Annotated in this window: 51 protein-coding genes (2 of these 51 only partly in view); 14 read left to right on the top strand and 37 right to left on the bottom strand. The window is 65.0% G+C overall.

Going from position 1 to position 57,408, the window contains the following annotated elements; all coding sequences use genetic code 11:
- Nucleotides 1-569, top strand: the 3' portion of a protein-coding gene (gene lepB, locus CO675_RS23935) for a signal peptidase I (protein ID WP_097674315.1). Its footprint begins 190 nt before the window's first position; 569 of the gene's 759 nt are visible here — the last part of the coding sequence; its start codon lies beyond the left edge, outside the window; it ends in the stop codon at nt 567-569.
- A 45-nt stretch (nt 570-614) separates the two neighbouring features.
- On the opposite strand, the gene CO675_RS23930 is transcribed toward lepB, so the two are convergent.
- The 3 genes from CO675_RS23930 to CO675_RS23920 all read right to left on the bottom strand — a co-directional run bounded on the left by CO675_RS23930 (nt 615) and on the right by CO675_RS23920 (nt 4,109).
- Nucleotides 615-1,529, bottom strand: coding sequence for a DMT family transporter (locus CO675_RS23930; RefSeq protein ID WP_097674314.1), 915 nt, complete (start codon nt 1,527-1,529; stop codon nt 615-617).
- Between the two features lie 154 nt (nt 1,530-1,683).
- On the bottom strand, nt 1,684-2,742 hold the full coding sequence (locus CO675_RS23925) for a phosphotransferase family protein (protein WP_097674282.1): 1,059 nt from the start codon (nt 2,740-2,742) through the stop codon (nt 1,684-1,686).
- A gap of 134 nt (nt 2,743-2,876) precedes the next feature.
- Nucleotides 2,877-4,109, bottom strand: coding sequence for an acyl-CoA dehydrogenase family protein (locus CO675_RS23920; RefSeq protein WP_097674281.1), 1,233 nt, complete (start codon nt 4,107-4,109; stop codon nt 2,877-2,879).
- A gap of 284 nt (nt 4,110-4,393) precedes the next feature.
- On the opposite strand from CO675_RS23920, the gene CO675_RS23915 reads away from it, so the two are divergent.
- A complete protein-coding gene (locus CO675_RS23915; RefSeq protein WP_097674280.1) occupies nt 4,394-5,083 on the top strand; it encodes a TetR/AcrR family transcriptional regulator in 690 nt (229 codons plus the stop codon).
- Nucleotides 5,084-5,094: 11 nt separating this feature from the next.
- On the opposite strand, the gene CO675_RS23910 is transcribed toward CO675_RS23915, so the two are convergent.
- Entirely contained in the window at nt 5,095-5,490 is a 396-nt protein-coding gene (locus CO675_RS23910; RefSeq protein ID WP_198964719.1) for a RidA family protein, read from the bottom strand.
- Nucleotides 5,491-5,733: 243 nt separating this feature from the next.
- Nucleotides 5,734-6,960: a CaiB/BaiF CoA transferase family protein gene (locus tag CO675_RS23905; RefSeq protein ID WP_097674279.1), complete on the bottom strand. Its 1,227-nt coding sequence runs from the start codon at nt 6,958-6,960 to the stop codon at nt 5,734-5,736.
- Nucleotides 6,961-7,243: 283 nt separating this feature from the next.
- Between CO675_RS23905 and CO675_RS23900 the strand changes: the two genes are divergently transcribed.
- Nucleotides 7,244-7,489, top strand: a complete 246-nt coding sequence (locus tag CO675_RS23900) for a hypothetical protein (RefSeq protein WP_097674278.1) — start codon at nt 7,244-7,246, stop codon at nt 7,487-7,489.
- Between the two features lie 30 nt (nt 7,490-7,519).
- On the opposite strand, the gene CO675_RS23895 is transcribed toward CO675_RS23900, so the two are convergent.
- From CO675_RS23895 to nirB, 3 genes are read right to left on the bottom strand one after another with little or no spacing between them, the layout of a single operon-like run.
- Nucleotides 7,520-10,183 carry a nitrate reductase gene (locus tag CO675_RS23895; protein WP_097674277.1) on the bottom strand — a complete coding sequence of 888 codons (2,664 nt, stop codon included), beginning with the start codon at nt 10,181-10,183 and terminating at the stop codon, nt 7,520-7,522.
- 16 nt (nt 10,184-10,199) lie between these two features.
- Nucleotides 10,200-10,529: a nitrite reductase small subunit NirD gene (gene nirD / locus CO675_RS23890; RefSeq protein WP_097674276.1), complete on the bottom strand. Its 330-nt coding sequence runs from the start codon at nt 10,527-10,529 to the stop codon at nt 10,200-10,202.
- Nucleotides 10,526-12,985, bottom strand: a complete 2,460-nt coding sequence (gene nirB, locus CO675_RS23885) for a nitrite reductase large subunit NirB (RefSeq protein ID WP_097674275.1) — start codon at nt 12,983-12,985, stop codon at nt 10,526-10,528. Before nirB ends, nirD begins: the two co-directional genes overlap by 4 nt.
- 114 nt (nt 12,986-13,099) lie before the next feature.
- On the opposite strand from nirB, the gene CO675_RS40100 reads away from it, so the two are divergent.
- From CO675_RS40100 to CO675_RS23870, 3 genes are all read left to right on the top strand, one after another.
- Nucleotides 13,100-13,300 (top strand): hypothetical protein, encoded by a 201-nt coding sequence (locus CO675_RS40100; RefSeq protein WP_143279088.1) that lies wholly within the window; start codon nt 13,100-13,102, stop codon nt 13,298-13,300.
- Nucleotides 13,301-13,571: 271 nt separating this feature from the next.
- Nucleotides 13,572-14,882, top strand: a complete 1,311-nt coding sequence (locus CO675_RS23875) for a nitrate/nitrite transporter (protein WP_349644033.1) — start codon at nt 13,572-13,574, stop codon at nt 14,880-14,882.
- A 29-nt stretch (nt 14,883-14,911) separates the two neighbouring features.
- Nucleotides 14,912-16,615: a bifunctional protein-serine/threonine kinase/phosphatase gene (locus tag CO675_RS23870; protein ID WP_097674273.1), complete on the top strand. Its 1,704-nt coding sequence runs from the start codon at nt 14,912-14,914 to the stop codon at nt 16,613-16,615.
- A 101-nt stretch (nt 16,616-16,716) separates the two neighbouring features.
- Here CO675_RS23870 and CO675_RS23865 read toward each other — a convergent pair whose 3' ends face one another.
- Complete coding sequence (locus tag CO675_RS23865; protein ID WP_097674272.1) at nt 16,717-17,937, bottom strand: ABC transporter substrate-binding protein; 1,221 nt, start codon at nt 17,935-17,937, stop codon at nt 16,717-16,719.
- A gap of 34 nt (nt 17,938-17,971) precedes the next feature.
- Nucleotides 17,972-19,747 (bottom strand): acyl-CoA dehydrogenase family protein, encoded by a 1,776-nt coding sequence (locus CO675_RS23860; RefSeq protein ID WP_097674271.1) that lies wholly within the window; start codon nt 19,745-19,747, stop codon nt 17,972-17,974.
- 308 nt (nt 19,748-20,055) lie between these two features.
- Here CO675_RS23860 and CO675_RS23855 point away from each other — a divergent pair, with 308 nt between their 5' ends.
- A complete protein-coding gene (locus CO675_RS23855) occupies nt 20,056-20,994 on the top strand; it encodes an IclR family transcriptional regulator (protein WP_097674270.1) in 939 nt (312 codons plus the stop codon).
- 50 nt (nt 20,995-21,044) lie between these two features.
- On the opposite strand, the gene CO675_RS23850 is transcribed toward CO675_RS23855, so the two are convergent.
- The 4 genes from CO675_RS23850 to CO675_RS23835 form a co-directional block, all read right to left on the bottom strand.
- Nucleotides 21,045-21,671: a hypothetical protein gene (locus CO675_RS23850; protein ID WP_245452881.1), complete on the bottom strand. Its 627-nt coding sequence runs from the start codon at nt 21,669-21,671 to the stop codon at nt 21,045-21,047.
- The gene (locus CO675_RS23845) at nt 21,668-22,210 is read right to left on the bottom strand and encodes a c-type cytochrome (protein WP_097674268.1); all 543 of its coding nucleotides are present in this window, start codon (nt 22,208-22,210) and stop codon (nt 21,668-21,670) included. The genes CO675_RS23850 and CO675_RS23845 overlap by 4 nt, the downstream gene beginning before the upstream one ends.
- 78 nt (nt 22,211-22,288) lie before the next feature.
- Nucleotides 22,289-24,061 carry a PQQ-dependent dehydrogenase, methanol/ethanol family gene (locus CO675_RS23840; RefSeq protein ID WP_245452880.1) on the bottom strand — a complete coding sequence of 591 codons (1,773 nt, stop codon included), beginning with the start codon at nt 24,059-24,061 and terminating at the stop codon, nt 22,289-22,291.
- 142 nt (nt 24,062-24,203) lie between these two features.
- Entirely contained in the window at nt 24,204-24,689 is a 486-nt protein-coding gene (locus CO675_RS23835; protein ID WP_245452879.1) for a copper chaperone PCu(A)C, read from the bottom strand.
- Nucleotides 24,690-24,819: 130 nt separating this feature from the next.
- Between CO675_RS23835 and CO675_RS23830 the strand changes: the two genes are divergently transcribed.
- Entirely contained in the window at nt 24,820-25,815 is a 996-nt protein-coding gene (locus CO675_RS23830; RefSeq protein ID WP_097674265.1) for a phosphotransferase, read from the top strand.
- A 3-nt stretch (nt 25,816-25,818) separates the two neighbouring features.
- Here CO675_RS23830 and CO675_RS23825 read toward each other — a convergent pair whose 3' ends face one another.
- A complete protein-coding gene (locus tag CO675_RS23825; protein WP_097674264.1) occupies nt 25,819-26,526 on the bottom strand; it encodes an NUDIX hydrolase in 708 nt (235 codons plus the stop codon).
- A 120-nt stretch (nt 26,527-26,646) separates the two neighbouring features.
- On the opposite strand from CO675_RS23825, the gene CO675_RS23820 reads away from it, so the two are divergent.
- Together CO675_RS23820 and CO675_RS23815 are read left to right on the top strand one after the other, a co-directional pair.
- Nucleotides 26,647-27,690 carry an SPFH domain-containing protein gene (locus CO675_RS23820; protein WP_097674263.1) on the top strand — a complete coding sequence of 348 codons (1,044 nt, stop codon included), beginning with the start codon at nt 26,647-26,649 and terminating at the stop codon, nt 27,688-27,690.
- Nucleotides 27,674-28,609, top strand: coding sequence for a diacylglycerol kinase catalytic domain-containing protein (locus tag CO675_RS23815; RefSeq protein ID WP_097674262.1), 936 nt, complete (start codon nt 27,674-27,676; stop codon nt 28,607-28,609). The genes CO675_RS23820 and CO675_RS23815 overlap by 17 nt, the downstream gene beginning before the upstream one ends.
- 16 nt (nt 28,610-28,625) lie before the next feature.
- On the opposite strand, the gene CO675_RS23810 is transcribed toward CO675_RS23815, so the two are convergent.
- From CO675_RS23810 to CO675_RS23800, 3 genes are all read right to left on the bottom strand, one after another.
- Nucleotides 28,626-28,808 carry a hypothetical protein gene (locus CO675_RS23810; protein ID WP_097674261.1) on the bottom strand — a complete coding sequence of 61 codons (183 nt, stop codon included), beginning with the start codon at nt 28,806-28,808 and terminating at the stop codon, nt 28,626-28,628.
- Nucleotides 28,809-28,899: 91 nt separating this feature from the next.
- The gene (locus tag CO675_RS23805) at nt 28,900-29,355 is read right to left on the bottom strand and encodes a cupin domain-containing protein (protein WP_097674260.1); all 456 of its coding nucleotides are present in this window, start codon (nt 29,353-29,355) and stop codon (nt 28,900-28,902) included.
- A gap of 108 nt (nt 29,356-29,463) precedes the next feature.
- Nucleotides 29,464-29,979 carry a GNAT family N-acetyltransferase gene (locus tag CO675_RS23800; RefSeq protein ID WP_097674311.1) on the bottom strand — a complete coding sequence of 172 codons (516 nt, stop codon included), beginning with the start codon at nt 29,977-29,979 and terminating at the stop codon, nt 29,464-29,466.
- 198 nt (nt 29,980-30,177) lie between these two features.
- Here CO675_RS23800 and plsY point away from each other — a divergent pair, with 198 nt between their 5' ends.
- Nucleotides 30,178-30,852 carry a glycerol-3-phosphate 1-O-acyltransferase PlsY gene (plsY, locus tag CO675_RS23795; protein ID WP_097674259.1) on the top strand — a complete coding sequence of 225 codons (675 nt, stop codon included), beginning with the start codon at nt 30,178-30,180 and terminating at the stop codon, nt 30,850-30,852.
- 87 nt (nt 30,853-30,939) lie between these two features.
- On the opposite strand, the gene CO675_RS23790 is transcribed toward plsY, so the two are convergent.
- The 15 genes from CO675_RS23790 to CO675_RS23720 all read right to left on the bottom strand — a co-directional run bounded on the left by CO675_RS23790 (nt 30,940) and on the right by CO675_RS23720 (nt 49,489).
- A complete protein-coding gene (locus CO675_RS23790) occupies nt 30,940-31,758 on the bottom strand; it encodes a cysteine hydrolase family protein (RefSeq protein ID WP_245452878.1) in 819 nt (272 codons plus the stop codon).
- A 58-nt stretch (nt 31,759-31,816) separates the two neighbouring features.
- Entirely contained in the window at nt 31,817-32,725 is a 909-nt protein-coding gene (locus tag CO675_RS23785; RefSeq protein ID WP_245452877.1) for an ABC transporter permease, read from the bottom strand.
- Nucleotides 32,726-32,736: 11 nt separating this feature from the next.
- Nucleotides 32,737-33,825 carry an ABC transporter permease gene (locus CO675_RS23780; protein ID WP_097674309.1) on the bottom strand — a complete coding sequence of 363 codons (1,089 nt, stop codon included), beginning with the start codon at nt 33,823-33,825 and terminating at the stop codon, nt 32,737-32,739.
- A 13-nt stretch (nt 33,826-33,838) separates the two neighbouring features.
- Entirely contained in the window at nt 33,839-35,392 is a 1,554-nt protein-coding gene (locus CO675_RS23775; protein ID WP_097674257.1) for an ABC transporter ATP-binding protein, read from the bottom strand.
- Between the two features lie 2 nt (nt 35,393-35,394).
- A complete protein-coding gene (locus CO675_RS23770; protein WP_097674256.1) occupies nt 35,395-36,381 on the bottom strand; it encodes a BMP family protein in 987 nt (328 codons plus the stop codon).
- 101 nt (nt 36,382-36,482) lie between these two features.
- On the bottom strand, nt 36,483-37,928 hold the full coding sequence (locus CO675_RS23765) for a YlbE family protein (RefSeq protein ID WP_097674308.1): 1,446 nt from the start codon (nt 37,926-37,928) through the stop codon (nt 36,483-36,485).
- Nucleotides 37,928-39,811, bottom strand: coding sequence for an acyl-CoA synthetase FdrA (gene fdrA / locus CO675_RS23760; RefSeq protein ID WP_198964718.1), 1,884 nt, complete (start codon nt 39,809-39,811; stop codon nt 37,928-37,930). The genes CO675_RS23765 and fdrA (CO675_RS23760) overlap by 1 nt, the downstream gene beginning before the upstream one ends.
- Nucleotides 39,760-40,719, bottom strand: coding sequence for a carbamate kinase (arcC, locus tag CO675_RS23755; protein ID WP_097674254.1), 960 nt, complete (start codon nt 40,717-40,719; stop codon nt 39,760-39,762). The genes fdrA (CO675_RS23760) and arcC overlap by 52 nt, the downstream gene beginning before the upstream one ends.
- Nucleotides 40,720-40,723: 4 nt before the next feature.
- Complete coding sequence (fdrA, locus tag CO675_RS23750) at nt 40,724-42,232, bottom strand: acyl-CoA synthetase FdrA (RefSeq protein ID WP_097674253.1); 1,509 nt, start codon at nt 42,230-42,232, stop codon at nt 40,724-40,726.
- Nucleotides 42,229-43,479, bottom strand: a complete 1,251-nt coding sequence (locus CO675_RS23745) for a YlbE family protein (RefSeq protein ID WP_097674252.1) — start codon at nt 43,477-43,479, stop codon at nt 42,229-42,231. Before CO675_RS23745 ends, fdrA (CO675_RS23750) begins: the two co-directional genes overlap by 4 nt.
- A gap of 10 nt (nt 43,480-43,489) precedes the next feature.
- Nucleotides 43,490-43,678, bottom strand: a complete 189-nt coding sequence (locus tag CO675_RS23740) for a hypothetical protein (protein ID WP_050404632.1) — start codon at nt 43,676-43,678, stop codon at nt 43,490-43,492.
- Between the two features lie 207 nt (nt 43,679-43,885).
- The gene (locus CO675_RS23735) at nt 43,886-44,824 is read right to left on the bottom strand and encodes an oxamate carbamoyltransferase subunit AllH family protein (RefSeq protein ID WP_097674251.1); all 939 of its coding nucleotides are present in this window, start codon (nt 44,822-44,824) and stop codon (nt 43,886-43,888) included.
- A gap of 15 nt (nt 44,825-44,839) precedes the next feature.
- Nucleotides 44,840-47,374 carry a branched-chain amino acid ABC transporter ATP-binding protein/permease gene (locus tag CO675_RS23730; protein WP_097674250.1) on the bottom strand — a complete coding sequence of 845 codons (2,535 nt, stop codon included), beginning with the start codon at nt 47,372-47,374 and terminating at the stop codon, nt 44,840-44,842.
- The gene (locus CO675_RS23725; RefSeq protein ID WP_097674249.1) at nt 47,371-48,246 is read right to left on the bottom strand and encodes a branched-chain amino acid ABC transporter permease; all 876 of its coding nucleotides are present in this window, start codon (nt 48,244-48,246) and stop codon (nt 47,371-47,373) included. The genes CO675_RS23730 and CO675_RS23725 overlap by 4 nt, the downstream gene beginning before the upstream one ends.
- A 40-nt stretch (nt 48,247-48,286) precedes the next feature.
- On the bottom strand, nt 48,287-49,489 hold the full coding sequence (locus CO675_RS23720) for an ABC transporter substrate-binding protein (RefSeq protein WP_097674248.1): 1,203 nt from the start codon (nt 49,487-49,489) through the stop codon (nt 48,287-48,289).
- 142 nt (nt 49,490-49,631) lie between these two features.
- Here CO675_RS23720 and CO675_RS23715 point away from each other — a divergent pair, with 142 nt between their 5' ends.
- From CO675_RS23715 to CO675_RS23705, 3 genes are all read left to right on the top strand, one after another.
- Nucleotides 49,632-50,615: a polysaccharide deacetylase family protein gene (locus CO675_RS23715; protein ID WP_097674307.1), complete on the top strand. Its 984-nt coding sequence runs from the start codon at nt 49,632-49,634 to the stop codon at nt 50,613-50,615.
- 17 nt (nt 50,616-50,632) lie between these two features.
- The gene (locus CO675_RS23710) at nt 50,633-51,853 is read left to right on the top strand and encodes an amidohydrolase family protein (RefSeq protein ID WP_097674247.1); all 1,221 of its coding nucleotides are present in this window, start codon (nt 50,633-50,635) and stop codon (nt 51,851-51,853) included.
- A gap of 142 nt (nt 51,854-51,995) precedes the next feature.
- Complete coding sequence (locus CO675_RS23705) at nt 51,996-52,733, top strand: TetR/AcrR family transcriptional regulator (protein WP_097674246.1); 738 nt, start codon at nt 51,996-51,998, stop codon at nt 52,731-52,733.
- Nucleotides 52,734-52,785: 52 nt separating this feature from the next.
- Here CO675_RS23705 and CO675_RS23700 read toward each other — a convergent pair whose 3' ends face one another.
- The 4 genes from CO675_RS23700 to gcl all read right to left on the bottom strand — a co-directional run.
- Nucleotides 52,786-54,378 (bottom strand): gamma-glutamyltransferase family protein, encoded by a 1,593-nt coding sequence (locus CO675_RS23700; protein ID WP_097674245.1) that lies wholly within the window; start codon nt 54,376-54,378, stop codon nt 52,786-52,788.
- Nucleotides 54,379-54,529: 151 nt separating this feature from the next.
- Nucleotides 54,530-55,417 (bottom strand): 2-hydroxy-3-oxopropionate reductase, encoded by an 888-nt coding sequence (locus CO675_RS23695; RefSeq protein ID WP_097674244.1) that lies wholly within the window; start codon nt 55,415-55,417, stop codon nt 54,530-54,532.
- A 25-nt stretch (nt 55,418-55,442) separates the two neighbouring features.
- Nucleotides 55,443-56,228: a hydroxypyruvate isomerase gene (hyi, locus tag CO675_RS23690; RefSeq protein WP_097674243.1), complete on the bottom strand. Its 786-nt coding sequence runs from the start codon at nt 56,226-56,228 to the stop codon at nt 55,443-55,445.
- A gap of 38 nt (nt 56,229-56,266) precedes the next feature.
- A protein-coding gene (gcl, locus tag CO675_RS23685) for a glyoxylate carboligase (protein ID WP_097674242.1) crosses the window boundary here: on the bottom strand, nt 56,267-57,408 show its 3' portion. It continues 646 nt past the right edge of the window; only the last 1,142 of its 1,788 coding nucleotides appear in the window; its start codon lies off the right edge, out of view; it ends in the stop codon at nt 56,267-56,269.

The raw sequence follows: 57,408 nt of genomic DNA, 5'->3' as shown, positions 1-57,408 counted from the left end.
CGCACTACTCGCTGCCGTTCTCGCCGCCGCTGTTCTCGGGCCGCATCTTCGGCTCCGAACCGAAGCCCGGTGACGTCGTGGTATTCCGGCTGCCGAGCGATGACTCCGTCGATTTCATCAAGCGCGTGATCGGCCTGCCCGGTGATCGCATTCAGATGATCGACGGAGCGCTGTACATCAACGGCACCGCGGTCAAGCGCGAGCGGGTCGATGACTATCTCGATCGCGACGAGGGGCCGCGCCCGGTCCGCGTCAAGCGCTGGCGCGAAACCCTGCCGAACGGGGTCAGCTACGACACGCTCGATCGCATCGAGCGTTCCGAATACGACAACACACAGGTCTATGTGGTGCCGCCGGGACATTTCTTCGCGATGGGCGACAACCGCGACAACTCGGCCGACAGCCGCGTGCCACCCGCGCGCGGCGGCGTCGGTTACGTGCCGTTCGAGAACCTGATCGGGCAAGCCAAGGTGATCTTTTTCTCGATCGGCAATGAAGCGCCGGCATGGCAGGTGTGGCGCTGGCCGGCTTCGGTGCGCTGGAACCGGCTGTTCACAGGCATCCACTGATGTTCAGTGCGTAGGACGGGTTAGCCGAAAACGCCCTGCAAATCTCTACAACCCATCCGGCGGCAGGCCGGGTCCGGTCGCGGCGGGGCGGAGCTTGTCGCGTTGGCGCTCGCGATAGAAGGCATAGAGGCCGGAGGCGACGATGATCGCGGCGCCCGCGAGCATCGCACCGTCAGGCTTGTGGCCGAAGGCGAGATAGCCGGTCAGCATCGCCCATGGCAGCGCGGTGTAGCGAAACGGCGCCACCGCCGAGATGTCGCCGGTGCGCAGCGACACGATGATGCATTGATAGCCGATCAGGATCAGCACCGCGGCGAATGTGAGCAGGCCGAGCGCGTGGCCGGATGGCGGCTTCCAGCCGCCGAGCGGGAAGAGTACGACAGCACCCGCCGTCGTCACCGTCACGGTGGTGAGCAACGTGATGAACACCGTCGGCAAATGCTTCGGGATGCGGCGGGTGGCGAGATCGCGCACCGTGCAGAAGCCGACCGACGCCAGCGCCAGCAGCGCAGGCTGGCTGAAACCCTCCGCGCCCGGCCGGACAATGACCAGCACGCCGATGAATCCGGCAGCGATCGCGAGCCAACGCCGCCAGCCGACCGGCTCGCCGAACACCAGCGCGGCACCCAGCGTGATCACGAGCGGCAGCGCCTGGAAGATCGCCGAGGCATTGGCGAGCGGGATCTGCGCGATCGCCGACAGATAGGTCAGCGTGCCGCCGATCTCGCCCATGACACGCAGCCCAACCGGCCAGATCAGCAGCGCGCTGAAGCTGCGCAGCGCGTCGCGGTACCAGGCGAGTGCCGCGACCAGCACCATTGCGACCAGGCCACGCACCAGCAGGACCTCCCCGATGTTCAGCTCCGCCGACACCGCCTTGGTGATGGTGTCGTTGACCGTGAAGCTGGCCATGGCCGCAGCCATGAACAGGCTGCCGCGAAGATTCGAGGAAAGGGGCAAGACGAGGTGTCCGATCAGGACCAGGGCGGGCGTTGACCGGATTGACTTGCCAAAGCGGCGCCGCGAACTCAAGTCACAGATGGCTACAATGCGGAAACATGCCGCAGTTCGCAGAAGCGGCGCGAACCCCGGGGATCGCGCCGCGTTTTTGCTATCAGGTTGCGCCGGCCTTCTGCGCGTATTCCCAGGATGCCTGTGACAGCGGCACCGTGCGCTTGGCCGACTCGAGGGCCTTGGCATTCGCGGCGGTGCCGTCGCGGACGCGGCCCGCAATGCCCTGCGTGATGCCGGCGAGGCGGAACAGATTGTAGGAGAAGTACCAATTCAGATCCGGCACGGCCATGCCGGTCACGTTGCAGTAGATCTGCGCGGCCTCGTCCTGGCTCGGAATGTTCAACGCCTTGAGGTCGGCATTGGCGAGGCCCGGCATGGTCCACTGCATCAACAAATAGGTGAAGTCGGCCATGGGATCGCCGAGCGTCGACAATTCCCAGTCCAGCACCGCCTGCACCCGCGGCTCGGTGGCGTGGAAGATCATGTTGTCGAGGCGATAGTCGCCGTGCACGACCGAGACGCGCTTCTGCTCCGGCACCGTCTTCGGCAGCCACTCCGCGAGCTTCTCGAACTCGGGAATATGCTGCGTCTCGGAGGCGCGGTATTGCTTGGTCCAACGGTCGACCTGGCGCGCAAAATAATTGCCGGGCTTGCCGAAATCGCCGAGGCCGATCTTTTCGGGATCGAGGATGTGCAGCTTCGCCAGGGTCTCGATCTTGCTGGTGAAGATCTTGCGGCGCGCATCAGGCTCTTGGCTCGGCAGCGTCGGATCCCAGAACACCCGCCCCTCTTCCATCGACATGATGTAGAAGGCCGAGCCGATCACCGCATCGTCGGTGCACAGCGCGTAAGCTTTCGCGACCGGGAAATTCTGCTTGCCGAGCGCCGCGATGACGCGGAACTCGCGATCCACCGCATGGGCCGACGGCAACAATTTACCGAACGGCCGGCGGCGCATCACGTAATTGCGGCTGGGGGTTTCGAGCTTGTAGGTCGGGTTGGACTGGCCACCCTTGAACTGCAGGACCTTGAGCGGGCCCTGATAGCCCTCGACGTGTTCCTGCATCCAGGCAGCGAGGTTCGCCTCGTTGATACGATGGCGCTCCTCGACTTCCCTTGTGCCGGAAAATTCTTCGTCTTTCCTGACGCCGTCCGCCACGATGACGCTCCCTCAATTCAGTTTTTGGGGAGCGCCGTCGGACGCTCCTTCAATCAGGCTGGCACGCCAGCCTGATTTCTCTTTTTCATTCTGAGCACGATGCCAGCGCGAACGCCATGCGTTCCACGTCATGCTCAGTGCGACGTGTTTGCATACTTCCGAAGTTCAAGTCTGGCAATGGCGCGATTGTGCACCTCGTCCGGACCGTCTGCCAGCCGCAGCGTGCGGATGTGGGCGTAGTCCTTGGCGAGCCCGGCCTCGTCGGAGACGCCGGCGCCGCCATAGGCCTGGATCGCCTGGTCGATGATCTTGAGCGCCATGTTGGGCGCCGCGACCTTGATCATCGCGATCTCGGCCTGCGCGGTCTTGTTGCCGACCTTGTCCATCATGTCGGCGGCCTTGAGGCACAAGAGGCGGGTCATCTCGATGTCGGTGCGGGCCTCGCCGATGCGCTGCTCCCAGACCGATTGCTCGATGATCTTCTTGCCGAACGCGGTGCGCGAGGCGAGCCGCTTCACCATCTTCTCCAGCGACTCCTCGGCCTTGCCGATGGTACGCATGCAGTGATGGATGCGGCCCGGACCGAGACGGCCCTGTGCGATCTCGAAGCCGCGGCCTTCGCCGAGCAGGATGTTTTCCTTCGGCACGCGGACGTTTTCGAGCAGCACCTGGGCGTGGCCGTGCGGCGCGTCGTCGAAGCCGAACACCGGCAGCATCTTCTCGACCTTGATGCCGGGTGTGTCGAGCGGCACAAGAATCTGCGACTGTTGCTGATGCTTGGCGGCGTTGAAGTCGGTCTTGCCCATCAGGATCGCGACCTTGCAGCGCGGATCGCCGACGCCCGACGACCACCATTTGCGGCCGTTGATGACGTAGTGATCGCCGTCCTTCTCGATGCGGGTCTCGATGTTGGTGGCGTCAGAGGACGCAACCGCCGGCTCGGTCATCAGGAAGGCGGAGCGGATCTCGCCATCCATCAACGGGCGCAGCCATTTGCGCTTCTGCTCCTTGGTGCCGTAGCGGATGAACACTTCCATGTTGCCGGTATCGGGGGCGGAGCAGTTGAACACTTCCGACGCCCAGGAGATGCGGCCCATCTCTTCCGACAGCAGCGCGTATTCGAGGTTGGTCAATCCCGCGCCGTGGAATTCGTCATCCTCGTGCGAGGACGGCGGCATGAACATGTTCCAGAGGCCTTCGGCCTTCGCCTTCTTCTTCAGATCCTCGAGGATCGGGATCACCTTCCAGCGCGGGCCTTCGGCGTCCTGCTTGTCGTAGATCGGCACCGCGGGGCGGACATGCGTTTTCATGAAAGCCTGAACGCGCTCAAGCCATTCCTTCTGCCTGGCCGACATCGTGAAATCCATGGGACGCTCCTCGTTTCCTAGACTTGGGCCGCCGACCTGGCCGTGAAACTTAGGCCTTGAACTCGGGTCTTGGCCGTTTGGGCAACATTGTTGACCCCGCCTCCGCGGCCCGCAAGGGCGATCGCGAAAACGGCGGCGGTGGTGTGCCAGAACGCTGCCCGCGATCAGCGGATTGACATTTCCGGCTCTTCAAACGATAGTTTCATACAAATGTTTGAAATGCAACTCCCCGTCGTCTTCGTCATTCCCCGGCGCACCGCGGAATAACGGAAAGGCTCTCAGCCATGGCCAGCGACCAAACCCGATCCGCCATTCTCGCCGCCGCCGAGCGGCTCTATGCCGACCGCGGCTTCGGCGACGTCACGCTGCGCGACATCGTCGCGGAGGCGAACGTCAACCTTGCGGCTGTGAATTATCATTTCGGCTCCAAGGACGAATTGATCGCGGAGCTGTTCGTCACCCGCAGCATCCAGACCAACCGCGAACGTCTCAATGAATTGAAGGCGGCGGAGGAAAATGGCGGCGGACGGGCCTCGATCGAGGACATCATGCGCGCCCTCGTCGGCCCCACTTTGCGCGGCTGCCTCGGGCCCGATCGCGAGGGCTCGACCGCGGCGCGTTTCATGATCCGCGCCTCGATCGAATCCGTGCCGCCGATCCGCCGCATCAAGAATCGCGAGGTCGATCACTTGCGCAAATTCGCCGCGGCGATGCGCCGCGCGATGCCTGCTAGCAACGACACCGAGCTGTATTGGGGTCTGCACTTCGCGCTGGCGATGGCGCACCACACCATCCGCGAGAAGGAACGCCTGCTGCGGCTGTCGGAAGGCAAATGCGATCTCGACGACGTCCGCGCCATCATCGATCGCGTGGTCACGGTCTCGGTGATGGCGCTGACGATGGGCGACGTGCCGAGCAAACCGGCGCTACGGCCGGTCGTGGTGCACGGCCGACTGACGCGCCAGGATCTGTAAGATTTTCCGCTCTACACCATCGCGATGCAGTCGATCTCGATGTCGAACGGCCCGGTCCATTCCGGGATGCAGACGAAGATCCGCGCCGGCAGATCGTCCGCGAAATATCTCCGGTAGATCGCATTGAAGGTCGCGAAGTGCTTTGCCGAGGTGCAGAAAATATTGCACTTCATCACGTTGTCGAACGACGCGCCGGCAGCCTCCAGACACTGTTTGAGCTGCTCCATCACCAGCTCGCTCTGCCGCTCGATCGAGGCGCCGGCGGCGAACTCGCCGGTTGCGGGATCGAACGGCGGCAGGCCGGAGACGAAGATCATGTTGCCGGCGCGCGTGACCGGCGACGCCGGCGCCTTCCAGCGCTCCAGCCAGCTCGATATCGGCTCGACGCGGATGACTTCCCGTTTCATGATTGGCACCTTTCGATAGAGGATCGATGGCGCCAATCTAGCAGGCTCGTGTCAATGATGCTTCGATGCAGGTCGAAGTGTTATGGCTGGATTCCCTGCCCTTTACCGTCACCCTGAGGAGCGCGTAGCGCGTCTCGAAGGGTCGACGGCCACCGGCCGGGCCGTTCATCCTTCGAGGCTCGCAAGCGCTCGCACCTCAGGATGACGGGGAAACTCCGCGGCCCGCGGCCTCGAAGTCAGCGCCTACAGAATCCCCTGCGCCTTCAGCCCTTCGATCTTGGCGTCGTCGTAGCCGATGGTCGCCAGCACGTCCTTGGTGTCGGCGCCGAGCAGCGGCGGGGCGCGGTAGTCGGTGATCGGCGTGCCCGAGAAGGTCAGCGCGTTGCGGATCAGCGACAGGTTCGGCTCGAACGGGTGATCGACCTTCACCCGCATGCCGCGCGACTGCACATGCGGATCGCTGAACACCTGCTCGAAATTGTTGATCGGGCCCGACGGCACGCCGGCCTCCTCGAGCTTTTCCAGCCAGTAGGCAACCGGATGCTTCAAGAACAAGCCGGCGAAGATCGCCATGATCTCCTTGCCGTGCACGACGCGGTCGTTGTTCTTGACGAAGCGCTTGTCGCTCGCAAGCTCAGGTTCGCCGAGCACGGCGCAGGTGCGCTGGAACTGGCCGTCATTGCCGACCACTAGCATCAATTCGCCGTCGGTGCAGCGGAACACGCCGGCCGGCATGCCGCCATTGCCCCAGGTGCCGCGGCGCGGCGGCATGTTGCCGTTGACGAGATAGATCTGCAGCCAATGCGACAGCGAGGCGATCACGGTGTCGAACAGGCAGACGTCGACATGCTGCCCTTCACCGTTGTTGGCGTCGCGGTGATAGAGCGCCGAGAGAATCCCGATCGAGGTGTTCATGCCGGTCATGTAGTCGACGATCGAGGGGCCGACCTTCATCGGGCCCGCACCCGGCTCGCCGTCGATATGGCCGGTGACGCTCATCAGTCCGCCCATCGCCTGCAGGATTGCGTCATAGCCGGCGCGCGTGGCGTATGGACCGGTCTGGCCGAAGCCGGTTACCGAGCAATAGATGATGCCGGGGTTGAGCTGCTTGATGGTGTCGTAGTCGAGCCCGTAGCGCTTGAGGTCGCCGACCTTGTAGTTCTCCATCATCACGTCGACCGACTTGGCGAGCTCGCGGATGATGGCCTGCCCTTCGGGCTTGGCGATGTTGACGGTGACGGATTTCTTGTTGCGGTTGGCGCAGAGGTAGAACGAATTGTTGTTGTTCGCCTTGCCTTCGGGATCCTTGAGATAGGGCGGGCCGAAGGCACGGGCGTCGTCGCCGCCGCCGGGCCGCTCGATCTTGATCACCTCGGCGCCGAGATCCGCCAGCATCTGGGCCGACAGCGGGCCCGCGAGCACCCGCGTCAGGTCGAGAATCTTGATGCCCGAAAGTGGCAGAGCCGACATGAACGTTCCTCCGAAATCTTGCTAGATCTTGATTATCCGGCGCCGGACCGTGTCCTGCCCTCATCTGGGCGCGCCAGAGCTTGCCGATACACCATTTTGGTGCCGCGAGCACTGCATTGTCGGCATGAAGCCATCCCCGGACGGCCTATGTACGACGCGCCGGCGGCATCCCGGGGAACCGGCCGCGAGGATCGGGCCGATTGCCGCCACGCGAAATTGTGAAGTTGGCCGACACCGATTTGCCGCAGCGTCCGCGGTACCCTGCCGCGACGAGGAGGACATCATGCGGACAATCACGACGGCCGGGCTGCTGCTGACGCTGCTTGCGGTCGCGATGCCGCAGGCGGATGCGCGCGGCGGCCGTGGCCATAGCGGCGGCTCGCACGGCATGCATAACGGCGGCGCCAGTCGCGGCGGCGGATTTGCCGCCGACAAGCGCCACGCCGACGACCCCTACACCAAGGCGGCCTCCGACGAAGAGGACCGCCTGCTCAACAGCAAGCTGAAGAGCATCTGCCGCGGCTGCTAGGGTCAGTCGCCTCGACCGGATAACGTGACTTCAGGACGCGATCGCCTGCCGCGGTTGCGCAGTCGTGCCGATCAGCTTGCCGATCTCGGGCTTGCAGCCACCGCAATTGGTGCCGGCCTTCAGGCAGCGGCCGATCGCTTCGACGCTGTCGGCGCCCTTCCTGATCTCGGCGGTGATCTGGTGCCGTCCGATGCTGAAGCAGGAGCAGACGATCGGCCCGACATCCTCGCCGGCGCCGAACGGCCGCCCGGCCAGCAGCGCCATCCGCGCATTGGCCGACAATTGTTGCTCCGCGAACAATCCGGCGAGCCACGCCCGCGACGGCAGCACGTGATCGGGCGCGATGAACACACAGCCCTCGAGCCGGCCGTCGCGCACCGCCGCATAGCGGAAGCGGCCGGCGGCCGGATCGCGATAGGCGATCCATTCGATCTCGACGCCTTCGAGGCCGAGCTGCGCCCGCGCCCAATCGCGCCAGCTTTCCGGGCGCACGTCGAGCGCAAGCTCCAGCCGCGTGCAATCGCCGGCCTTGCCGTAAACCCAAAAGCCGCTCGCCGGGCGCTTGATCGCATCGCGGCTCAGGATGAAGGCGTGCCATTTCGGCGCGTAAGGATCGGCCTTGACCGGCGTGTGCTTGGACTCCGGCTGGCCGGACAGCGGATCGACCACCGGATTGACCAGCGCGTTGACGCGGCCCTCGCCGGCGAACTCCTCGTTCCAGTGCATCGGCACGAACACGCAGCCGCGGCGCTGGTCGGCGCTCACGACGACGCGCGCGATCATCTCGCCCCAGCTGCTGGTCAGCCGCGTCAATCCTTCGTTTTGCAGCCCGGCCTGCCGCGCATCCTCGGGGTGAAACTCGGCATAGGGCTCGAAGATATGCGACAGCAGCCGTCCGGTCTTCCCGGTCCGGGTCATGGTGTGCCACTGATCTCTGATACGACCGGTGTTGAGCACCAGCGGATAGTCGCGGCTGGTCGCATGCCGCGCCGGGCGCGGCGCGACCGGCACGAAGCGCGCCTTGCCGTCAGGCGTGAAGAATGTCTGGCTCTCGAACATCCGCGGCGTGCCGGCTGGATGGTCCGACGTCACCGGCCACTGCACCGGCGCCAGCGCGTCATAGGCGCCGTCATCGAGCGCAGCCAGCGCGGCGATGTCGAAATCCCGCTGGCCGTTATTCTCGAAGCCCGACAGTTCGGCGTGCTCGCGGAACACCTCCGCCACCGACGCGTATTCGAAACCCGGATATCCCATGCGGGCGGCGACGTCGCAGATGATCCGCCAGTCGGCGCGCGCTTCGCCCGGTGCTGTGAGGAACGGCCGCTGCCGCGAGATCCGGCGCTCGGAATTGGTGACCGTGCCGTCCTTCTCGCCCCACGCCAGCGCCGGCAGCAGCACGTCGGCATGCCGCGTGGTGTCGGTGTCGCGCATGCAATCCGTCACCACGACGAGCTCGCAGGCGTCGAGCGCGGCGCGCGCGCGGTCGGCATCGGGCAGGCTCACCACCGGATTGGTCGAGATGATCCACACCGCCTTGATGCGGCCGTCGGCGATCGCGTCGAACATGTCGACCGCCTTCAGTCCGCCCTTCTCCGCAATCACAGGCGCGCGCCAGAACCGCTGCACCAGCTCGCGATGCGCCGGGTTCTCGATCTCCATATGTGCGGCAAGCTGGTTGGCGAGCCCACCGACCTCCCGGCCGCCCATCGCGTTGGGCTGGCCGGTGAGCGAGAACGGCCCCATGCCGGGACGACCGATGCGCCCGGTCAACAGATGGCAGTTGATGATGGCGTTGACCTTGTCGACGCCGCTCGACGACTGGTTGATGCCTTGCGAATACAGCGTGACGACGCGCTCGGTCCGCGTGAACCAGTCGAAGAACAGTCCGACCGCGCCTTCGCTCAACCCACACGTCGCAGCCGTCTGCGCCAGGGTCTGGCCGGCCACCTGCTTGAGGGCGTCGACGATCCCCGTCGTGCAATTGCCGACAAAGCCGCGATCGACCGCGCTGCTGCCGGCGAGGAACGCGAACAGCCCGTTGAACAGCACGGAGTCACTGCCCGAGCGCAGCGGCAGATGCAGATCGGCGCCCTCGCAGGTCGCGGTGCGGCGCGGATCGATCACCACGATCTTGCACGCCGGGTTCTTCTCCTTCGCCGCCAGCATGCGCTGGTGCAGGATCGGGTGGCACCAGGCGGCGTTGGAGCCGACCAGCACAAGCAGGTCGGCCTGCTCAAGATCCTCGTAGCAGCCCGGCACGGTGTCGCTGCCGAAGGCGCGCTTGTGCCCCGCGACGCTGGAGGCCATGCACAGCCGCGAATTGGTGTCGATATTGGCGGTGCCGACAAAGCCCTTGGCGAGCTTGTTGATGACGTAATAGTCCTCGGTCAGGAGCTGGCCGGAGACATAGAACGCGACGGCGTCAGGCCCGTGCTCGCGGATGACCTTGTTAAAGCCATCGGCAACACGATCGAGCGCGTCATCCCATGCCGCCGGCGCGCCGTCGACGACAGGCTCGAGCAGACGTCCGTCGAGGTCGATGGTCTCGGCGAGCGCCGAGCCCTTGCTGCAGAGCCGGCCGAAATTGGCCGGATGCTGCTTGTCTCCCTCGACCCGAACGGCGCCCGCCGCGTCCTTCGACGCGATGACGCCACAGCCGACACCGCAATAAGGACACGTGGTCTTGACCGGCATTGCCTGACCTAACCGCTCAGCTCACCGCAGCCGCCTGCCGCACCGACAGCCAGACAACGCCGTTCTCGACCTTGGCCGGATGGGTATGCGTGCAGCCTTCATCGGGCGCGACCGCCTGCCCGTTCGCGAGCTCGATGACGAAATTATGCAGCGGACAGGTCACGCGCTTGTTGTGCACGATGCCCTGCGAGAGCGGCCCACCCTTGTGCGGGCAACGATCGTCGAGCGCAAACACCTCGTCGCTCTCGGTCCGGAACACCGCGATGTTGCCGCTAGGGGTGCGCACCACGCGCGAGCCGAGCCGCGGAATGTCGTCGAGCGCGCCGATTTCGATCCAGCTGGTCATGCGAGCTCCAATTCGGCGAGAGGCGCGAACTCGTTGCGGTCGACGCCGCGGCTGGCGCGCTCGGCCCACGGATCGGTCTGCGCGAACTGCTGCGAATGGGCAAAGCGGGCGAACAGCGCCTTGCGGTTGGCGATGTCGTCGACCACCCGCTTCCTGATCTGCTCCAGACCGACGCGGTCGCACCATTTGTACATGCGCTCCAGATACCAGCCCTCCTCGCGGTAGAGCTGGGTCAGCGCCACGATCACCTCGAGCGTCTCGTCCTCGGTCTCGACCTTGGTCAGGAACTCGGTGCCCTTGATGTGCAAGCCCGCAGCGCCGGCGAAATGGATCTCGTAACCGGAATCGACGCAGACCACGCCGACGTCCTTGCAGGTCGCCTCCGCGCAGTTGCGCGGGCAGCCGGAGACGCCGAGCTTGACCTTGGCCGGCGTCCAGGAACCCCACATGAACTTCTCGAGCTTGACGCCGAGACCGGTGGAGTCCTGGGTGCCGAACCGGCACCATTCCGAGCCGACGCAGGTCTTCACCGTGCGCAGGCCCTTGGCGTAGGCATGGCCCGACACCATGCCGGCGTCGTTGAGATCGGCCCACACCGCCGGAAGGTCCTCCTTCTTGACGCCGAGCAGGTCGATGCGCTGGCCGCCGGTGACCTTCACCGTCGGGATGTTGAACTTCTCGGCAACATCGGCGATGGCGCGCAGCTCGCTCGGCGTGGTGACGCCGCCCCACATCCGCGGCACCACCGAATAGGTGCCGTCCTTCTGGATGTTGGCGTGGACGCGCTCATTGATGAAGCGCGACTGCTGGTCGTCGCGGTACTCGCCCGGCCAGGTCGCGAGCAGGTAGTAGTTCAGCGCCGGACGGCAGGAGTGGCAGCCGTTGAGCGTCTTCCACTCCATGAAGCGCATGACCGCGGGAATGGTCTTGAGCTGCTGCTCGACGATGACGCGGCGGACGTCGTCGTGGCTGTGATCGGTGCACTTGCACAGCGGCTTGACCTTCGGCGCCGCCGAATAGTCACCGCCGAGCGTGAACGCCAGCACCTGCTCGACCAGACCGGTGCACGACCCGCAGGACGACGACGCCTTGGTATGGGCGCGGACGTCGTCGAGCGTGAACAGCTTCTTCTCGGAGATCGCCTTGACGATCGCGCCCTTGCAGACGCCGTTGCAGCCGCAGATCTCGGTCTCGTCGCTCATCGCGGCAACCGAGTTCTGGCCGTTGACGCCGCCGTCGCCCAGATTGGCGGCGCCAAACACCAGGCGCTCGCGCATGTGCGAGACGTCGGTGCCGTCGCGCAGATGCTGGAAGTACCAGGGGCCATCGATGGTGTCGCCATAGAGCACGGCACCGACGATCTTCTTGTCCTTCAGGATGATGCGCTTGTAGACGCCGCGATTGGCGTCCTGCAGCACGATCTCCTCCTTGTCCGGCCCCGGCGCGAAGTCGCCGGCCGAGAACAGGTCGATGCCGGTGACCTTCAGCTTGGTCGAGGTGACCGAGCCGTCATAGGTGGCAAAGCCCTTCATCGCGAGGTGGTTGGCGCAAACCTTGGCCTGGTCGAACAGCGGCGCGACGAGACCGTAGGTCTGGCGGCGGTGCTGCACGCACTCGCCGACCGCATAGATGCGGCCGTCATAGGTCTGCATGGTGTCGGAGACGACGATGCCGCGTTCGCAATAGAGCCCGGCCTTCTTGGCGAGCTCGAAATTCGGACGGATGCCGACCGCCATCACCACGAGATCGGCCGCAAGCTCGGTGCCGTCGCCGAAGCGCACGCCGGTAACGCGGTCCTCGCCCAGGATCGCCTGGGTCTGCGCCGGCATCTTGAACACCATGCCGCGCTCTTCCAGCGACTTGCGCAAGAGACCACCGGCGACCGGATCGAGCTGACGCTCCATCAGGGTGTCGAGCAGATGCACGACCGTAACGTTCATGCCGCGTTTCATCAGCCCGTTGGCGGCTTCGAGGCCCAACAGGCCGCCGCCGATCACGACGGCGTTGCGATAATTGGTCGAGGCCTTGATCATGCGGTCGACGTCGTAGATGTCGCGGAACCCGATCACGCCCGGCAGCTCCTTGCCCGGCAGCGGCAGCATGATCGGATTTGAGCCGGTTGCGATCAACAGACGGTCATAGGGAACGCGATCGCCGGCATCGGTGACGACTTCGCAGGTGCGGCGATCGATCATGCTGATCGTCTCGCCCTTGCGCAGCGTGATGTTGTTGTCCTCATACCAGTCGACGGTGTTGAGCATGATGTCGTCGACGGTCTTCTCGCCGGCGAGCACCGGCGACAGCAGGATTCGGTTGTAGTTGCCGTAGGGCTCGGAGCCGAACACCGTGATGTCGTAGAGATCGGGGGCGCGCTCGAGCAGCGCCTCGACCGTGCGGATGCCGGCCATCCCGTTGCCGATCACCACGAGCTTCTGCTTGGTCACTTTGTCGAGCATGGTCTGCCTTTCAATTCCGACGGCGCTACGCAGCGACGCTGCGTGCGTCGTTGATGGGCACCGATAAAGGTTTGGAGTTGTAGGAAGCCCAGCCGCGGGCGCAGACCGTCTTCGATGACGACCGATGTTCCGTTATCAATTGATATTCAAAACGCGTGCCAATTCGGCGCGGACGAATCTGGCAGCAAAATCAAAGGCTTTTATGCGACCTCACATGTACCTGATGCCGCGGCGCGCGGCGGGCTGGCCGAATTTTTAGCCACGCCGATGATCTCTTGTGCATCACAGCATCAGCGGCCGCGGCCGCAATCGTGAACCCGCAATTGATGCGCCATCGCACGCGCGCGACGCATCGCACAATAAAGCATCAGCGTGCGCGTTTGCGCGGCGGCGCTTGCCGCAAGCCACGCCAATTCCGATCGCCGAACCTGGTTCGCGATCTCGCGGCAACTTCTTGCGACTGCAAGGCAAAGCGACGCGATCGATTCGATGGCACGCAAATTGCTGACCTCAATTCTCGACGGAGTGCGTCTCAACGGCGAGCGCGCTTACGCATTCACCCACATTCGATTTATCTGCGCCCGAGATGACCGCACGTGTACGGCCGTCTCCGCCGCATCAGCGCGAGACGCTTGCGATGAAGCTAGCCGAGTTCAAGAAGGCAGGTCACTGGCCGACCCTGCTCGCCGCGTTCCTGTACTTCGATATCAGTTTCATGGCGTGGGTCGCGCTCGGACCGCTGATCGTCTACATCGCGCGCGACATGAATCTGGCCGTGAACGAGAAGTTCACCCTGGTCGCCATTCCCGTGCTTGCCGGCGCGCTGCTCCGCGTGCCGATGGGCATTCTCGCCGACATCATCGGCGCCAAGCGCACCGGCATCATCGCCCAGCTCGTCGTGATCGCTGCCACCGCATCGGTCTGGCATTTCGGGCTGACTAGCAAGCTCGCGATCGAGCTGTTCGGGCTCGCGCTCGGCGTCGGCGGCGCCTCCTTCGCGGTCGCCCTGCCCCAGGCCAGCCGCTGGTATCCGCCGCAATATCAGGGCGTGGTCATGGGGATCGCCGGCGCCGGCAATATGGGCGTCGTGCTCGACACGCTGCTCGCGCCGAGCATCGCCGAACATTGGGGCTGGCAGGCCGTGTTCGGCTGCCTCCTGATCCCGATGCTGATGGTGCTCGCCTATTATTCCCTCGCGGCCAAGGACGCGCCGGGCGAGCGCAAGAAGATCTCGCTGAAAGCCTACGGCGCGCTGCTGAAGGATTCCGACAGCCGTTGGTTCATGTTCTTCTACTTCATCACCTTCGGCGGCTTCGTCGGCCTCGCCAACGCCCTGCCACTCTATTTCACCGTGCAGTATCACGTCTCGGGCGTGGCGGCCGGCATGCTGGTCGCGCTGATCGTCGCGTTCGGCTCGGGCTTCCGCCCCGTGGGCGGCATGATCGCCGACCGCATCGGCGGCATTCGTTCGCTGTCGATCCTGTTCGGCGTCGTGGTCGCGGCCTATCTCGTCATCGCCTTCATGCCGGAGGGGCCGACTGCACCGGCTGCGGGCGGCTGGGCGTTGACCGAGTTGCCGCGCATCGCCTGGATCTCGGTGCTGCTGTTTTCGATCGGCGTGCTGGCGCTCGGCATGGGCAATGGCGCGGTTTTCCAGCTGATCCCGCTGCGCTTCCGCCACGAGATCGGCCTGATGACCGGGCTGGTCGGCTGCGCCGGCGGCATCGGCGGCTTCTTCCTCGCCCAGACGCTCGGCTTCGCCAAGGGCACGACCGGCGGCTTCGGCGCCGGCTTCCTGTTCTTCGGCGCGCTGGCGTTGCTTGGCTTCATCGGACTTGCGATGGTCAAGGTCCGCTGGCGCACCACCTGGGGCGCGGTGTCGGGAGCGCGCGTCTGAGGGCTCGCTCCGAGAGGACGGGTTGAGACGTGGCGACCGGCGCGCAACACGATCTGGGCGTACGCGTCGGTTTCGCCAGCGAGATCGGCAAGCGCACCGCCAATGAGGACTACGTCGCGGCCTGCCTCGGCCAGCCGGGCGCGCTGCACCGCGACGTGGTGGCCGCGGTCGCCGACGGCGTCGGCGGCCACATGGGCGGACGCGAGGCCGCCGAGGTCGCGGTCCGCAGCTTCATCGACGCCTATTATTCGCTGCCCGAGACGCTCGGGGTCCGCCGCCGCGCCGCGCGTGCGCTGGAAGCCGCCAACAGCTGGATCTACGGACAGGGCCGAGTCGATGCCGCACGCAGCGGCATGGCCTGCGCATTCTCATCCATCATCCTGTCGCGGCGGCAATGCCATGTGATCCATATCGGCGACACCCGCTGCTACCGTCTCAGCGACGGGCGGCTGGAACGCCTGACGCAGGACCACATCGCCGGCCGCGGCGACCTCGCTCACATGCTCAACCGTGCCATCGGTTTCGAGGAGTTCGCCCGCTTCGACTACACTTCGACCGGGCTACGGCAACATGATCGTCTCCTGATCTGCAGCGATGGGGTTCACGGCGCGCTCGGCGATTCCCGCCTCCAGCAACTGCTCGAGGAGCGCACGCCGCCCGACGAATCGGCGCGCAGCATTGTCGAAGCCGCGCTCGCGGCCGGCAGCAGCGACAACACGACCGCACTGGTGCTCGACGTCGTCGACCTGCCGCCGGCGGACCGCGACGATCTCACCCACGCGATCGCGACCTTGCCGATCCTCGATCTGCCGGAGAGCGGCGATACGATCGACGATTTTGCGCTCCACGACGTGCTGTCCGACGGACGCTACAGCCGCCTGTTCAAGGCCACCGACAAGCGCGCCGGACGCGAGGTCGTGCTGAAGTTTCCGCATCCGCGGGTCGCCAGCGAAGGGTCCTACCGGCTCGCCTTCGTGCGCGAGGCCTGGGTCGCCGCCCGCGTGCGCAGCCTGTGGATCGGCGAGATCATCGAGGTGCCGGCGGAGCGGCAGACCAGGCTCTATTCGGCGATGCCGCTCTATGAGGGCGAAACGCTGGAGCAGCGGCTCAACCATGCGCCGCGGCTGTCGCTCACGGAGGGGATCGCGATCGCGACCAAGCTGGTGCGCGCGGTCACGGCGCTGCACCGCGCCGGCATCATCCATCGCGACATCAAGCCCGATAACGTGATCCTGCTGAAAGACGGCGGATTGCGCCTGGTCGACCTCGGCGTCGCGCGGGTGCCGCTGCTGGAGGATTTTCCCGCCGAGGACATTCCGGGCACCGCGAGCTACATGGCGCCCGAGCTGTTCGGCGGCAAGGCCGGCGACGAGGCCTCCGACCTGTTCGCGCTCGGCGTCACCGTCTACCGCATGTTCACCGCGAACTATCCGTTCGGCGAGATCGAGCCGTTCTCGCGGCCGCGGTTCGGCAAGCCGGCGCCGCTGTCACGCTATCGGCCGGACCTGCCGGCCTGGCTCGATGCCGTGATCGGCAAGGCGCTCAGCGTCGAGCCCGCGCAACGCTTCGGCGACGCCACCGAGTTCGCGCACGAGCTGGAAAACGGCGCGACCTGGGCCGGCCCCGCCGTCACGACCCGCAAATCGCTGCACGACCGCGATCCCGTGACGTTCTGGAAGGTGCTGTGCGCCATCCTGGCCCTGATCATCGTGGTGCTGCTGGCGCGGCACTAGCGGGCTGTTGAAGACGTCATCCATGGCAGCGACGAAGCTGGCTTCACCGCGACGCCATGGCCGATGTCTTCAGCTGCCTGCATGACGATTCGAACGCAACGTTACTGAGCTTTCGTTACAAGCGGACAGCCGCCTTCCGCAAGCGGCCGCCAGGCTTCGTCCGACGAAATCGTCGCGATCACCTTTTCATAGTCCCAAGGCTCGCGCGATTCGGATGGCGATTTGGCTTGGACCAAATACATCGAACGCATCACCTGCCCATCCTCGCGGATCTGTGCATTCTGTGTCATGAAATCGTTGACCGGAAGCTTGCGCATGGCGGCCGCAACGGCGCCGGGATCGTCGGTTCCAGCCGCCTGCACGGCCTTCAAATAGTGCATCACGCCACTGTAAACTCCGGCCTGGATCATGGTCGGCGCCTGTCCGTGCCGACGCGCCATGAAGCGATGACCGAAGGTCCGGGTTGCCTCGTTCTGGGTCCACGAAAACGACGTCGCGTAGATGATGCCCTGGGCCGCCTCAAGGCCGAGCGAATGCACGTCCGTGATCAACATCAGAAGAGCGACGATGTTCTGGTCGGCGGATTTTCCGATGCCGAACTCCGCAGCCTGCTTCAGGCTGTTGACCGTATCGCCGCCCGCGTTCGCCAATGCAATGACTTTCGCCTTCGAGTTCTGTGCCTGAAGCAGGAACGACGACAGGTCCGACGCACCGAGCGGATGGCGAACCGAGCCAACAACCTTGCTTCCCGCGGTCGTGATGAAGCTCGATGCGTCACGCTCCAGCGCATGGCCGAAGGCATAGTCCGCGGTCAGGAAGAACCACGTGTCCGCGCCCTTCTTGAGCATGGCCTTGGTAACGGCGGAGGCTTCAGCGTAGGTGCTGTAGGTGAAATGAAACCCGTAGGGCGAGCACTGCTTTCCGGTCAGATCGGAACTACCAGGCCCGGAAATCACAAAGATGCGCTTCTTTTCACGGGTGATGGCCTGAATGGCCAGCGCCGTCGCCGAATTGCCGCCATCGGCAATCAGATCGACGCCGTTCTCGTCGATCCAACGACGCACGATGCCGGAGGCGATATCGGGCTTGTTCTGATGGTCGGCGGATATCAGCTCGATCTTCTTGCCGAGCACGGTCGGGCCAAAATCCTCGATCGCAAGCCGGGCCGCTTCCACCGAGCCCTCGCCTCCCAGATCGGAATAGAGTCCCGACATGTCGTTGATGACGCCGATGCGCACCACGTCGCTGGATACCTGCGCGTGCACGGACCCAACGGCAGCCAGACACAAGACCGCCGTGAGCGCGGCCGCAATCGATCGCATCGAAACCTCCCCGAAATGTTTCTTGTTCTTGTGGTCAGGCCGTCAGGGATTTGACCGCTTGACCGAATGTGACCGGCGCATCGCTCAGCATCAGATCGATGGCCTCGCGCTCCCATGCATCGGCGGCCGGCGCCAGCGGATCCTTCGCAGTCAGGCGGTGTTCGAGCACGAAGCGCGACAGCAGCAGCCGCCGTGCATCGACCTCCGTCTGACATCCTTCCCATGCGAGCGTGATCGCCGATGCCGCATGGTAGAGCGCGCTCGCCGCAAGGCGCGCCGTGTGCTCCGAGCCGGGATCAGCCGCCACCCGTTCGGCAAAGCCGATCGAACGATCGAGCGCGACAAGAAGGCGCTTGCGGAATGGCTCGGGCAACGCCTTCGCCTCATCGAGGCGCGACTGAAGGACTGCGGCAAGCGCCCGGTGCGCGCCGCTCTTGCCGACAGCGCGCGAAATGATGTCGAGCGCGTTGATGTTGCTGGTGCCTTCCCAGAGCACGCCGACATGGGCGTCGCGCACCAGCCGCGGCTGCACCCATTCCTCGATATAGCCGTTGCCGCCGCGCACCTCCATCGCGCCGGTGGCGACCGGAATGTTGTCGCGGCAGGCGCGGTACTTCAACAGCGGCGTCAGGATGCGCAGCAGATTCTTCGCCTGCGCCGAACCGGCATTGGCATCGTCCATCGCGCGCGCGGCCATCAACATCATCGACAGCGCCTGTTCGGTCGGCACGATCAGCTTCATCAGCTGACGGCGCAGCAGCGGAAAATCCATGACGCGCTGGCCGAACGCCACGCGCGACGAGGCGCTGACGACGGCCTCGTTGACACAGCGCCGCATCATCGCGGCGGCACGCACGCCGTGCGACAGGCGCGAGAGGTTGACCTGCTCCATCATCTGCTTGAGGCCCTGCGTGGGATCACCGACCAGATAGGCAACCGCGTTGTCGAGCCGGATCTCGCCCGACGCCATCGATTTGGTGCCGAGCTTGTCCTTGAGACGGACGATCCGGTAGCTGTTGCGCCGGCCGTCCTTGAGGCGGCGCGGCAGCGCGAACAGCGCGAGCCCCCTGGTGCCGTCTGGCGCACCTTCCGGCCGCGCCAGCATCAGCGCGACGTCGGCATCGGCATGCGAGCAGAACCATTTGTCGCCGGTCAGACGCCAGACGTCGCCGTCCCGCCGCGCAACGGTCTCGACCGCGCCGACGTCGGAGCCGCCGGCGCGCTCGGTCATGAACTGGGTGCCCTTCCACAGCGTCGCCATGTCGTCCGACAGCATCTTCGGCAGCAGATAAGCCTTGAGCTCGTCGGAGCCGAACTTGCGGATCAGGTGGGTCGAGGTGTCGGTGACGCTGATCGGGCACATCAGCCCGAACTCGGACTGCACGAACAGATACTGAAACACGTATTTGACGACCGCCGGCAACGGCCGGTCCATGCCGAGCACGCCGGCGCGATGGCTCATGGCGTGAAACTGAAAATCGCCGAACGCGATCGCCTCCATCTCGCGGTAGGCCGGATGATAGTCGATCCAGTCCTCGTCGCGGCCGTAGGCGTCCCTCGGATTGAGCACCGGCGCATGCTTGTCGGCGACCCGCGCCAGCCGGTCGAGCCTGCCGCCCGCCAGTTCGCCAAGGCGCCTGAAATGCGGTTCCAGTCGCTCGCGATCATCGCGCGTCAGATAGAGCCCCAGCAGGCCGCGGAGCCCGCGGTCGAGATCATAGAAGTTGAGGCCGGCGCAATCATGCGAGATGTGGCGGGCCGGATCGGCGGCATCGTTGGAGCTGCGAAGGTCGCGCGCGCTCATCTGCATCGGGGCTCTCCTTGTTCGGGATGACGTCGCAGCAACCGTGCCAGTGTGCGGGACGTCGTCGCTGGGTGTTCAGATTTCGTCTGCAACATCGAGAACGATCGCGGCGATGTCCACTGGCGGACGTTCGTGCGAGATTAATTTCAGATACGTGGACGGAAATGCCGCCGAGCGCGGATCGCACTGCGGCTATGCTGCACCGCGGACTCTTGACCTTCACTGGTTTCGCTGCACATTCGACATCAGAAGGCGATAATAAATGTTGCAGCGCACCAGATTAGCGCTGTGTTCAAGGACACGAGCGGCCAGCGATGAAGGGAGTTCGCTCCGATACCCAGCCTCCGTCCAGACGGGGCCGCCGGCGCATCGTCGCCGACCGCGTGCGCACGCAAGCGGACGATCCAGCGGCGATGGTGATCGAGGCCAACCGGCATGACGAGTTATTTCGCGCTGCCGACGGCAGCCCCGATCCGTCAGTCGTCAAGTCAGCGCATCGCGTGCTCCGCATCTTCGAGTATTTTGCCGAGATCGAACGGCCCGCGGCCATGACCGAGATCGCGCGTCGGCTGAATTATCCGCCGTCGAGCACGTCGGCGCTGCTGAAGAGCCTCGTCGAACTCGGCTATCTCGACCACGACCGGCAGGCGCGCACCTACCGGCCGACGGTCCGCGTCGCCCTGCTTGGCGGCTGGCTCACGAGCGAAAGGCTGCCGGGCGTCACGCTCGATGCGATCACGCGCGAGCTGCACGAGGCGACGCGGCTGACCACCTTCGTGGTGGCGCGCAACCAGCTCTACAGCCAGTACATCCGCGTGCTGCAGGGCACGACGCCAGTGCGCTATTATCTGGAGCCCGGCGCACGGCGGCTCCTGACCCACTCGACACCAGGCCGGGTGTTTCTCAGCCTGATGAACGACGAGGATGCACGGCGGATCGTGCAGCGGATCAATGCCGAGGAAGCGCCGTCATCCGCGGTCCGCTTCAGCGATATCCAGCACGCCCTGGCGACGATCCGCCGCCAGGGCTTCGCCTATACGCGCGACATGGGCACGCCCGGCCTGAGCGCGATTGCGATGCGGCTGACCGAGGCCGACCAGACACCCCCGCTCGTCATCACGGTCGCGGGCCCGAGCTCGATCATCTCGGCGGAAGGCAGAGCGATCATCGGAAAGATGCACGAACTGGTCGAACGGCAGTCACCCGGCCTGCTGCCGCAGATCGACATCGACGCGCCACCGATCGAGACCTGAGAGGTCGGACGATCACCGCGCAACCGCGCCCAGTCGATGTTCAAGGCCTCCTACGACCCCGCGCGACGAATCGTGATCCGGGTCTCGTCGGTCATGTCCTTGAGCTCCTTGTTCGGCTCACGGTAGAGGTGACGCTCGATCTCGACGGTCCGGCCATCGGTGGTCTTGCTGCACTTTTCATCGACAAAGACTCCGCCGACCTCCTGCTTGTCGGCGCCCGGCTTCGCCTCCGAGCAGGTCCAGCCGTCCTCGCCGTAGCGCGACTTCGCCTGCAGGCCGAGCAGGAACGCCTTCTTGCGCAGATAGAGCCGCGCCTTCGGATCGGTCTCGATCGTCAGCGCCGCGATCCTGGCGTCCTTGTCGATCATGACTGTCAGGATCGCCGGATGGCCGCCGACCACGGTGCCTTCCCGCGCGGTCTCGCGGTCATACTCGAAACGGATGCCGCGCAGCTGGTCCGGCCCGGCCGGGCAAGCCGCCCACTGCGCCCATTCCGCCAATCGGTGCGTCGTTTCACCAACGCAGGTCAGGTTGATGTATCCCGCGTCGGGAACCTTAGCGATGTCCATGCCGACATTGATGTCGCGCAGGTCTCCCGCGGTCGCCATCGCCGGCATCGCCGCGGTGACTGACGCGGCGAAGACCAACCCGCGGATTGCCGATCTCTGCTTGCTCATGGCTTTGCCTTCTCGCTTGGGTCGGACGGTGCGGCGGCGTGGCCGGCCTCCTTGTAGATATTGCAAACGCGCGAGCCCTCGCCGAAGAAGGCGATGCATTCGTCATAACTCGGCTCACCCTTGCCCTTGACGTGGGCGAGCACGTAATCGGCGACCGCCTCGATCTCGTTCGGCCGCAGGAACACGTTGGCCTCGGGCGGCATGCGGTCGGCGACATCCTGCCGGGTCATCTCGTAGCATTTCGTGGTGTCATAGGAGCCGCGCACGAAGAACGGCATGCCGGTGCCCGGCCGCCCGCACGTCACCGTCTCGATGATCTGCTCGCGCGTCAGCTCGGTCTTGCGCAGCGACAGCGCGTCGCCGCCATAACCGCCGCCGCCATTGCCGTGCCATTTGTGGCAGCCCATGCAATTGCCGCGCTTGAACACCGCCTTGCCCGCATCGGTCGGATCGCTCGCCGACTGTGCCTGCACCGTACTGACAAATCCCGTCACCAGCGCGCAGCCGAGCCACGCGCCAACCAGCCATGTTTGTTTCATTTGTCTCGTTTCTTGTCTGCTTCTCTCGGCCAGATCGACGCGGGAGGCCTCTCGCTGAGGCCTCCCGCGCTTGCGATGTCAGAGCGCGAACACGTAGAGCATCGAGCCCGGCTGCATCCGCTTCAGCTCGGGCGTTGCATCGATGAACCACTTGTCCCAGGCACCGCCGAGACCGACCAGGATCGCGACATACTGCTTACCGTCCACCGAGAACGTCATCGGAGGCGCATTGACGCCGCCGCCGGTGTTGAACTGCCAGAGCTGCTGCAGCGACTTCGCGTCATAGGCGATCACCTCGCCGGACGGCTGTCCGGAGAACACCAGGTCGGGCGTCGCCAGGATGCCGCCGAGGTTCGGGAATTGCGTCTCCGCCTTCCCTGCCACCTTGCCGGTGGTGACGTCGATCGCGGTCACGCTGCCGGTGATCTTGACGTTCTGGCTTGGCCCGCCGCCGGTGAAGAACTCGCGCGCCTTCACCTTGTCCGGCGTCATCTCCTCGACCTTGATGTGGTTGCAGCTCTCGATGACGGGAATGTACCAGAGCTTCAGGTTCGGATTATAGGCAGTCGGCGGCCAGTTCTTGCCGCCCATATTGCCGGGACAGATATCCGTTTCCTTGTTGGTGCGGCTCGGCGTGACCGACGCATTGTACTTCTGCACGCCCTGCTTCGGATCGTACTCCACCGGCTTGCCGGACTCGGGATCGAGCCCCTTGGTCCAGGTCACCTTCTTGACGAAGGGCAGACCCCAGATGAACTTGCCGCTGTTGCGATCGACTGCATAGGCAAAGCCGTTGCGGTCGGCCTCGAGCGCGAGCTTCAGCGTCGTGTTGTTGGGACCGGGGACGTCGACCAGCACGTTCTCCGCCACGCTGTCATAGTCATAAGGGTCGTTCGGCGTGTGCTGGTAGTGCCACTTGATCTTGCCGGTGTCGGCATCGAGACCGAGCGACGAGTCGGTGTAGAGGTTGTCGCCGGGCCGGTATTCGTTGTCCCAGTCCGGTCCGGGATTGCCGACGCCCCAGACGATGGTGTTGGTCGACGGGTCGTAGCTGCCGGTGACCCAGGTCGATCCGCCGCCGCTCGCCTTGGCGTTCTTGTCGTCCTTCCAGGTCTCGGAACCGGGTTCGTCCTTGCCCGGGATGGTGTGGGTACGCCACACTTCCTTCTGGCTCTTCAGATCAGTCGCGGCGATCCAGCCACGAATGCCGTATTCGGCGCCAGCGACGCCGGTGATCGCCATGCCCTTGACGATCAACGGCGCGCCGGTGATCACCTCACCCTTGTCGGGATCGGCGACCTGACGCTGCCAGGCAACCTGCCCGGTCTCCTTGTTGGTCGCGATCAGGCGGCCGTCGAGCGTGTGCGAGATCACGAGGTTGTCCCACAGCGCGACGCCGCGGTTGTCGACGCCGCAGCAGGCGACCGCGCCGGCCCAGTCGTGGTCGGTCTTGGGATCCATCTTCCAGAGCAGCACGCCTTTGCCGCCGTGCGCGTCGATCTTGTAGACCGAACCCCAGCCGTCGGTGACGTACATGAATCCATTCTCGACGATCGGAGTTCCCTCCAGGCCGCCGTGTCCCCAGATTCCGCCGCCCTCGACGCCGCCGAGATGCATGGTCCAGGCGACCTTCAGGTTCTTGACGTTGTCCTTGTTGATATCCGCCAGCGACGAGAAGCGAGTCGCCGAATAGTTCTTGTGATGGTGCAACCAGTTGCCTGCTTCCTTGTCAGCGTTGAGCAGGCGATCCTGATTGACATCGTCGGCGAGCGCGAATGAGCCCGCGAAGATCGCGGCGGATGCTACTGCCGCCGCGAACATGTGCGATTTAACCCAATTCAACCTTGTCATGAGTTCATTTCCTCCGGATCCAGCATTCTTCATTGATCGAACCTCCCGTCACCTACGGGCGGTCGCGCGAGAAGCCTTGAGTCCCGGCGATCGGCTGTGCCGCCCGCCGCCTTCCTAGTCACGTGTCTTCACTTGTCCTGGGTCACTTCTGGACCTGTACCTCCGTTTCGATGGTGCCGGCTTTCTGAAAAACGACCGCGCATTTGAAGGTCTCGCCCGGCGCGAGCGCCTGACGCAACTGCAGCAGCATGACGTGATAACCGTCGCGCTTCAGCTCGAGCGTTGTCTTGGCCGGGACTGGTATATTGGATATCGAGCGCATGGCGGGCGCGCCTTCGCCGCGATCGACGATGTGGCGCTCGGAGAAATTCGCGACCGGGCAGCGCACACGGAGCAGCACATCGGCGCTGTCGGCCTCGTTCTTGATCGTCATCGTCAACGGAAGGTCTCCGCCTTCTTTGTCCGCAGCCGGTACGCGCGCATCCACAATCTGCAAGGATTCGTTCGCGACGGCGTGATGCACCACTCCGAACGTGCCGATCAGGCAGAATAATGGCAACGCGATCCATGATCTGCGCTTGACGGTCCTGCACGCAACGGCGCAATGCAACCCCCGCTCGAACGACATCAAGTTTTCTCCCGACGTGATTTTTGCGGCATTGTTTCATGCTTCGTCGCGCGCGACCAGCGATTGAAGATCGGGAACCCGACATCAATGCGATTTCGGCACGCATAGCCGTCATGCTAACTTTTTGAGCATGAGCGACCTCGATACACTTCAGCCGGCACAGCGCGATGCAGCGCATGCTGCGTTGCGTGAGGTGATCGGCGCGGCAACGATCGACGCTGTGACGCCGATCTCAGGCGGCGCCACGTCGGCGCGATTGTTTCGGATCGACGCGGGTGGCAAGAATTATTTGCTACGAATCGAAGGCGTGCCGAGCCCGCTGCGCAATCCGTATCAATATGTTTCGCTGCGTATCGCGGCCGAGGCCGGTATCGCGCCGCGACTCCATTATGTCGACGAGGCGTCGCGCGTCGCGGTGATGGATTTTATCCGGCGGCAGCCGCTCGATCGCTATCCCGGCGGCCCGCCGGCGTCGGCAAAGGCGCTCGGCGAATTGCTCGCGCGGTTGCAGGCGACGCCGACGTTTCCGGCTTTCGTGCGCTATCCCGACATCGTGGCCCGGCTCTGGGCCCATGTCTGCCGCACCGGCCTGTTCGCGCCCGGCGTGCTCGACCAGAGCAACGAACATCTCGAACGCATTCGCGCGGCCTATGTCTGGGATGAGGCGAACTCGGTCTCGAGCCACAACGACTCGCTTCCCGCCAACATCTTGTTCGACGGCAACAGGCTCTGGATGATCGACTGGGAATCGGCCTATCGCACCGATCCGCTGGTTGATCTCGCTGTTGTCGGCGACAGCTTCGCGCGAACGCCGGAGCTGGAGGAGATTTTGCACCGCGGCTGGCTCGGCCGCCCGCTCGACGAGGCGTTACGCGGCCGGCTGCGGCTTGTCCGCGCCCTCACCCGGCTCTACTACGCAGGCGTGCTGTTCAGCGCATCTGCGACGGCACCGCGCGCTGCGCCCGACACGAGCCTCGCCGCGCCGACGCTTGCCGAACTCGCAGCGGCCACAACCGCCGGCCGGCTCAGGATCGACACGCCGGCGGCCAGGCACGTGTTCGGCAAGATGTTCCTGGCCTCGTTCCTGACCGAGGTTGCGACGCCGGGCTTCGATCTCTCGGTTTGACGGTCAGCCCGGCGGATTGAACGTCCGTGCAAAGAACACCGGCGCCCTCGCTTTCTTCAGCCGGTAGAGCTGCGCCGGGCGGTTCGGTCCCTTGCGCATCTTCGCAACTGGTTCGATCAAATCGGCGGCGAGCATACGGGTGCGGAAGGCGCTTTTCTCTAGCAGACGATCGAGCACAATCTCATAGGTCCGCTGCAATTCCGGCAGCGTAAACTCCGGCGGCATCAGATAGGTGGGGAGCGAGGTATACTCGACCTTGCTCCGCAAACGCTGCACCGCCGCCTGCAGGATCTCGGCGTGGTCGAAGGCAAGCTTCGGCCTCACTCTCTCGCCCTCGATCGCGAACCACTGCGCATCCGCGGCCAGCGCGCCGCCCGCGGCGTGTTCCGGCAGCAATGCGAAGTAGGCATGCGTCGCCGACCAGCCGCGCGGATCCCTTGATGCGCTGCCCCAGCTGCCGAGTTGCTCCAGATACGGACTGACCACGCCGGTCTTGTCCTTCAGCTTGCGCGCCGCGCAGGCTTCGAGGTCGCGATCACCGGCAATATCGACGAAGCCGCCGGGTAAGGCCCAAGACCCTGGAAACGGCTCGGTTTCCGCTCTTGGGCGTTGAACCAGCAGAACCTGAAGCGCGTCTGACCGTATGGCGAAAATGACGACGTCGACCGTCGTCAGCGGCCTCGGAAAGTCGAGTTCCGGCTTCTCGGGCATGCTCTCCCCGCTTCCCCTGCTGGCGTGAACCTTCTCGCCGCTGGCCTTGACAATAACATACTTAGTTGTACAGTCCAACTAACTTAGTTGCCTAGACACACTTACTTAGGAGTGCACGCCATGTTCGGTCTCCGCTTCATCAAGGCCCAGCCGACCACCTATCTCATGAAGTACCGCCGCGGCGCGGTGACCCAGCAGGGCGCTGGCCTGTCCGGCTTCTATTATGGCCCGGTCACCTCGCTGGTCGCCGTCCCGATCGGCAGCCGCGACGCCGCCTTCATCTTCCAGCAGATCGCGCGCGACTTTCAGGCGCTGACCATCCAGGGCCATGTCACCTACCGGATCAGCGAGCCGCAGAAGGCTGCCGCGATGCTCAACTTCACCCTCAAGGCCGACGGCAAGACCTACGAGTCCGACGACCCGGAGCAGTTGGCGCAGCGGATTCTCGCGACCGTCGAGGTGCTGGCACAGCAGGCGGTCAAGGAACTGACCCTGAAGGAGGCGCTGCAGGCCGCCGACCGCATCGCCGGCCTGATCGAAAGCGGACTGCGCGCCCGCGCCGATATCGCTGCCCTCGGGCTCGAAATCCTCGGCGTCTCCATCCGCGGCGTGAAGCCGACGCCGGACACCGCCAAGGCACTGGAGGCCGAGGCGCGCGAGGCGATCCTCAAGAGTGCGGACGAGGCGATCTTCGCGCGACGCAACTTTGCGGTGGAGCAGGAACGCGCCATTCGCGAGAGCGAGCTCGACACCGAGATCGCCGTCGAGCAGAAGAAGCGCTCGATCCGGGAGACCCAGATGGACGCCGAAGCGAGCGTCGCGGCCAAGCAGGCCGAGCTGCGCGAGGCCGGCATGGTCGCCGACATCACGCTGGAGAGCAAGCGCAAGGATTTCGTCGGCCTCAACGCCGAGAACACTCGCACCTTGGCCGATGCCGAAGCCTATCGGGTCGGCGCGCTGATGAAGATCTTCGAGGGCGTCGACACCCGCGTGATCCAGGCGCTGGCCGCAGCCGGCATGCAGCCGGGACAGCTGATCGCGCAGGCCTTCAGCGGCATCGCAGAGAAGGCCGAGAAGATCGGTCAGCTCAACGTCTCGCCCGACCTGCTCAACACGCTGCTGGACAGGCCCGTCGCGGAGGCTCCCCGTGCCCGCCGACAATGACCGCAAGATCGTCCTCGTCACCCGCAAGACGCGGCTCGAGGAGCTGATCGCCAAATACCTGACGGCGGCGCAGGCGCGATTCTATGTCGAGCATCTCGGCGCCGACTTCTCCGATTACCAGCGCGAGCACGACGTCTACCAGGCCGAGCGCCACGTCACCGTACAGGTGCTGGAGCAATGGGGCCGTTACCAGGTGATCGACCGGAGCTTTCTGCCGAACTTCATCTTCGGCCCCTCCGACATCGTGGTGGCGCTCGGCCAGGATGGCGTCGTCGCCAACACGATGAAGTATCTCGACGGCCATCCGCTGATCGGACTCAATCCGGATGCCAGGCGCTATGACGGCGTCCTGCTGCCGTTCGCGCCGCGCGACCTCCCTGCCCTGCTGCGCGAGGTCGCCGCGGATAAGCGCGGCCACAAGGCGGTGACGATGGCCAAGGCCACCCTCACCGACGGCCAGATCCTCTATGCCGTCAACGATCTCTTCATCGGTGCGCGCACGCATACATCGGCCGTCTACGAAATCGCCCTCGCCGATCGGAAGGAGCGGCAGTCCTCGAGCGGCCTGATCGTCGCGACCGGTCTCGGTTCGACGGCCTGGTTCAAGAGCATCGTCACCGGTTCGCTCGCGATCGCAGGCAGCTTCGGCGCCGGCGCCGGCAGCCCGCCCTATCTGCCGCAGGCCTGGGACGCCGGCGCGCTGCGCTTTGCGGTGCGCGAGCCGTTTCCGAGCCGCACCTCGCAGGTCACACTCGTCTGCGGCAGCCTCGAACGCACCGAGCGCCTCAGCGTCCGCTCGCTGATGCCCGAGAACGGCGTCATCTTCAGCGACGGCATCGAAGCCGACCGGCTCGATTTCAACTCGGGAACGGAAGCCCAGATCACGGTCGCGGAGCGCGAAGGACGGCTGGTGGTGTGAGCCCGCCGCGCACAGCTCACTGCGGCACGGGATGCAGCCGCACCAGCTGATCGATCGACAGCCGCGCCTCGCGCTCCGTCAAGGGAAAGCGGACAATGATGTCCTGGCGCGCAAGCTGGCCCCACAGCGCGTCCGACGACCATTTCTGCGGCTCGGGGCCGCGCGGGCCGTCAATCCAGATGAAATACCATTCCGCCATGGGCCTTGACCAAAGCTCCCTCTCCGGAAGATTGGTCCTTCGCCGGCCAATCCGCAACGCCGGATTTTCGCGCCGGCTTGCGGTTCAGGACCTATTCGTACGGCTGGCCGTCCTTGTGCAGGAAGCGGCCGTCGGAGCTCGGGCTCATCATGTCGATGTCGGAACAGGTGATGACGTCGGCGCGCGAGCGCGAGCCGACCTCGAGATAGGTCGCCGTCATCTGCGACCGGTTGATCATGTGGTGCCCGTTGCCCGAATTCTTCGGGAATGCCGCGCAGTCGCCGGCGCGCAGCACGGTCTCGCCATCGTCCTCAACCAGCACCACCTCGCCCGCAAGCACATAGACGAACTCGTCCTCGTCCGAATGCCAATGGCGCTGGCTCGACCAGTTGCCCGGCGGCAGCCGCATCAGATTGACGCCGAAATCGGCAAGCCCGCTGGCGTCGCCGAGACGCTGCCGGATTCGTTCCGCGCACGGTGCGGCGAACTCGGCCGGATAGCCAGAGCCCTTGCGTTCCGGCACGTTTGTCAGATCGATCTTCGGCATGGCAGCATCCCCGGGGGCGTTGACAGCAAACGAATGCGCGACGTTAAGCGTGGATGTGCGGCTATCGCAACGGGCCGCCGGAATTGTGACGCCCCAGCTTGTACGACGTCAAGCGCGCCCGAGCAGGTCCTTGGCCATCAGGATGTCGTCGTAATAGTGGCCGTCGATCTTCAGGGCATGCTTCTCCAGCCCGTACTCGACAAACCCCGCGCGCTGGTAGAGCCGGCAGGCAGGCTCGTTGCCTTTCACCACGACGAGCTGCACCAGCTCGACCGATTGCGCGGCGAGCGCGAGCGCGGCATCGACCAGCAGCCGGCCGACACCGGCGCGCCGGGCTTGCTGCCGTACATACATGCTCACCAACGCGCCCTTGTGCTGGCGTTTCGGCCCTTCCGCCGCGATGAAGCCGACGATGCCGGCGAGTTCGCCGCCCCGAAACGCCCCAAGAATCACAACTGCGCCCGCGAGCCTCTCCGCGAACCAGCCGACGGGATGAACGCTCTCCGTCTCATACGCACTGCCGAATGCCTCGGGGCTGAAGCGCAATGCCTCGAGGCGGATGTCGCGATAAAGCGCGGCGTCGGCAGGCAGGAGGCGGCGAATCTCGATGGCGTGCGTCGTCATTCCGTGTCCGGTCTCCGTCGCGGCAGAATGGCCGATCAATCGGCATGTCGCTCGCAATTTCTATCGCGTAGCCAGCCTATTCCAAAGGGGGTTGCAGCGGGTAAGCGATTCCCCCTCTCCTATCTGCGGCATCGGCCGTCGCATAGAGGTAGACTCCCGATGACGCTTGCCTGACACTGGCGCATCAAGGAGAAGCCGATGATTTTCTGGATCGCGAGTGTAGCTGGACTGGCGACAGCCTACCTTCTCGGCTCGATACCCGCGGGCTATCTGGCGGGGAAACTGCTGAAGGGTATCGACATCCGGGAGCACGGCTCCAGGTCAACCGGGGCCACAAACGTGTTGCGAACCCTGGGCAAGTGGCCCGCGCTGGCGGTCCTCCTGGTTGATGTGCTGAAGGGCGCGGCGGCGATCCCGTTTGCCGGCTGGTACTATTCCTGGCTCGGGACATTGCCGTCCGTCACGCCACCGACCGATCTGCAAACCTTGCTGCCCTGGGCGGTCTGCCTGGCCGGACTTGCGGTCTTGTTCGGGCACAGCCGTTCGATCTGGCTGAATTTTACGGGTGGCAAATCCGCAGCAGCAGGGCTCGGCGTATTGCTGGCGCTGTCCTGGCCGGTCGGCTTGGGCGCCGCCGCAGCTTTCGGCGCCGTGCTGGCGCTTTCCCGGATGGTGTCGCTTGGTTCGATGGTGGCGGCGCTCACAGCGATCGCGCTGGTCTGCGCGTTGGAGCAGCCGCTGCCCTATCGGCTGCTGGTCATCGCGGGTGGCCTCTACGTGATCGCGCGCCATCGTGCCAACATTCAGCGGCTACTGGCCGGGACCGAGCCGCGCCTGGGGTCAGGTGGACGAGAATCGAAAGCGGCGTCGTAAAGCTAGAAATGGGCACTCTGAGCACGACCGACGTCGCAAGCGACAGCCCGGTGATGCCGCGCTGCTGCCGGTAACGACTGCGTCTGTTTACGCCGCGCCTGAGATCGCCTTGATGACGTCAGACGAATGCGTCACGAAGCCGAAGCACTTCTTGACGTTGAACAGGGTTGCTTCAACGCAGTAGCCAGGCGACGTCGTTGCGCAGCAGTCCTCAACCAGAAGGCAGCCGTAGCCCAGGAAGTTCGCGTCGGTGAGCGAATGCAGCACGCATTGATCGGTGTTAACGCCGCCAAACAGGATCGTCTTGGTTCCGAGATTGCGTAGAATGCTGTCCAGCGGCGTGTCCCAGAAGCCGCTGATCCGGTATTTGTCGACGTGAATGTCTTCCGGCTCCTGCTTCAATTCATCGACAACGGCCGCGGCCCAACTGTCCTTCTGCAGCACGCGCGCGCCGCTGCCCGGCAACGGCTCGCCAAGGCCGATGCCGACGCCCTTCGGCTTGTAGAGATGGAGCTGGTTGGGCGCCATGTTCTTCAGATCGGGCCGATTGCCCCAGTTCAGCCAGATGATTTGCACGCCGGCGCTCCGCAACACCGGGAGAAGCTTCTGCAGCGGCTCGATCGGCGCCCGATCCGGCGTGTGGTCGAGGCCGAGATGGTCGACCCATCCCCCCTTTGCGCAGAAGTCGTTCTGCATGTCGACGACGATGAGAGCGGTGCGGTGCAGATCGACCGTCACCGTTTGCGGCTGCGCATCGATCGTGACCGCCTTGGGCGGCGGCGGCGCCATCGCCATGTTGACGTTGGCGTCGTCGACCAGCCATTGGTAGCCGGGCGCGGACCCAAGAGGATTGGCGGTGCTGGACCCAGCGGATTCCGCGGCCTTTGCTAAAGTGGAATTCATCATCGGACTTTCCTCCCTTGGCTATGTTTTCTTGCCTATGTTTTCTTGAAGTCTGTTGCGATCAACCGCCCCGTTCGAACGGAATGGTCAGGGCCGAGGGCTGCCTGCTCTTGCCGACGAAGCCGGCGATGGCGACCAGCGCCAGCAGATATGGCAGCAGCAACAGCAACGCGACCGGCACATCGAGCTGCAGCGCCGGTACCAGGAATTGCAGCGCGGTCGCGAAACCGAACAGCAGGCAGGCGGCCAGCGTGTACCAGGGATTCCAGCCGCCGAAGATCACGGCCGTGATCGCAAGATAGCCCGCGCCCTTGGTCATGTTCTCGGTGAACGTGTTGCTGTCGGCGACCGACATGAACGCGCCGCCGAGGCCCGCCAGAATGCCCGCATAGAGCACGCCGAGATAGCGGGTCTTGGCCACACTGATGCCGGCCTTGTCCGCGGCGCGCGGATCCTCGCCGACCGCCCGCACCGCCAGCCCGAACGACGTGTACTTCAGGATCAACCAGGTCACGACGACCATCAGGATGCTGACATAGGCAAGGCCGGTCTGGTTCGCCAATGCCGGTCCGATCACCGGGATATGCGCGAGCCACGGCAGATTGAGCTGTGCAAAACCCGGAATCGGGTCGCGCGACAGCGGCCCGAAGATTTCGCGGTAGAGGAACGTCGTTGATCCCAACGCCAGGATGTTGAACCCGATCCCGACCACCAGTTGATTTGCGCGCAACGTCACGCTCAGCACGGCCTGGACCGCAGCAACCGCCATCGCGACCAGGACGCCGGCCGCCACGCCGAGAAGCGGCGAGCCAGTCGCCCAGGATGCCAGCGCCGCCGTAAAGGCCGACATCAACATCATGCCGTCAAGACTGAGGTTGAGCACGCCGGCGCGCTCGCTCAGCATCTCGCCGGTTGCGGCGAAGATGATCGGAACCGCGAGACGAAGTCCGGAGCCAATGAAAACGGCCATTTGTTCGTCAATCATCGGGTCACCTTTCGGTTGGTGAGGATTGCGGAGCCTGCAATGACGATGACGATCAGGCCCTGGCAGATCAGAACCACGGCGGACGGGACGTGCGCCGAGATTTCCATATTGATGGATCCCGACCGCAGGAATCCGAACAGCAACGCACCGATCACGACGCCGACGGCCGAGCCGCGCGACAGCAAGCCGACCACCAGGCCGTCAAATCCGTAACCGGACGAGAAATCGCTCGTCAGATAGAACTGCTGGCCGAGGATCATGATCGCGCCGCCGAGACCGCCCAGGCCGCCGGAGACCGTCATGGCCAGGATCACGTAGAAGCTCGTCCGCATGCCCGCACGGCGGGAGGCCGTCGCATTCAGGCCGACGGCGCGCAGCCGCAGACCGAGCGTGCTGTGCTTGAGCACCAGCCACACCACGACGACCGCGATCGCTGCGATCAGCAAGCCGATATGGAGCGGCGATCCATTGTCCGGAAACAGCAGCGGCAGCTTGGTCGTGTCAGGAATCTCCGCTGATTCCGGCAGCGACGACACGTCGCTGATCGGCTTGCGCAGCAAGTGAAAGGATTCGACGGACCAGTACACCAGCGGCAGCGCAATGAAGCTGAGCAGCAAGGTGCTGATGACCTCGTTGGTGCCGCGCGCCGCCTTGAGGAAGCCGGCTAGGCCACCCCAGACAGCTCCGGCGATGGTTCCGACAGCAAGCGGCACGATAAAGGCTAGCCCCAGCGGCAGGTCGCCGGCGCCGTGCAAGGCCGCGGCCGTGGCGAACATGCCGCCCATCGCGATCTGCCCCTCACCGCCCACATTGGTCAGGTTGGCGCGGCTGGCGAAGATGAAGCCGAGACCGACCAGCGCGAGGCTGATGGCGCGATTGATCGAAGCACCGATGTTGAAGTCGCTTCCTGCCATGCCGTCCCAGAAGGCTTCGATCGCCTCCAGGACGGATGCACCGGTGGCTGCGATGATGAGCAGGCCGATCCCGAGCGCGATGATGGTCGACACCACCGGAACCAGAACCTGCAATGGCACGAGCTCGAGTCTCGCACCCTTTGCGACCCGCGCGAGCTTCGGATTTTTCATAACCATGGCCAACCTAGACATGCGCATGCCCCGACATCATCGCGCCGATCGCCTCGCGGCTGAACGCCCCCGCCGCGAGCTCGCCAACCAGCTTTCCGCGGTAGATCACAGCAATCCGATCCGACACCGCCATCAGCTCCTCGAGCTCGCTGGAGATCAGGAGCACCCCGAGGCCGTCATCGCGCGCGGCACGAATCCGATTGTAGACCGCCTCGATCGCACCGACGTCGAGCCCGCGCGTCGGCTGCGCGGCGAGCAGGAACACCAGCGGATCGAGCGAAAGCTCGCGCGCAAGCACCGCCTTCTGCTGATTGCCGCCGGAGAGGCTTGCCATCGAAACGTCGGGGCTGCTCGCCCGCACGTCGAAGTCGCGCATCATCGCCTCCGCCGCCTTGCGGCGCGCCGACTTGTCGAGCAGGCCGAAGCGGCTGAATTTTCCGATCGCGCCGAGAAACAGGTTCTCGGCCACCGACAATTCCTTGATGCAGGCCACCGCGTGGCGGTCCTCGGGAACGATACCGACGCCCGCATCGGTGATCTCCTGCGGCGTGCAGCCGCCGACCTGTGTCCCGCCGACCACGATCGCGCCGGCGCTCGGCGCGGCGAGCCCGGCCAGGATCAATCCGAGTTCGGTCTGGCCGTTGCCCTCGACGCCCGCGATCCCGACGATCTCGCCGGTCCCGACCGTGAGGCTCAGGCCGTCGAGCCGCGGCACGCCATGCGGGTCGCGATACACGAGGTCCGAGATCTGCAGCACCGCCTCGCCCGGCGACACCGGGCCGGCTGCGTCCGAGGGCTTTGCCGGCGTCTTGCCTTCGATGTCGACCGCGGCAGCGAGCACCGAGCCTGCCGACTGGACGTCGCGGCCGACCATGGAGCGCACCAGCGACCGGATGTCGGCGCCCTCCATCGTGACGGTCTCGATGATCCGGCCCTGCCGCAGCACCGTCGTGCGATCGGCCACCCGGCTGATTTCGCCGAGCTTGTGCGTCACCAGGATCACGGATTTTCCACGCAGCGCCACCTGGCGGCAGATCGCAAGCAGCGCATCGATTTCGCCGGGCTGCAGCACGGCCGTCGGTTCGTCGAGCACGAGCAGTTGCGGATCGCCGAGCAGGCATTTGATGATCTCGACCCGCTGCCGCTCACCGACCGAAAGCTCGTCGATCCGTGCCTCGGGGTCGATCTCGAGGCCGTATTCGGCGGCGAGCTGCTCCATCCGAACGATAATGTCTTGCGGCTTCAGCACCGCGCTGGCGCGGCCGAGCATCAGGTTCTCGGCGACGCTCATGTTGGGCACCAGGCTGAAATGCTGATGCACCATCACGACGCCGCGCTGCAGCGCTTCCGCCGGGCCGCGCGGATCGAACGGCTCGCCGCCCAGCGTCATCGTGCCGGCATCCGGCCGGTGTACCCCGAACACCAGGTTGCACAATGTCGATTTGCCGGCACCGTTCTCGCCGAGCAGGCAGTGCACCTCGCCGCGCTCGATCAGCAGCGATATGTCGTCGAGCGCGGTGAAAGCCCCGAAGCGCTTGGTCAAGCCAGACAGTTCGAGAAGAGCCACGGTCAGCCCACCTTGACTTTGATCTTGTTCGACAGCAGATCGTCCTTGAGCTCCTTGATCTTGGCCTGGATCTCCGGCGTCGCCCCGGCGCAGATCTCGATGTCGGCCGAGCGCGGCCCCATGGCCAGGCCGAACTGCTTGTACTCCGGGTGCCACGTTCCGGCGACGGCCTGGTCGATGGCATATTCGACCATGAAGCCGATGCCGCTGACCGTGTAGGCGATGTAGAGCGCGTTGTTGTCGGAGCAGTAGTTGGTGTAGCTCCCGATCATCCTGGTGCCCTTCTCGCGCGCCGCCTGCTCCATCCCGCGCACGCCGAGATTGAGGATGTTGTAGTGGACGTCGGCGCCCTGCGCGATCGCGGCAAGGGTCGCTTCCTTCGCCTTGGCGACATCGTCGAAGTCGCCGGTGTAGGTCACGAAGCATTTGGTATCCGGCTTGACGTGCTTGGCGCCGTTCGCGAACTCCGTTCCGGTGTTGACGATGGCCGGGATTTCAAGACCGCCGACGTAGCTCACCGCGCCGTTCTTCGACATCATCGCAGCGACCGCGCCGGCAATGAAGCCGATCTGGGCCTGCAGCACGTCGTATTGCGCGACATTCTCGGTCGGCTGTCCGGTCGGGCCGACGATGGAAAACTTCACCTTCGGGAATCGCTTGGCGACCTTGAGCACCGATGCCTGGGTCTGCCCCGCGGCGCCGATCACCATGTCGTTCTTGCTCGCGAGCGTGACGAGCGCCTGTTCCATGTCGGCGAACTTGACGTTCTCGATCGACGTGATCACGACCTTCTTGCCGTGGCGCTGCTCGGCCGCCTTCATGCCGTTGTAGGCCGACTCCATCCAGCCATGGTCGGCCCGCGATCCCGGAATCAGAATACCGATGCGCAGCGGCTTCGCATCGTCGGCGAACGCGAGCCGGCCCGATGAACCGATGAAGGCTGCCGAGAGCAGACTTGTTTGCAGAAATGCACGACGGGTACCGTTCATGTGTTTCCTCCTGTTCGTTCCCGGTGTCGCCGCATTGTTTGTTGCGGCATTTTTTCAGTCGGCGGCGCGACCGCGCCGTCGTTCTCAAGATCGAAGCAACGTCATCTCGTAGCCGCCGTCGCCAGCGCGCCGACGGCGTCGACGAAGCATTTCATCGGAGCCTGCACGACGCCGGCGCCGATGATCCCCATACCCGGCTCCTTGTGCGCGGTCGCGGTGTTGATGACCGGCCGCCTGCCCTCGTCCACGACCTTGCGAATGTCGATGCCAACAGGCGCTCCGATGAAATCGAGCATCGGCAGAGTGAAGCCGGGATTGCGCCCGATCGTGACATGCGCCATCTCGCGCGAATAACGCAGCGCGTCCTGCGGCGTGCCGCCGACGAACTGGACCATCGCGGGAGCCGCCGCCATCGCGAACGCGCCCAGCCCCGCGGTCTCGGTGATCGCGCTGTCGCCGATATCGGGATTGGCATCGGCTTCGCTGAAGCCGGGCAGGAACAGGCCCACCGGGATGTCGGCCGGACCGACAAACCATTGTCCGTCGAGGCCACTGACCCGGATGCCGACATTCACACCGTTGCGCGCCATTGCGGTCACGATGCTGCTGAACGGCACGCCGTGGGCGGCATCCATGGTCGCCTTGCACGCCGCCATCGACAGGCTGAGGAAGAACATGTCGTCCGCCCCGATCGTCCGCAGCGTTTCGTCAACCAGATCGCGCGAGATCGATGACTTGATTAGCGATTCCGTGACGGCACGATACAGCAGTAGGGTCGCCGCCGTGTTGCGATTGTGGACATCGTCGCCCATGTGCAACGACTGCGACATCAGCGGCTTCAACGGCAAGCCGCCGTCGATGCCGGCGACTGCGGCCTTCAGGCATGGAGCCAGCACATTCTCGATCAGCTTGAGGCCTTCGATCACCTCGGGCGCGAAGGCCCCGAAACGCAGGGTCTTGGCGCCGCCGGATTCCATCATCGGCGCATAGGCTCGGTTGCCGGTGGTCTGGTTCAGCACCACGAACAGCGGCATCGATGGCGAGATGATCCCGGTCATCGGCCCGACCGCACCGAATTCGTGGCACGGCGCGAAGCGGATGCCGCCTGCCGCGACGAGCCGTTCGGCCTCCTGCTGGGTCGTCGCCCATTTCTCGTAGAGAATTGCGCCGACGACCGCCCCCTTCATCGGACCGCACATATCATTCCACGCGATCGGCGGACCGGCATGAAGCAGCGTCCGGCCCATGTCCGGCCAGACCTCGGACGCGTGGGCCGCGACATCGACCCATACCGGCTGCGCGGTCAGGATACGCTCGAGCACCTCCGCATTGGCGCGATCGATCCGTGATCCCGGGCAGTCGGCATCACCGGCGTCGCCGACCAGCTGCGCAAGGCTCCAGGCGACCTCGGGACTTCCGTCGCCGACCGGCTGCCACTGCAGACGCACCAGCGGGGCACCACTGCTTTCGACACCGCGATCGAGGCCGGAGGCGCCGAGGCTGATGACCGATGTCTTGTCCTGGAGCGCGGAAGAGGCTGCGTTCATCATCGTTCTCCACCTTGCATCACGCGGCGCCCCGTGGCGTTGTCATCCGCGGCCATGCGGCCCGCGATGGCTTGTGCAACACGAGCTGCGCCCGTGCTGCTGCCGACAATCTCCGCGCCGGCGTCCGCCAACATGGCTTTCTGGATCTCGTAGGGCTGCGGATCTGAACCCGTGCCGCAGACGAAGCAGAGCACGGGAAGCTCCCGCCCCTGCGCTCGCGCCGCGGCCTTCGCCCGGCGGATCGCCGGAGCCAGGACCTCGGCCGGATTGGGGTGGCTGCCGTAGCCGAGCACGACGTCCAGGACGACGCAGGCAACCGTCGGATCGTCCGCTTCCTTGAGCAGCCGTTCGATCCGTACGCCATAGTCGATCATCGGATGCGGACGCCCTACTGTGAATTCGTCGCTGCCGAGATCGATCGCCGTGTGCCCGTGGCTCTGTTCCACGTCGGCGAGACGATCTGCGCCGGCAAGCGGCACGTTCGACCGGGCACGAATGCCCGCCGCCCGCCAAATGGTCTGGGCTTCCGAGCAGAACGTTCCACCGGAGTAGAGACCGCGCAGGTAGCGCTGCGACGGCGCCAGCGACGCGCAGACCCGCTCTGCGAACTGTTCGGCGGATTGTTCGTCGCCCCCGGATTGGCGCGCTCCCGCAAGCGCGACCGCCTGCCGCGCCGTTTCCTCGAGCGACGACGTGCGGTGAACATTACCGGCGGATGCTGCCGGCTCGCCGCCGAGGAAGCAGATCACGACCGGCTTTCCGATCGCGCGAGCGCGCTCGACCACCCGCTTCTGCACGTCAGGCGCAGGAGGCTTGGAGACAATGGCTACGACTTTGGTCTGCGCGTCGGCGGCCAGCAACTCCAGGCCCTGCAGCATGGTGATGCCGCCGACCTCGCTTGAGACGTCGTGGCTGCCGGTGCCTATCGCCTGCGAGATGCCCTGGCCATGGCGATGGATCTGGCACATCACCTCCTGCAGGCCGGTGCCGGACGCACCGACGAGCCCGATCGCGCCGCGCCGAACGACGTTAGCAAATCCAAGCGGCACGCCATTGATGATGGCCGTGCCGCAATCTGGTCCCATCACCAGCAGGCCCTTCTGCGCAGCAACGCGCTTGATCGCCACCTCTTGCTCGATCGGCACGTTGTCGCTGAACAGCAGCACGTTCAGACCCTGGCGCAGCGCCTTCAAGGCCTCCGCCGCGGCATAGGGCCCCGGCACCGAGATCAATGCGAGATCGGCATGATCGGCCATCGCGACGCCGCCGGAGATCGAGCGCGGCGGTGCTTCCGCCGCGGCTTCAGTCGATCCGCCCTTCGGTTCTTCGCCGGCGATCTGGGAATGAATCTCCCGCTCCGCAGCTGCGAGCTTGTCGGGCGCATCGTCTGCCACGACGATCATGATATCGCCCGGCTTGGCGCTCTCGAGCGCCGGACTCATCAGCCCGGCCTGCTGCAAGAACTCCTTGTTGCTGCGCGTCCCCATCAACAGCGTGACCCGCTGCACGCCGGTCCGCGCGACCGTGACCTGCGAGATCCGCATCAACGACACGGAATCCTTGTACAGGTTCGCCCTTATGCTGGATTGAATGGCCATTGCCTTGTCGTTCCCTTGAATCCCGCAGGCTGCTTGTTTGTCTTGTGTGTGAGCTTGAGCCAGCGGCCAGCTCGGTTGCCTGATCAGAATGAGGCGCCGATGCGTCTCACCTGCTTCAACTCGGTGAGCGCGGGCACCACGGCGGCCATCAAGATCGGACCGCCATCTTGCGCGACGCTCGAAGGCAGATTGGCGCGGGCGAAGATATCTCGCCGAGGTGCCAATCTCGGTGATTACTGAACGACGTGCGTCCCGGTCTCGCCCCGCAGCGCCGCCATGGCGCAATCGAGGTGACTGATGATCGCGCGTTTGCCGCCGCCCTCGAGAAACCGGATCGCCGCATCGACCTTGGGTCCCATGCTTCCCGGCGGAAAATGTCCCTCACGGTGGTAGGCCTTGATCTCCTCGAGGCTGACCTGATCCAGGTCCTTCTTGTTCGGCTTGCCGAAATTCACCGCGACGCGCGGGACTGCGGTCAGGATCAGCAACTCTTCGATGCCCAGCACATTGGCGATATGAGCCGACGTCAAATCCTTGTCGATGACCGCCGGCACGCCCGTGCGCACGCCCTTCGCATCACGGACCACTGGAACGCCGCCGCCGCCTCCGGCAATGACGATCGTCCCCCGCTTGACCAATGCGTCGACCAGCGAGATGTCGCAGACATGCTTGGGCTTCGGCGACGGCACGACATGACGCCAGCCGCGTCCTGAATCCTCACGCATCGCCCAATTGAGCTCCGCACTAATCTTCTTCGCTTCGTCCTCGGAGAAGAACGGTCCGACGAACTTGGTCGGATTCTTGAACGCCGGATCGTCCTTGTCCACCTCTACCTGGGTCAGCAGGCTTGCCACATGTCGCTGGTTGCCCTGTTCGCGCAGGGCATTCTCGATCGCTTGCATCAGGAGATAGCCGATGCCGCCCTGGCTGTGCGCGACGCAGATGTCCATGTCCATCGGCGGGATTCGGCTCATCGTCAGCATCTGGCGCATCATGATCTTGCCGACGACCGGGCCGTTGCCGTGGGTGATGACCAGCTCATTGTCGAGTTGCGCAAGCGGCAGCAGTGCCTCCGCAGTGATCTGCGCGACCGACTTCTGCTCCTGGGAAGTGCCCCTGATATCCTCGGGGTGAACCGCATTGCCACCGATCGCGACCACCAGGCGGCGCGGCACGTCATTAAGTGTACGCATTTTGTTACCTCCCGGCATTCTGGACGATGGCAACCGCAAGCTCGCACGCCTGGGCGTTCGACGGCGCAACGAGGATTCCGGCCTGCTCCAGTTTCCTGACCTGGGCGGAGCGCCCTTGCGGATCCTGCTCCGTGCCGACGACGGACGCGATCAACGCCGGCGCATCCTGCCCGCGATCGGCGACGATCTTCGTCAGATGCTCGGCAGGATCGGCATGCGCGCCGTAGCCGAGCACAAGATCGAGCAGCACCACCGAAAGATCGCGGTTTTTGAGCGCAGCACGCAACGCATCATCGCGCACCGAGGGGTCGATCATCGGGTGCGGCCGGCCACGGGTATATTCGTCGTCGCCGAGGTCGATCAGCCGATCCCGTCCGGCATTCGGCTCGACGCCGAGCTTGACCACGCCGGGGATCGCGGCATTCGACGCCACCTTCCGGCCAGCGGCAGCGAGGATCACCTGCGCTTCGGCACACAGCGTTCCGCCGGCGAACAAGCCCTCGATCCCGCCGCGGCCGCTGCGCGGAAGCCGTGATGCCACCGCATTCGCATCGAAGCCCGCGCCGATCTTCTTGTCGCCCAGCGCCAATTCCGCGGCGCCCTTCAGTGTCGGCGAGAAGCGGGCGTTCGGCGGCAGCTCGATCTCCGAAGCGCCGATGAAACACACGGTGTACGACTTCCGGCTTCTGCCGATCCGCTCAAGCACGGATTTGGCGACATCGGGATGCGGCGGCTTCGAGATCAGCACCACGTGATCGGTTTCCGGATCGGACTCGAATGCATCGATCGCCATCAGCGTGGTGATGCCACCGATATCCTTCTTCAGATCGCGCCCGCCGACCCCGATGGCGTGGGAAATGCCCGCGCCGGCTTCCGAGATCAGGCACGAGACTTCCTGCGTGCCGGTCCCCGACGCGCCGATGATGCCGATCCTGCCGCGCCTGATCTTGTTGGCGAACGCCAGCGGCGCGCCGCCGATCACAGCGGTTCCGCAATCCGGCCCCATCATCAGGAGGCCGGCCGCCCGCGCCTGTTGCTTGAGCGACAATTCGTCCTCGAGGGACACGTTGTCGCTGAACATCAGGACATGCAGGCCGCGATTGAGCGCCTTGCGGGCCTCGGAGGCTGCGAACTCGCCGGGAACCGAGATCAGCGCAAGATTGATCTCCGGCCTGACCTTCACCGCGGCGGCGATCGAGTGCGGCCGCCAGGCAGACTGAGCCTCGCCCTGCGTCTTCGGCTTGTCGAGCGACTTGATCGCATTGTCGAGGGCTTCGCGGGCAGCGGTCTCGGACTCGGCCTTCACCGCGATCACGAGGTCATTGCCCTTCACGGCAGTGCCCTCCTCGAGCAGTCCCGCGTTGCGCATGATCGCGGCGTTCGACGGCGTTCCCATCATCAGCGCCGCCTCGATCACGCCGGGCGAGCCGGCCACCTCGCGCGACAGCCGCATCAGTGCGACCGAGTCGAGATAGAATCCCTTGCGGACCTCGTTCAGGACGACGACGTTCATGACACACCCAAATCCTTCGCGATCGCGACGATCGCCTGCTGGAAGCACGCCAACGGCGCCTTGACCACGCCGGCACCGACCTGGCCGATGCCGGGCTCGCGATGCGCGATGCCCGTGTTGATGACCGGCACCACGCCGGAATCAACGACCAGACGGATATCGATGCCGGTCGGCACGCCCGCGAAGTCCATTGCGGCGATGGTCCATTCCGGATTCTGCGCAACCGTGATCTCGCCCATCGAGCGGGTGAAGTTGCCAGCCTCGGACGGCGCGCCGGCGCCGACGAAGCCTGCGACAGCCGGCGCCGCCGCCATCGCAAATCCACCCAGGCCGATCGTCTCGACGATGGCGGAATCGCCCATGTCCGGATTGGCGTCCTTCTCGGAATAGCCGGCAAAATACAGCCCCTCCGGCATTTCGACCGGCGCGGTGAACCATTGCTCGCCGAGCCCGCTGACGCGGATCCCGAAATCGGTGCCGTTGCGGCACATGGTGGTGACGATGGTCGAGCCCCGGATGCCGTTGGCTGGATCGGTGATCGCCTTGCCCATCGCCATCGCGATGTTGAGGAAGAACTGATCGTTCTGCCCAATGAACGCGAGGCATTCGGCGAGAACGCCGTTGTCGGTCGAGGTTCGCGCCATCCAGGGCGCGATCTCGCGCAGGAACACGCTCGAGCAGGCCAGATTGCGCTGGTGCAGTTCGTCGCCCATCGACAGGCCCCGCGCGACGATCGATTTGAGGTCAATGCCGCCCGCGGCGCGGATCGCCTTGCCGAGCGTCGGCCCGAACACATCGCGCAGCCAGGCGAGCCGCTTCAGCACGCTGGCGTCGTTGCCGCCGAAGCGCATCACCTTGCCGAGCCCCTCGTTGATCGCGCAATAGGCGCGATTGGAGAAGCGCGCGTTCTCGACCACAAACAAAGGCATCGACATCGTGGTCATGCCGGTCATCGGGCCGACCGCGCCGAAGTGATGATTCGGGTGAAACTCGATCTCGCCATTGGCAGCGAGCTTGGTCGCAGTCGGCAGATCCTTCGCCCATCCCTCGAACACGATGGCGCCCGCGACCGCACCGCGCATCGGGCCGCACATCCGGTCCCAGGAGATCGGTGGCCCGGCGTGGAGGATCATCCGTTCGCGCAGGCCCGGGATCAATTCTCGGGCGGGAACGATGTCGATCAGCCGCGGCTCCCCTTCGAGTATCCGGGTGAGCGCCTGCTGGTTTGCGTCTTCGATCAGTTTCATCGGTGCGCCCTCACACACCGAGCTTCGCGAGCAGGGCCGCCATCTGCGGATCGCCGCCCGCCGACGGCTTCCAGTCGACGTGAACGACGTCGATGCCGCAGTCGCGGAGGTCCTTCACGAACCCCTCAAGCCCGACATTCACGACTTCGACCTTACGCGCCAGCAACTGCTGATACTGCGGCCTATCCTGATCCGTCATCGTCTCCGCCCTAATCAAGTTTCGTTTTCGTTGCGTCCAAGTAAATAAGAAAACACTTACTTCGTCAAGACCGGATTCCCGGAAAATGCGAATTTCCGTATCCGCTCGAACAGCGGACCGGCCGGAGCGAAATCCGCCTTAAAAAAAAGTGCTCCGAACTTCGTTCGGAGCAGTCTGGGAGAACTCGAAATTCGATCGGCAACAGCGTCACCGTTCGCGAAGGGCGTGGCGCAGGACGATCAGACCGCCGGCAAACGCATCCAGTCCGGATGTATGTCCGATCGCCGTCAGAGCCGTGAGAGCGCGGCGAAATCCGGCGGCCTCCCCGCTCATCGTTGCGTGGACGGCAGCGTGCAGTGCCGCCGCGCCGTAGCCCAGCGCCGCCGCGCGCAGATGGATGCGGCTGATGTCGTTGGTGCCGTCGAGCAGCGCGCGGCAATGTTCCCACAATGCGTCGCGAGATTCGATGCGTCCCAGTGCGGCCAACGCAATCAGCGCACCGCCGATCAGATCGTCGCCGGATGGCGTCAGCCCCGGCCCGAGACCGATCAGGCTGCCAAGCCCGGACCCGCGATCCGCATTCTCATCCGAGCCTGCGAGGATTAGCTCCAGTGCAGCGAGACCAGGCATGGCGGCTCGAACAAGCGGAGATGCGTCGCCCGGAGCATGTCCGGCTCCGACCGCGGCGAGACCCTCCGCAATCAGATCGCCGGTCCACACGGCATCGACGGCTTCAAGACCGCGCCGGAGGCTGCCCGTCGACCAGTGTGGCGCAGCAGGCGGCGCCCAGACGGACCGCGTTGCCAGATTTGCGAGCGGCGTCGCACCGATCCACAGAATGGAGTCCACGACCCGCACGGGGTCGCCGACCGCCAATCTAGGCCATCGGAAGTCGCCGACCACGTGCAACGGGCCCGATCCGATACCGATCCGCCCAACGCAGATCCAGATTCCGTCGATCACGGCGTAGAACGAACGTTCGAACACGGCGACGACCTGGCCCGCGGCGCGATCGCGAAGCGCCTTGTCGGCAAGGAGCCCCACTTCCACATCGGCACAGATCGCTGTGAGCTCGGGACGCCGCTCGCCGGGCGCACTCGTGCGACCTGGCTGCCTTCCGTCAGCTTCGCGGCCTCCGACCAACATCCGCCCTCACCTCCCTCAGCGTGCCTGGGCCGCGAACCGTTGCGGCGCGCCGGCCTGGGCCTCACCGCCCAGATAGGCCGCCTCGAGCAGCGGATCCTCGGCGATGATGTCGGCAGCGCCGCTCTTCAGGATCGCACCGGTCTCCAGCAGATAGGCCCGGTCGGCCAGCGCGAGCGCGTGGCCTGCCATCTGATCGACCACGATGATGGTCATGCCCTCGCTGCGCAGCCGCTCGAAGGACGCGAACAGTTCATCGACCACGAGCGGCGCCAACCCGAGCGATGGCTCGTCCAGCATGTAGATCTTCGGCCCGGTCAGGAGGCCGCGTGCAACCGCGAGCATCTGCTGCTCGCCTCCGGACAGCAGGCCGGCGCGCTGGTCGATACGCTCCTTGAGCCGCGGGAAGCGCACGAACATCGCCTCGATCTCGGCATCGAGGTCTATTCCCTTGCGCGCATAGGCGCCGAGCTGCAGGTTCTGCTTTACCGTCAGCTCCGGAAACACCTGCCGCCCTTCCGGCACCAGCACGACGCCATTGCGGGCACGAACATGTGCGGGCATCCGGTCGATGCGCGTCTCGGCGAGCCGAACTTCGCCCGTGGAGCGCGGCGGCTCGAGTCCGGCGATCGACCGCATCAGTGTGGTCTTGCCGGCGCCGTTGGCGCCGAGCACGGCGACCGCCTCGCCGGGAGCGATCACCAGATCGATCCCGTTCAGGGCGCGCGACAGGCCATAGAACGAATCGAGCGTCTTGACCTCAAGCGCGGTCCCCTGCCGTGCCGGCCGCGGCGCGCGGCTCTTCTCACCGGGCGTGGCGTCGCCGAGATAGGCCTTGCGGACCAGCGGATCGTTGCGGATCGCCGCCGCATCGCCGATCGCGATGCGCTTGCCGCCGTCGAGCACGACGATGAGATCGCTCAACGACATGATCATCGGCATGTCGTGCTCGACGATGATGACGGCGATCCCGAGATCGGCGATCCGGCGCAACAGCACGGTCAGGCGCTGCTTGTCGCCCTTCGAGAGGCCGGCCGCAGGCTCGTCGAGCAGCAGGATGCGGGGCCGTAGCGCGAGCGCGCGTGCGATCTCGACCAGCCGCTTCTCGCCATGGGACAACGAATCCGCGAGGCGATCGACGTCGCCGTCGACACCGGCAAAGCGCAGCAGGAACCGGGCGAAACGCTCGGTCTCCGCGTTGCGCAGCGCCGAGACAACGCCGCCGAGCCGGCCGACCCGCTCGGCCAACAGGATGTTCTCCAGGATCGTGAGCGAGCCGAACAGCTGCGTGGTCTGGAACGTGCGCGCCACGCCGACCCGCGCCAGCAAGTGCGACGTCATGCCCGTGACATCGCGATCGCCGAGCTTCACCGACCCCGCCTGCGGCCGGTAGAAGCCGCAGAGCAGATTGAGCGCGCTGGTCTTGCCGGCGCCGTTGGGACCGATGATGCTGGTGACGGCACCCGGCGCCGCCTTGAACGAGACGCCCTGGACCGCGCGCACGCCGCCGAACGAGATCGACAGATCCGTCACGTCGAGCCCCGCCGCGTTGTGCGTCTCCAGGATCGCCGCATCGGTTTCCGCTGCGGCGATCGCGGGCTCGGCCACCGACTTGCGCGCCGGCAGGAATTTTGCCGCGAGCTGCTCCACGAGTCCGACAATGCCGGAGGGCGCGGCGCGCAGCACGACGAACAGCAACACGCCGAACGCCAGCAGGCGATACTCGGCGAGATCCGACAGCGCTTCCGGCAGCAGCACCACCAGCGCTGCGCCGATCACGGGGCCGAGCACCGAGCCGGCGCCGCCGACCATCACCGCGAACAACAGCAGCACCGATTGCAGGAACGGAAACGAGCTCGGGCTGATATAGCCCTGCAGCGGTGCGAACAGCGCGCCGGCCAGCGCCATCGCGGCCGCCGAGATCACGAAGGCCACGGCGCGGACATGCACCAGATCGATGCCAAGTGAGCGCGTCGCGACCTCGGTATCGCGGGCGGCGCGCATGGCATAGCCCCAGCCGCTGCGCTTCAGCCGCTCGAACAGGATAAGGCCGGCAAACACCAGCACGACGCCGGCGATGGCAAGCGAACGCTCGGACAGCGCATAGCCGAACACGCTCGGCGGCGCGCTCAGCATCAGGCCGTTGCCGCCGCCGGTGAGATCGCGCCACTCGATCGTGACATGCTCGACGATGAAGCCGAAGGCGATCGTCACCATCGCCAGATACGGCCCGCGCACGCGCAGCGCCGGCATCGCGAGCAGCCCGCCGACGATGCTGACCAGCACGATGGCCCCCGCCGTCGCGGCGAGGTACGGCCAGCCGGCCTTCTCCATCAGCAGCACGGTGGTGTATGCGCCGATCGCCATGAAGCCGATATGGCCGAGCGAAATCTGGCCCGCGAGGCCGAGCAGGACGTTGAGGCCGATGCAGCCGATCGCCGTCAGCGAAATCGTCGCGATCAGGAACACCGAATAGCTGTCCGCGACAGCGGCATAGCCGACAGCAATCGCGAACGCCGCGACTGCGACGAGAAGGGAGGCGCGCGAGGTCATACCTTCTTAACTCCAGCTCGGCCGAGCAGCCCGTGCGGCATGACGACGAGGATGACGATAACGGAAGCGAATGTGATGATCTGGGTGTAGACCGACCCGAGATAGTTGGTCGCGAACACCTCGATCAGGCCAAGACACAATCCGGCGAGCATGACGCCCCAGGCGCTGCCAAGACCGCCGATGATCGCGGCGGCGAACGCCTTGATGCCGAACAGCGTGCCCATCTCGGACGAGACGTTGAACAGCGGCGCGATCAGCAGCGCGGCGACGCCCGCCAGCATCGCCGACACCGCATAGCTCGCCGCAATGGCGCCGCTGACGTTGATGCCCATCAGCCGCGCGGCATTGGGGTTCTGCACCACCGCAAGCATCGCGACGCCATGCCGCGTGCGGCGGGTGATCAGATGCAGCGCCAGCGCAAGCAACAGGCCGACCACGGGAATCAGCAGCTGGAGCGGATAGACCCCTGCCCCCTCCACGATCTGGATCGGCCTGGCCGCGAGCACCGACGGGAAGCTGCGCGGCTCCTTGCCGAACACGAACAGCATCACGTTGTCGACGATGATGCCGACCGCAACGGTCGCCATCAGCCAGTTTTCCGACCCGCGCAGCACGAACGGACGAACCGCGAAACGTTCAATCAGGACGCCGTAGACCGCGCAGACCAGCAACACCGCGGGGATGCCGATCGCGGCCGGCCAGCCCCACACGATGAGGAAGAAGTATCCGGCAACGGCTCCCAGGGTCATCGAGCTGCCCTGCGAGAAGTTGACCGTGCCGGATACGGCGTACGTGACGTGAAAGCCCAGCGCGAGCAGACCGTACATGCTCCCCAGCGCCATTCCGGTTATTATCGCCGAAAGAAACGACATCGATGATCACCCCGATCTGCTTGCTGGACGACCGCTGCCGTCAGTTCTTGAACGGCAGGATGTGGTTGTCCTCGAAATGGGCCCAGATGTAGTCCTGCGCCGTCAGCGCATCGTGCTTGTCCTGGGCGAACGGCTTCTCGTAGGTCTTGATCAGGCCTTCCAGCCGGTCGATTCCGTAGAAGCCGTCGCGAATGGCGGTCGGGTCGGTGCTGCCGGCTTTCTGGATCGCGCCGGCGATCACCAGGACGCTGTCATAGGCGTTGGCAAAGCCGACCGCGGGCGTCACGTCCGCCGCGCCCTTGATGTCCGGATACTTCGCCTGCAACTCGGCGAGCACGCGCTTGCCGACCGGCGAGAGGTTGCCGAAAAAGCTGTAGGTCTGGACGAAGACGACGCTCTCGGCGCTCGGCCCGGCGAGCTCGGTGAAGCGGCCGCCGGCCGGTCCCCAATGCGACACGATCGGCGGCGCCCAGCCCATCCGGTCGAGCGATTTCACGACCTGCGAGGCAGGACCGACATTGCCGACCAGGAACAGGGAATCGGCGCCGGCCTGCTTGAGCCGGGACAATTGCGCGACCACGTCGACATCGTTCGCCTCGAACTTCTCGACACCCGCCGGCTCGATCCCGGCCGCCTTCAGCGCCGCGCGCAGCCCATGCTCGTTCGATTCGCCCCAGGGATTGTTGACGAGGATGAGGCCCGGCTTCTTGGCGGCGAAGGTCTTGCCGGCGAATGCGACGATCGCCTTGTCGACCTCGTCGTCCATCGCCGAGACGCGGAACACGTAGTTGGACGCGGCGCCGTTCTGGGTGATGTTGGTTCCGGCGGCCCAAGGCACGACGAACGGCATCTTGACGTTGTTGACGAACGGCACGATCGCAAGCTGGACCGGCGTATCGAGACCGCCGAGCAGCACCGCGACCTTCTCGCGCTGGATCAGTTCGCGCGCGGCGGTCAGCCCCTTCGCGGGATTGCTCTCATCGTCACGGCGTACCAGTTCCAGCGGACGGCCGAGCACGCCGCCCTTGGCGTTGATCTCCTCGATCGCGATCGTGGCGCCGCGGGTCAATGCCTCGCCGGCGCGTGCCGACTGCCCCGACAGCGCGGTGACCAGGCCGATCTTGATCGGCTCGGCGGCCCGCACCCGCTCCGCGAGCGGCACAGAGCCGATGAGAATGGCGAGCGCGCCCTGCAAGACAACGCGGCGGCACAACCCGGTGATGGGGGTACAAGCGTAGCTCATTTCTGCAATTCCTCCCGCTCCGACGGCTCCCAAGCCGCCTCTGGTCCGCTGCCGCTGTCTCCGCGGCCTTGACGGAAGTAAAAACTTTCTTCACAAATCGACGAATGTCAAGCGGCTGATCGCGCGCCGGATGGAGATTGCAATGCAACGGGAGACTGGAGCGGAACCGGAGCGGGCCACTTCGCGTGGCGTTCTCGGCGGTGCAACATCCGCGCAACCGCCGGATCCGGCACGCGGTCTCCGTTCTCATGACCGCTACCGCTACAGCGCGATCACGCGCCGCCCCGATTTCCTGTGGCCCAGCGAAAGGCGCCTCGCGGTCTACATCGCGCTCAACCTCGAGCATTTCGCGTTCGGCGATGGACTCGGCGCCGAACTCTGCCCAGGCGGTCCACATCCGGACGTCCTCAACTACGCCTGGCGCGATTACGGCAACCGGGTCGGCGTGTGGCGGCTCATCGATCTGTTCGATGAACTGAAACTGCCGGTCTCCGTGCTCGCGAACAGCAGCATCTATCACTACTGCCCGGAAGTCATGGACGCATTTCGCGCGCGCGGCGACGAGGTCGTCGGCCATGGACGTACCAATTCCGAACGGCAGGGCGTGCTCTCACCTGCCGAGGAGCAGCAACTGATCGCGGAGGCGACGGATGTCATCGCGCGGGCGGAGGGACGCCGGCCGCTCGGCTGGCTCGGTCCGTGGATCTCGCAATCGGCGGTCACGCCGGACCTCCTCGCCGAAGCGGGCTACCAATACCTGCTCGACTGGTGCATGGACGATCAGCCGGTGTGGTTCTCGACAAGGGATGGCGGGCGGATCCTGTCCGTGCCCTATCCACAGGAACTGAACGACATCCCCTCGATTGTCGGACGCAAGGACAGCGGCGAACAGTTTGCGACCATGATCACGGACACATTCGAGGAGATGCTGACGCAATCCGCCAAGCAGTCACTGGTGATGGGGATCGCGCTGCATCCATATCTGGTCGGCCAACCCCATCGGCTGCGGCCGCTGCGGCGCGCCCTGCAGGCGATCGTCGCACGGCGCGAGGACATCTGGATCACCACCGCCGGCGAGATCGCGGCATTTTCACGCGCCCTGCCCGACGGCATCGTCCCGACATAAGAAACTGGAGACTTGAATTGACCGCCATCGACACACTCTTTCAGAACGCACGGCTGCCCGACGGCCAGCTGGTCGAAATCGCCGTCCGCGGCGGCAAGATCGTGGCGCTCGCATCGTCCCCGCAAAGCTACGGCGCAGTCGGCGAAAGCCGCGATCTTGGCCGGCGCCTGGTGCTCCCCGGCATGGTCGAAGGCCACATCCACCTCGACAAATGCTTCATCGGCGACGACTGGAAGCCGCATCGGCCTTGCACCGCGGGCTTCAACGTGCGCGAGCGCGTCAAGTTCGAGAAGGAAGCCCTCGCCTCCGCCAAGCCGATCCCGGTTCGGGCCGCGGCCCTGATCGATCTTTGCGTCTCGCAGGGCACGACCCACATGCGCAGCCATGTGGATGTCGATGCCGAGGTCGGCTTGCGACATTTCGAACCGATCGCCGCCGCGCGAGACGCGCACCGGGAGAAGGTTTCAATCCAGATCGTCGCGTTTCCCCAGAGCGGCATCGTGACATCGCCCGGAACGGCCGGATTGCTTGAGGAAGCCGTTCGCGCCGGCGCCGATCTGATCGGCGGTCTCGATCCCGCAGGCCATGATGGTGACGTCGCCGGGCATCTTGACGTCGTCTTCGGGATCGCCGAGCGGCATGGCGTCGGCATCGATATTCATCTGCATGACGGCGGTCTGCAGGGCATCTCGGAAATCGAGGAGATCGCGCGACGCACCAAGGCGTCGGGCCTTGGCGGCAAGGTCACGATCAGTCATGCCTATGCGCTCGGCGAAGTGGCCGTCGAGGTGGCTCAACGGACCGCGCAGCGGCTTGCCGAAGCCGGCGTCGCCATTTTCACCAACGCTCCCGGCGCGCACGCATTTCCGCCCGTGTTGCTGCTTCGCGATGCCGGCGTCACCGTGTTCTCCGGCAACGACAACATCCGCGACTCCTGGTGGCCCTACGGCGACGGCGACCTGCTCGAACGCGCAATGATGGTCGGCTATCGCTCCGGCTTCAACACGGACGATCAATTGGCCGCGGCCTTTGACATGGTCACGACCAACGCAGCGCGCGCACTCGGCCTCAAGGATTACGGCCTCACCGTCGGCGGAACGGCGGATTTCGTCGTGCTGGACGCCCGGCATGTCCAGGAAGCCGTGGTCGCTCGTCCCAAGCCACGCGATGTCTACAAGGCCGGCCGACTCGTCGCGCAGAGCGGCGTGATGGTTGCGGCCGGCACCCGGAAGCAGTGAACATGGAGGAATCGCACTTGACGAACAGTCGTAATGCCGATCTCAATCCCAGCTGCTTGCGCCGGGAACCGGTCCGCTGCCCGATGTGGCCTGATGTGGACGTGCCCTGCGTGACTACCCGAGCCCAGGCAAGGTTGACGCCGTGACAGAGACGACAGCACCGACCAGCCCCACCCGCACCACCACGCGCGGAAAGCGACCTCGCGACTCCGCGCTCACCAAGGAAGCGATCCTGCGCGCCGCAACGTTCGAGTTCTGCCACAATGGCCTCGGCGGCGCACGCGTCGAGGCGATTGCGCAGCGCGCCAAGGCCAATATGCGCCTGTTGTACGCCTATTTCGGCGACAAGAACGGGCTCTATATAGCCGTCCTCGAGGACGTCTACACCGAAATTCGCGCGGCCGAACAACGGCTGAAACTGGATGATCTCGAGCCGATCGCCGCAATGAGCGGGTTGATCGATTTCACGTTTACGTTCTTCGGGCAGCACCAGAACTATATCGCCCTGATCAACACCGAGAACCTTCAGCGCGGGCGCAATATGCGCAAATCGCGCAAGATTGCCGATCTCACTTTGCCCCTGGTTGCAAGCATCGAAAGTATTTTGCGGCGCGGCGTGGCGGCGGGCCTGTTTCGCGGTGATGTCGATCCCATCCAGCTCTATGTCTCGATCACCGCGATGAGCTATTTCCACGTTTCCAATCGGTACACATTGTCGGCGATGTTCGACAAGGATCTCGGCGCGTCGGACTGGCTCGAGCGGCGCCGCGAGCATGCGCAGGACATGATCCTAACCTGGCTGACGGCCCCTGCCGGGGCACGCAAGGACAAGTCAGCAGCATCGAAGGCGACGGCGCGCCCCGGCAAGCCGTCCCGCTAAGAGGTCAGCCGCACGACGCGGTGTCGTGCGGGTCATGCGGCGGGAATGCCCCTCAGCGGGTCGCAACGACACCGTCGCTGCGCGGATCGCTGGCTCCTTCCATCAGGCCGTCCGGATGCCAGACGATCGCGCCGGCGTGTCCCATGATCTCCTCGAACGGACCGGTCACCTGAATGTCGTGGCCGAGCGTGCGGAGCCGATCGATGATCGCGGGATCGAAGCGGGACTCGATCTTCAAATTGTTGTTTTCCTCGCCCCAGGTGCGACCAAGCAGCCAGCGCGGCGCCGTAATCGCGGACTGCAGCTCCTGGCCGTGCATGGCGTAGCGGGAGAAGATGGCGGCCTGGGTCTGCGGCTGCCCCTCTCCGCCCATCGTGCCGAAGGAGATCAGCCGCCCATCGCCGAGCTCGGCCATCGCCGGCTGGATGGTGTGGAACGGCAGGCGTCCCGGATCCAGCCGATTGACGTCGGTCTCGCCGAGGCTGAAGCTCGTTCCGCGGTTTTGCCAGGTGACTCCGCTCTCGGGCAGGATGACGCCCGAACCAAACTCCCAATAGACGCTTTGAATGAAGCTGACGCTGAGCCCATTGCGGTCGGTCGCAGCGAGCCACACCGTATCGCCCTGCTTGGACGGGTCGGGCCACGGCGCGGCGCGGCGATCGGATACCGTTTCGTGAAGCGCGGCCAGCGATTGCTCGGACAGGAATTCGGCGGCTGGGTGCTTCATGTAGTCGGGATCGGTCACGTGGCCGTTGCGAATACGGAACGCGGCTTTCGTGCATTCGACGAGCCGGTGCAGATGATCGACGCCATCGGCTTCGTCGGCGATGCGCCGGGCATAAAGCGCCAGGATCAGGAGCGAGGCCAGCCCCTGCGTCGGCGGAGGCATGTTGAAGACCTTGTGGCCGGACACCTCGACCGAGAGCGGCGTCACCAGCGATGCCTGATGTCGCTCGAGATCAGCCAATCGTAGCGGGCTCCCTGCCCGCTCGAGATCGGCCGCCATCGCGCGCGCCAGTTCGCCGCGATAGAAATCGGACAGCCCGGCCTTGGCCAGACGCCGCAGCGTCGCGGCGACACGCGGCTGTCGCAGCCGCGTACCGAGCGCGAGCGGGGCGCCTTGCGGCAGATAGACCTCGGCATAGCCGGGCACGTTTTCGAGCTCATGCCGCTTCTTGCCGATGTTCTCATGCAGCGTGCTGGTGACGGCCACGCCCTCCTCGGCATGCCGGATTGCGGGCTCGAGCAGCCGCGCCATCGGCAGTCGCCCGTCATGACGATCGCGGCTGAGTTCAAAGGCCTTCTGCCAACCGTCGACGGTCCCGGCGACGGTGAGCGCGGCGAGCGGGCCGCGACCGGGAATGCTGCTGCAGCCACGCTCGCGATACCAGTTGCGATCCGCCGCCATCGCAGCGCGTCCGCAAGCCTGAATCCCGACCGGCGTCGAACCGGCGCGGCCGACCAGCCAGAAGCTGTCGCCGCCGAGGCCGTTCATGTGCGGATAGGCCACGGCAATCGTCGCGGCCGCGGCGATCATCGCCTCAATGGCATTGCCACCTTCCGAAAGGACCGCGAGTCCAGCCTGCGCCGCCAGGTGGTGCGGCGCGGTCACCATGCCGCCATAGCTTCGTTTTGTCTGCAACATCAGCCGTATCTCCCAAGCACGGTATGTAATAATATTTTTACTTACCGTGTCAAGACGCCAGAGATCGGTCTTTAATATACGGCTGCCGAGCCGTCGAACTCGTCACAAGGACTGGCCATTGCAGTTCGGCGCCGTGATCATTGCATGAAGCTCAGGCAGCCGCCACCTCGTGGCCCGCCATGACTTCCAGCGCTCTCAGAATTGCGGAATGGTCCCAGGCTTTGCCGCCGAGCGCGGTACAGGCGTTGAACAGCTGCTGGGCTGCGGCCGTGCCGGGCAGCGACAACCCGAGCGCCCGCGCGCCTTCCAGCGCGAGGTTGAGATCCTTTTGATGCAGCTCGATGCGAAAGCCTGGATCGAAATTGCGCTTCAGCATGCGCTCGCCATGCACCTCGAGGATCCGGGACGAGGCAAAGCCGCCCATCAGCGCCTTGCGCACCAGCGCGGGATCGGCACCCGCCTTGGACGCGAACAGCAGCGCCTCGCTCACCGCCTCGATGGTCAGCGCCACGATGATCTGGTTCGCAACCTTGGTGGTCTGGCCGTCGCCATTGCCGCCGACATGCGTGACATTCTTCCCCATCGCGTCGAACAGGGGCTTCATCGCGTTGAACGCCCGCTCCCGCCCGCCGACCATGATGGTCAGGCTTGCCGCCTTTGCACCGACCTCACCGCCGGAAACCGGCGCGTCGAGGTAGTCGGCGCCGAGCGCATCGATCTTCCGTGCAAACTCCTTGGTCGCCAGCGGCGAGATCGAACTCATATCGACCACGATCATGCCTTTGGAGACCCCCTCCGCGACGCCGCCTTGACCGAACAGCACGGCTTCGACATGCGGCGTGTCCGGCACCATGATGATGACGGCGTCGGCTTCCTGCGCCACTTGCTTCGCGGACTCGCAAGCGACGCCGCCGGCCGCAATCAGCTCGGGCGGAATGGGCGCAACGTCGTGCAGGAACAGGCGATAGCCGGCAGCCAGGAGATGGCTCGCCATCGGACGTCCCATGGTGCCGAGCCCGATAAATCCGATGTCTTTCATGTTGTCGTCGCTCCTGTCAGCCTGATTAAGTCACAAAGGTCTGCGCGGCATGCCAGGCGAGGCTCTCGGGCGTGGTCGTCCGCGGCTTGTATTCGCATCCGATCCAGCCGCGATATCCGATGCTGTCGAGATGCTTGAACAAATAGGGATAGTTGATCTCGCCGGTCCCCGGCTCGTTTCGGCCGGGATTGTCGGCGAGTTGGACGTGCGCGATCCGGTCGAGATGCTTTTGCAGGGTTCGCGCCAGATCACCTTCCATGATCTGCATGTGATAGATGTCGTACTGGATGAACAGGTTGGATGAGCCCACGTCGGCAATCAGCTGCACCGCCTGTTCCGTCCCGCTCAGGAAGAAGCCGGGAATATCGAGCGTGTTGATCGGCTCGATCAGGAGCTTGATGCCATGCTGGCCGAGCGCAGCGGCGGCGAAGCGCAGATTGGACACCAGAGTCTCGCGCAGATCGGCGGTATCCGCTCCGGCGGGAGCGATGCCGACCAGGCAGTTCAACTGCCGGCAATCCAGCGCCTTCGCATAGTCGATCGCGCGCACCACACCGTCGCGAAATTCATCGACCCGGTTGCGCAGGACCGCAATGCCGCGCTCGCCGGCGGCCCAATTGCCGGCCGGAAGATTGTGCAGCACCTGGGTCAGCCCGCAGCGCGCCAGTTCCTCGCGCAACGCCCCCTTTTCGAAGTCGTAGGGAAAGAGATACTCGACGGCATTGAAGCCGGCGGCCTTGGCGGCTGCGAACCGGTCGAGGAACGGCAGCTCGTTGAAGAGCATGGTGAGATTGGCGGCAAATTGAGGCACGGGTCTATCTCCGCTTGGGGCAGCGCTGGATGATGTCGTCAGGCCGGCAACAACGTGCCGGATCGTTGTGCGCTCGGCACGTCATCGAGCGGAAGATCGAGCACCTCCTCGAATTCGACGATGTTGTCGATCTCCGTTCCCATCGCGATGTTGGTGACCCGCTCGAGGATGAATTCCACCACCACCGGCACACGGTGCTTGGCCATCAGCTCGCGCGCGGTCGCGAACGCGGCCTGCGCCTCGTTCGGGTCCGTCACACGGATCGCCTTGCAGCCCAGCCCTTCCGCGACGGTCACGTGGTCGACACCGTAGACGCCGATCTCGGGCGCGTTGATGTTCTCGAACGACAGCTGGACGTGATAGTCCATGTCGAAGCCACGCTGCGCCTGCCGGATCAGCCCGAGATATGAATTGTTCACGACGACGTGGATGTAGGGCAGATTGAACTGCGCCCCGACCGCGAGCTCCTCGATCAGGAACTGGAAGTCGTAGTCACCCGACAGCGCGACGATGTCACGATCGGGATCGGCGGCGCGCACGCCGAGCGCAGCCGGCAATGTCCAGCCGAGCGGACCGGCCTGCCCGGCGTTGATCCAATTGCGCGGCTGATAGACGTTGAGGAACTGGGCGCCCGCAATTTGCGACAATCCGATTACGGTCACGTAGCAAGTGTCGCGGCCGAACGCCTTGTTCATCTCCTCGTAGACGCGCTGCGGCTTGATCGGGATGTTATCGAAGTGGCTCTTGCGCAGCATCGAGCGCTTGCGGTCGCGGCAGGCTGCGGGCCAGGCCTGCCGATCGCGCAGCTTGCCAGACTTCCGCCACTCGCGGGCGACGGCCACGAACATCTCCAGCGCGGCCTTGGCGTCCGACACGATGCCGAGATCCGGATTGAACACCCGTCCGATCTGGGTCGGCTCGATGTCGACATGGACGAATTTGCGCCCCTTGGTGTAGGTCTCGATCGAACCGGTGTGCCGGTTGGCCCAGCGGTTTCCGATGCCGAGCACGAAATCGGATTCGAGCATCGTGGCGTTGGCGTAGCGATGGCTGGTCTGCAAGCCGACCATGCCGGCCATCAGCGCGTGATCGTCGGGAATGGCGCCCCATGCCATCAGCGTCGGGACGACCGGAACGTTGACCGCTTCGGCGAATGCGACCAGCAGCTCGGACGCATCGG

Source organism: Bradyrhizobium sp. C9 (assembly GCF_002532045.1).
In the GTDB taxonomy this organism is placed as follows: domain Bacteria; phylum Pseudomonadota; class Alphaproteobacteria; order Rhizobiales; family Xanthobacteraceae; genus Bradyrhizobium.
The sequence above is the reverse complement of the archived record's forward strand: the minus strand, read 5'-3'. Positions and strand labels throughout refer to the sequence as shown.

What these genes read in the sequence shown, in the direction of transcription:
- CO675_RS23790 (WP_245452878.1), bottom strand. Translation starts at nt 31,758, where the DNA reads ATGATGAATTCCACTTTAGCAAAGGCCGCGGAATCCGCTGGGTCCAGC.
- CO675_RS23820 (WP_097674263.1), top strand. Translation starts at nt 26,647, where the DNA reads ATGTTCGGTCTCCGCTTCATCAAGGCCCAGCCGACCACCTATCTCATG.
- CO675_RS23765 (WP_097674308.1), bottom strand. Translation starts at nt 37,928, where the DNA reads ATGAACGCAGCCTCTTCCGCGCTCCAGGACAAGACATCGGTCATCAGC.
- CO675_RS23875 (WP_349644033.1), top strand. Translation starts at nt 13,572, where the DNA reads ATGACCGCACGTGTACGGCCGTCTCCGCCGCATCAGCGCGAGACGCTT.
- CO675_RS23865 (WP_097674272.1), bottom strand. Translation starts at nt 17,937, where the DNA reads ATGCGATCGATTGCGGCCGCGCTCACGGCGGTCTTGTGTCTGGCTGCC.
- CO675_RS23770 (WP_097674256.1), bottom strand. Translation starts at nt 36,381, where the DNA reads ATGAACGGTACCCGTCGTGCATTTCTGCAAACAAGTCTGCTCTCGGCA.
- arcC (WP_097674254.1), bottom strand. Translation starts at nt 40,719, where the DNA reads ATGCGTACACTTAATGACGTGCCGCGCCGCCTGGTGGTCGCGATCGGT.
- CO675_RS23800 (WP_097674311.1), bottom strand. Translation starts at nt 29,979, where the DNA reads ATGACGACGCACGCCATCGAGATTCGCCGCCTCCTGCCTGCCGACGCC.
- CO675_RS23850 (WP_245452881.1), bottom strand. Translation starts at nt 21,671, where the DNA reads ATGAGCAAGCAGAGATCGGCAATCCGCGGGTTGGTCTTCGCCGCGTCA.
- CO675_RS23920 (WP_097674281.1), bottom strand. Translation starts at nt 4,109, where the DNA reads ATGGATTTCACGATGTCGGCCAGGCAGAAGGAATGGCTTGAGCGCGTT.
- CO675_RS23740 (WP_050404632.1), bottom strand. Translation starts at nt 43,678, where the DNA reads ATGACGGATCAGGATAGGCCGCAGTATCAGCAGTTGCTGGCGCGTAAG.
- CO675_RS23735 (WP_097674251.1), bottom strand. Translation starts at nt 44,824, where the DNA reads ATGTTGGTCGGAGGCCGCGAAGCTGACGGAAGGCAGCCAGGTCGCACG.
- CO675_RS23905 (WP_097674279.1), bottom strand. Translation starts at nt 6,960, where the DNA reads ATGTCGGCTCTGCCACTTTCGGGCATCAAGATTCTCGACCTGACGCGG.
- CO675_RS23900 (WP_097674278.1), top strand. Translation starts at nt 7,244, where the DNA reads ATGCGGACAATCACGACGGCCGGGCTGCTGCTGACGCTGCTTGCGGTC.
- CO675_RS23830 (WP_097674265.1), top strand. Translation starts at nt 24,820, where the DNA reads ATGAGCGACCTCGATACACTTCAGCCGGCACAGCGCGATGCAGCGCAT.
- CO675_RS23810 (WP_097674261.1), bottom strand. Translation starts at nt 28,808, where the DNA reads ATGGCGGAATGGTATTTCATCTGGATTGACGGCCCGCGCGGCCCCGAG.
- CO675_RS23805 (WP_097674260.1), bottom strand. Translation starts at nt 29,355, where the DNA reads ATGCCGAAGATCGATCTGACAAACGTGCCGGAACGCAAGGGCTCTGGC.
- CO675_RS23845 (WP_097674268.1), bottom strand. Translation starts at nt 22,210, where the DNA reads ATGAAACAAACATGGCTGGTTGGCGCGTGGCTCGGCTGCGCGCTGGTG.
- CO675_RS23840 (WP_245452880.1), bottom strand. Translation starts at nt 24,061, where the DNA reads ATGACAAGGTTGAATTGGGTTAAATCGCACATGTTCGCGGCGGCAGTA.
- CO675_RS40100 (WP_143279088.1), top strand. Translation starts at nt 13,100, where the DNA reads ATGACGACCGATGTTCCGTTATCAATTGATATTCAAAACGCGTGCCAA.
- CO675_RS23715 (WP_097674307.1), top strand. Translation starts at nt 49,632, where the DNA reads ATGCAACGGGAGACTGGAGCGGAACCGGAGCGGGCCACTTCGCGTGGC.
- nirB (WP_097674275.1), bottom strand. Translation starts at nt 12,985, where the DNA reads ATGCTCGACAAAGTGACCAAGCAGAAGCTCGTGGTGATCGGCAACGGG.
- CO675_RS23910 (WP_198964719.1), bottom strand. Translation starts at nt 5,490, where the DNA reads ATGAAACGGGAAGTCATCCGCGTCGAGCCGATATCGAGCTGGCTGGAG.
- fdrA (WP_097674253.1), bottom strand. Translation starts at nt 42,232, where the DNA reads ATGAACGTCGTCGTCCTGAACGAGGTCCGCAAGGGATTCTATCTCGAC.
- CO675_RS23785 (WP_245452877.1), bottom strand. Translation starts at nt 32,725, where the DNA reads ATGGCCGTTTTCATTGGCTCCGGACTTCGTCTCGCGGTTCCGATCATC.
- CO675_RS23825 (WP_097674264.1), bottom strand. Translation starts at nt 26,526, where the DNA reads ATGCCCGAGAAGCCGGAACTCGACTTTCCGAGGCCGCTGACGACGGTC.
- CO675_RS23700 (WP_097674245.1), bottom strand. Translation starts at nt 54,378, where the DNA reads ATGTTGCAGACAAAACGAAGCTATGGCGGCATGGTGACCGCGCCGCAC.
- CO675_RS23730 (WP_097674250.1), bottom strand. Translation starts at nt 47,374, where the DNA reads ATGACCTCGCGCGCCTCCCTTCTCGTCGCAGTCGCGGCGTTCGCGATT.
- CO675_RS23720 (WP_097674248.1), bottom strand. Translation starts at nt 49,489, where the DNA reads ATGAGCTACGCTTGTACCCCCATCACCGGGTTGTGCCGCCGCGTTGTC.
- CO675_RS23835 (WP_245452879.1), bottom strand. Translation starts at nt 24,689, where the DNA reads ATGTCGTTCGAGCGGGGGTTGCATTGCGCCGTTGCGTGCAGGACCGTC.
- CO675_RS23725 (WP_097674249.1), bottom strand. Translation starts at nt 48,246, where the DNA reads ATGTCGTTTCTTTCGGCGATAATAACCGGAATGGCGCTGGGGAGCATG.
- CO675_RS23860 (WP_097674271.1), bottom strand. Translation starts at nt 19,747, where the DNA reads ATGCAGATGAGCGCGCGCGACCTTCGCAGCTCCAACGATGCCGCCGAT.
- CO675_RS23780 (WP_097674309.1), bottom strand. Translation starts at nt 33,825, where the DNA reads ATGAAAAATCCGAAGCTCGCGCGGGTCGCAAAGGGTGCGAGACTCGAG.
- nirD (WP_097674276.1), bottom strand. Translation starts at nt 10,529, where the DNA reads ATGACCAGCTGGATCGAAATCGGCGCGCTCGACGACATTCCGCGGCTC.
- CO675_RS23895 (WP_097674277.1), bottom strand. Translation starts at nt 10,183, where the DNA reads ATGCCGGTCAAGACCACGTGTCCTTATTGCGGTGTCGGCTGTGGCGTC.
- CO675_RS23855 (WP_097674270.1), top strand. Translation starts at nt 20,056, where the DNA reads ATGAAGGGAGTTCGCTCCGATACCCAGCCTCCGTCCAGACGGGGCCGC.
- plsY (WP_097674259.1), top strand. Translation starts at nt 30,178, where the DNA reads ATGATTTTCTGGATCGCGAGTGTAGCTGGACTGGCGACAGCCTACCTT.
- CO675_RS23915 (WP_097674280.1), top strand. Translation starts at nt 4,394, where the DNA reads ATGGCCAGCGACCAAACCCGATCCGCCATTCTCGCCGCCGCCGAGCGG.
- CO675_RS23695 (WP_097674244.1), bottom strand. Translation starts at nt 55,417, where the DNA reads ATGAAAGACATCGGATTTATCGGGCTCGGCACCATGGGACGTCCGATG.
- CO675_RS23745 (WP_097674252.1), bottom strand. Translation starts at nt 43,479, where the DNA reads ATGAAACTGATCGAAGACGCAAACCAGCAGGCGCTCACCCGGATACTC.